54 protein-coding genes are annotated in these 54,879 nt (G+C 58.3%); 35 read left to right on the plus strand and 19 right to left on the minus strand.

Annotation, left to right across the window (positions count from 1 at the left end):
- Positions 1–348: 348 nt before the first annotated feature.
- The 6 genes from HNP98_RS22510 (at position 349) to HNP98_RS19595 (ending at position 10,170) form a co-directional block, all read left to right on the plus strand.
- Positions 349–636, plus strand: coding sequence for a DUF4007 family protein (locus HNP98_RS22510; protein ID WP_380267721.1), 288 nt, complete (start codon positions 349–351; stop codon positions 634–636).
- Positions 623–1,057: a hypothetical protein gene (locus HNP98_RS19575; protein WP_173811879.1), complete on the plus strand. Its 435-nt coding sequence runs from the start codon at positions 623–625 to the stop codon at positions 1,055–1,057. The genes HNP98_RS22510 and HNP98_RS19575 overlap by 14 nt, the downstream gene beginning before the upstream one ends.
- 3 nt (positions 1,058–1,060) lie before the next feature.
- Positions 1,061–5,740: a hypothetical protein gene (locus tag HNP98_RS19580; RefSeq protein WP_173811880.1), complete on the plus strand. Its 4,680-nt coding sequence runs from the start codon at positions 1,061–1,063 to the stop codon at positions 5,738–5,740.
- Positions 5,737–8,073 (plus strand): hypothetical protein, encoded by a 2,337-nt coding sequence (locus HNP98_RS19585; protein WP_173811881.1) that lies wholly within the window; start codon positions 5,737–5,739, stop codon positions 8,071–8,073. Before HNP98_RS19580 ends, HNP98_RS19585 begins: the two co-directional genes overlap by 4 nt.
- A 3-nt stretch (positions 8,074–8,076) precedes the next feature.
- Positions 8,077–9,570: a BREX system Lon protease-like protein BrxL gene (brxL, locus tag HNP98_RS19590; RefSeq protein ID WP_173811882.1), complete on the plus strand. Its 1,494-nt coding sequence runs from the start codon at positions 8,077–8,079 to the stop codon at positions 9,568–9,570.
- A 90-nt stretch (positions 9,571–9,660) separates the two neighbouring features.
- On the plus strand, positions 9,661–10,170 hold the full coding sequence (locus HNP98_RS19595) for a hypothetical protein (RefSeq protein WP_173811883.1): 510 nt from the start codon (positions 9,661–9,663) through the stop codon (positions 10,168–10,170).
- 43 nt (positions 10,171–10,213) lie between these two features.
- On the opposite strand, the gene HNP98_RS19600 is transcribed toward HNP98_RS19595, so the two are convergent.
- The 5 genes from HNP98_RS19600 to HNP98_RS19620 form a co-directional block, all read right to left on the minus strand.
- Entirely contained in the window at positions 10,214–11,539 is a 1,326-nt protein-coding gene (locus tag HNP98_RS19600; protein WP_173811884.1) for a Fic/DOC family protein, read from the minus strand.
- Positions 11,540–11,574: 35 nt separating this feature from the next.
- A complete protein-coding gene (locus HNP98_RS19605) occupies positions 11,575–11,844 on the minus strand; it encodes an antitoxin VbhA family protein (protein WP_173811885.1) in 270 nt (89 codons plus the stop codon).
- 79 nt (positions 11,845–11,923) lie between these two features.
- Positions 11,924–14,176 (minus strand): TraM recognition domain-containing protein, encoded by a 2,253-nt coding sequence (locus tag HNP98_RS19610; RefSeq protein ID WP_173811886.1) that lies wholly within the window; start codon positions 14,174–14,176, stop codon positions 11,924–11,926.
- Positions 14,177–14,216: 40 nt separating this feature from the next.
- Positions 14,217–15,239: a DUF5712 family protein gene (locus HNP98_RS19615; protein ID WP_246275238.1), complete on the minus strand. Its 1,023-nt coding sequence runs from the start codon at positions 15,237–15,239 to the stop codon at positions 14,217–14,219.
- A gap of 52 nt (positions 15,240–15,291) precedes the next feature.
- Positions 15,292–15,804, minus strand: coding sequence for a BfmA/BtgA family mobilization protein (locus HNP98_RS19620; RefSeq protein WP_317171155.1), 513 nt, complete (start codon positions 15,802–15,804; stop codon positions 15,292–15,294).
- 823 nt (positions 15,805–16,627) lie between these two features.
- Here HNP98_RS19620 and HNP98_RS19625 point away from each other — a divergent pair.
- Positions 16,628–17,401, plus strand: coding sequence for a ParA family protein (locus HNP98_RS19625; protein ID WP_173811889.1), 774 nt, complete (start codon positions 16,628–16,630; stop codon positions 17,399–17,401).
- The gene (locus HNP98_RS19630) at positions 17,401–17,910 is read left to right on the plus strand and encodes a hypothetical protein (protein WP_173811890.1); all 510 of its coding nucleotides are present in this window, start codon (positions 17,401–17,403) and stop codon (positions 17,908–17,910) included. The genes HNP98_RS19625 and HNP98_RS19630 overlap by 1 nt, the downstream gene beginning before the upstream one ends.
- Positions 17,911–18,376: 466 nt before the next feature.
- Here the strand turns inward: HNP98_RS19630 and HNP98_RS19635 are convergent, their stop codons facing one another.
- Together HNP98_RS19635 and HNP98_RS19640 are read right to left on the minus strand one after the other, a co-directional pair.
- On the minus strand, positions 18,377–18,643 hold the full coding sequence (locus tag HNP98_RS19635) for a hypothetical protein (protein WP_173811891.1): 267 nt from the start codon (positions 18,641–18,643) through the stop codon (positions 18,377–18,379).
- Between the two features lie 180 nt (positions 18,644–18,823).
- A complete protein-coding gene (locus HNP98_RS19640) occupies positions 18,824–19,210 on the minus strand; it encodes a hypothetical protein (protein WP_173811892.1) in 387 nt (128 codons plus the stop codon).
- Positions 19,211–19,925: 715 nt separating this feature from the next.
- Here HNP98_RS19640 and HNP98_RS19645 point away from each other — a divergent pair.
- Positions 19,926–20,870 carry a replication initiation protein gene (locus HNP98_RS19645; RefSeq protein ID WP_173811893.1) on the plus strand — a complete coding sequence of 315 codons (945 nt, stop codon included), beginning with the start codon at positions 19,926–19,928 and terminating at the stop codon, positions 20,868–20,870.
- A gap of 16 nt (positions 20,871–20,886) precedes the next feature.
- On the opposite strand, the gene HNP98_RS19650 is transcribed toward HNP98_RS19645, so the two are convergent.
- On the minus strand, positions 20,887–21,186 hold the full coding sequence (locus tag HNP98_RS19650; protein ID WP_173811894.1) for a hypothetical protein: 300 nt from the start codon (positions 21,184–21,186) through the stop codon (positions 20,887–20,889).
- Positions 21,187–21,294: 108 nt separating this feature from the next.
- Positions 21,295–21,588 carry a helix-turn-helix domain-containing protein gene (locus tag HNP98_RS19655; RefSeq protein WP_173811895.1) on the minus strand — a complete coding sequence of 98 codons (294 nt, stop codon included), beginning with the start codon at positions 21,586–21,588 and terminating at the stop codon, positions 21,295–21,297.
- Positions 21,589–21,688: 100 nt separating this feature from the next.
- Here HNP98_RS19655 and HNP98_RS19660 point away from each other — a divergent pair, with 100 nt between their 5' ends.
- The 3 genes from HNP98_RS19660 (at position 21,689) to HNP98_RS19670 (ending at position 23,613) form a co-directional block, all read left to right on the plus strand.
- Entirely contained in the window at positions 21,689–21,988 is a 300-nt protein-coding gene (locus tag HNP98_RS19660; protein ID WP_246275239.1) for a hypothetical protein, read from the plus strand.
- Between the two features lie 187 nt (positions 21,989–22,175).
- Positions 22,176–23,039 carry an IS3 family transposase gene (locus tag HNP98_RS19665; RefSeq protein ID WP_317171157.1) on the plus strand — a complete coding sequence of 288 codons (864 nt, stop codon included), beginning with the start codon at positions 22,176–22,178 and terminating at the stop codon, positions 23,037–23,039.
- Positions 22,966–23,613 (plus strand): recombinase family protein, encoded by a 648-nt coding sequence (locus tag HNP98_RS19670; protein WP_173811897.1) that lies wholly within the window; start codon positions 22,966–22,968, stop codon positions 23,611–23,613. Before HNP98_RS19665 ends, HNP98_RS19670 begins: the two co-directional genes overlap by 74 nt.
- A 36-nt stretch (positions 23,614–23,649) precedes the next feature.
- Here HNP98_RS19670 and HNP98_RS19675 read toward each other — a convergent pair whose 3' ends face one another.
- A complete protein-coding gene (locus HNP98_RS19675) occupies positions 23,650–24,042 on the minus strand; it encodes a RidA family protein (protein ID WP_173811898.1) in 393 nt (130 codons plus the stop codon).
- Positions 24,043–24,208: 166 nt separating this feature from the next.
- Entirely contained in the window at positions 24,209–24,772 is a 564-nt protein-coding gene (locus tag HNP98_RS19680; protein ID WP_173811899.1) for a Crp/Fnr family transcriptional regulator, read from the minus strand.
- A 336-nt stretch (positions 24,773–25,108) separates the two neighbouring features.
- Here HNP98_RS19680 and HNP98_RS19685 point away from each other — a divergent pair, with 336 nt between their 5' ends.
- From HNP98_RS19685 to HNP98_RS19740, 12 genes are all read left to right on the plus strand, one after another.
- Positions 25,109–25,678, plus strand: a complete 570-nt coding sequence (locus HNP98_RS19685; RefSeq protein ID WP_173811900.1) for a Crp/Fnr family transcriptional regulator — start codon at positions 25,109–25,111, stop codon at positions 25,676–25,678.
- A 76-nt stretch (positions 25,679–25,754) separates the two neighbouring features.
- Positions 25,755–26,492, plus strand: a complete 738-nt coding sequence (locus HNP98_RS19690) for an SDR family NAD(P)-dependent oxidoreductase (protein ID WP_173811901.1) — start codon at positions 25,755–25,757, stop codon at positions 26,490–26,492.
- A gap of 172 nt (positions 26,493–26,664) precedes the next feature.
- Complete coding sequence (locus tag HNP98_RS19695) at positions 26,665–27,684, plus strand: alpha/beta hydrolase family protein (protein ID WP_173811902.1); 1,020 nt, start codon at positions 26,665–26,667, stop codon at positions 27,682–27,684.
- 401 nt (positions 27,685–28,085) lie between these two features.
- Positions 28,086–28,253, plus strand: a complete 168-nt coding sequence (locus HNP98_RS19700) for a hypothetical protein (protein ID WP_173811903.1) — start codon at positions 28,086–28,088, stop codon at positions 28,251–28,253.
- Positions 28,254–28,427: 174 nt separating this feature from the next.
- Positions 28,428–29,264: a carboxymuconolactone decarboxylase family protein gene (locus HNP98_RS19705; RefSeq protein WP_173811904.1), complete on the plus strand. Its 837-nt coding sequence runs from the start codon at positions 28,428–28,430 to the stop codon at positions 29,262–29,264.
- 183 nt (positions 29,265–29,447) lie between these two features.
- Positions 29,448–30,347, plus strand: a complete 900-nt coding sequence (locus HNP98_RS19710; protein WP_173811905.1) for a helix-turn-helix domain-containing protein — start codon at positions 29,448–29,450, stop codon at positions 30,345–30,347.
- 451 nt (positions 30,348–30,798) lie between these two features.
- Complete coding sequence (locus HNP98_RS19715) at positions 30,799–31,554, plus strand: SDR family oxidoreductase (protein ID WP_173811906.1); 756 nt, start codon at positions 30,799–30,801, stop codon at positions 31,552–31,554.
- A gap of 12 nt (positions 31,555–31,566) precedes the next feature.
- Entirely contained in the window at positions 31,567–32,313 is a 747-nt protein-coding gene (locus tag HNP98_RS19720) for an SDR family NAD(P)-dependent oxidoreductase (RefSeq protein ID WP_173811907.1), read from the plus strand.
- Between the two features lie 46 nt (positions 32,314–32,359).
- Entirely contained in the window at positions 32,360–32,638 is a 279-nt protein-coding gene (locus HNP98_RS19725; protein WP_317171156.1) for an Atu4866 domain-containing protein, read from the plus strand.
- A 47-nt stretch (positions 32,639–32,685) separates the two neighbouring features.
- The gene (locus HNP98_RS19730; protein ID WP_173811908.1) at positions 32,686–33,285 is read left to right on the plus strand and encodes an Atu4866 domain-containing protein; all 600 of its coding nucleotides are present in this window, start codon (positions 32,686–32,688) and stop codon (positions 33,283–33,285) included.
- A gap of 97 nt (positions 33,286–33,382) precedes the next feature.
- Positions 33,383–33,811, plus strand: a complete 429-nt coding sequence (locus HNP98_RS19735) for a nuclear transport factor 2 family protein (RefSeq protein WP_173811909.1) — start codon at positions 33,383–33,385, stop codon at positions 33,809–33,811.
- 415 nt (positions 33,812–34,226) lie between these two features.
- Positions 34,227–35,132 (plus strand): NAD(P)/FAD-dependent oxidoreductase, encoded by a 906-nt coding sequence (locus HNP98_RS19740; protein WP_173811910.1) that lies wholly within the window; start codon positions 34,227–34,229, stop codon positions 35,130–35,132.
- A gap of 289 nt (positions 35,133–35,421) precedes the next feature.
- On the opposite strand, the gene HNP98_RS19745 is transcribed toward HNP98_RS19740, so the two are convergent.
- From HNP98_RS19745 to HNP98_RS19755, 3 genes are all read right to left on the minus strand, one after another.
- The gene (locus HNP98_RS19745; RefSeq protein WP_173811911.1) at positions 35,422–35,817 is read right to left on the minus strand and encodes a DUF2141 domain-containing protein; all 396 of its coding nucleotides are present in this window, start codon (positions 35,815–35,817) and stop codon (positions 35,422–35,424) included.
- Between the two features lie 119 nt (positions 35,818–35,936).
- A complete protein-coding gene (locus tag HNP98_RS19750; RefSeq protein WP_173811912.1) occupies positions 35,937–36,785 on the minus strand; it encodes a DUF4249 domain-containing protein in 849 nt (282 codons plus the stop codon).
- A gap of 22 nt (positions 36,786–36,807) precedes the next feature.
- The gene (locus HNP98_RS19755) at positions 36,808–39,195 is read right to left on the minus strand and encodes a TonB-dependent receptor (protein ID WP_173811913.1); all 2,388 of its coding nucleotides are present in this window, start codon (positions 39,193–39,195) and stop codon (positions 36,808–36,810) included.
- Between the two features lie 459 nt (positions 39,196–39,654).
- On the opposite strand from HNP98_RS19755, the gene HNP98_RS19760 reads away from it, so the two are divergent.
- On the plus strand, positions 39,655–40,725 hold the full coding sequence (locus HNP98_RS19760) for a sensor histidine kinase (RefSeq protein ID WP_173811914.1): 1,071 nt from the start codon (positions 39,655–39,657) through the stop codon (positions 40,723–40,725).
- The gene (locus HNP98_RS19765) at positions 40,722–41,501 is read left to right on the plus strand and encodes a LytR/AlgR family response regulator transcription factor (protein ID WP_173811915.1); all 780 of its coding nucleotides are present in this window, start codon (positions 40,722–40,724) and stop codon (positions 41,499–41,501) included. Before HNP98_RS19760 ends, HNP98_RS19765 begins: the two co-directional genes overlap by 4 nt.
- 237 nt (positions 41,502–41,738) lie before the next feature.
- Here HNP98_RS19765 and HNP98_RS19770 read toward each other — a convergent pair whose 3' ends face one another.
- A complete protein-coding gene (locus tag HNP98_RS19770) occupies positions 41,739–42,341 on the minus strand; it encodes a hypothetical protein (protein WP_173811916.1) in 603 nt (200 codons plus the stop codon).
- Positions 42,342–42,603: 262 nt separating this feature from the next.
- On the opposite strand from HNP98_RS19770, the gene HNP98_RS19775 reads away from it, so the two are divergent.
- Positions 42,604–43,578, plus strand: coding sequence for a sensor histidine kinase (locus HNP98_RS19775; protein ID WP_173811917.1), 975 nt, complete (start codon positions 42,604–42,606; stop codon positions 43,576–43,578).
- Complete coding sequence (locus HNP98_RS19780; protein WP_173811918.1) at positions 43,572–44,282, plus strand: LytR/AlgR family response regulator transcription factor; 711 nt, start codon at positions 43,572–43,574, stop codon at positions 44,280–44,282. The genes HNP98_RS19775 and HNP98_RS19780 overlap by 7 nt, the downstream gene beginning before the upstream one ends.
- A 117-nt stretch (positions 44,283–44,399) precedes the next feature.
- Here the strand turns inward: HNP98_RS19780 and HNP98_RS19785 are convergent, their stop codons facing one another.
- Positions 44,400–44,792: a winged helix-turn-helix transcriptional regulator gene (locus HNP98_RS19785; protein ID WP_317171158.1), complete on the minus strand. Its 393-nt coding sequence runs from the start codon at positions 44,790–44,792 to the stop codon at positions 44,400–44,402.
- A 207-nt stretch (positions 44,793–44,999) separates the two neighbouring features.
- Between HNP98_RS19785 and HNP98_RS19790 the strand changes: the two genes are divergently transcribed.
- The 4 genes from HNP98_RS19790 (at position 45,000) to HNP98_RS19805 (ending at position 49,295) form a co-directional block, all read left to right on the plus strand.
- On the plus strand, positions 45,000–46,103 hold the full coding sequence (locus HNP98_RS19790; RefSeq protein WP_173811920.1) for an alkene reductase: 1,104 nt from the start codon (positions 45,000–45,002) through the stop codon (positions 46,101–46,103).
- 312 nt (positions 46,104–46,415) lie between these two features.
- Positions 46,416–47,294, plus strand: coding sequence for a helix-turn-helix transcriptional regulator (locus HNP98_RS19795; RefSeq protein ID WP_173811921.1), 879 nt, complete (start codon positions 46,416–46,418; stop codon positions 47,292–47,294).
- A gap of 131 nt (positions 47,295–47,425) precedes the next feature.
- A complete protein-coding gene (locus HNP98_RS19800; protein ID WP_173811922.1) occupies positions 47,426–48,313 on the plus strand; it encodes an NmrA family NAD(P)-binding protein in 888 nt (295 codons plus the stop codon).
- A gap of 4 nt (positions 48,314–48,317) precedes the next feature.
- The gene (locus HNP98_RS19805) at positions 48,318–49,295 is read left to right on the plus strand and encodes an alpha/beta fold hydrolase (protein ID WP_173811923.1); all 978 of its coding nucleotides are present in this window, start codon (positions 48,318–48,320) and stop codon (positions 49,293–49,295) included.
- 173 nt (positions 49,296–49,468) lie between these two features.
- Here HNP98_RS19805 and HNP98_RS19810 read toward each other — a convergent pair whose 3' ends face one another.
- Positions 49,469–49,966, minus strand: a complete 498-nt coding sequence (locus tag HNP98_RS19810) for a MarR family winged helix-turn-helix transcriptional regulator (protein ID WP_173811924.1) — start codon at positions 49,964–49,966, stop codon at positions 49,469–49,471.
- Between the two features lie 12 nt (positions 49,967–49,978).
- Positions 49,979–50,476 (minus strand): GNAT family N-acetyltransferase, encoded by a 498-nt coding sequence (locus HNP98_RS19815; RefSeq protein WP_173811925.1) that lies wholly within the window; start codon positions 50,474–50,476, stop codon positions 49,979–49,981.
- A gap of 497 nt (positions 50,477–50,973) precedes the next feature.
- Between HNP98_RS19815 and HNP98_RS21615 the strand changes: the two genes are divergently transcribed.
- The gene (locus HNP98_RS21615) at positions 50,974–51,426 is read left to right on the plus strand and encodes an alcohol dehydrogenase catalytic domain-containing protein (RefSeq protein ID WP_217425845.1); all 453 of its coding nucleotides are present in this window, start codon (positions 50,974–50,976) and stop codon (positions 51,424–51,426) included.
- A 200-nt stretch (positions 51,427–51,626) separates the two neighbouring features.
- On the opposite strand, the gene HNP98_RS19825 is transcribed toward HNP98_RS21615, so the two are convergent.
- Positions 51,627–52,547 (minus strand): AraC family transcriptional regulator, encoded by a 921-nt coding sequence (locus HNP98_RS19825; RefSeq protein WP_173811926.1) that lies wholly within the window; start codon positions 52,545–52,547, stop codon positions 51,627–51,629.
- A 180-nt stretch (positions 52,548–52,727) separates the two neighbouring features.
- Between HNP98_RS19825 and HNP98_RS19830 the strand changes: the two genes are divergently transcribed.
- Both HNP98_RS19830 and HNP98_RS19835 read left to right on the plus strand, forming a co-directional pair.
- On the plus strand, positions 52,728–53,384 hold the full coding sequence (locus HNP98_RS19830) for an NAD(P)-dependent oxidoreductase (protein ID WP_173811927.1): 657 nt from the start codon (positions 52,728–52,730) through the stop codon (positions 53,382–53,384).
- 418 nt (positions 53,385–53,802) lie between these two features.
- Positions 53,803–54,609, plus strand: a complete 807-nt coding sequence (locus tag HNP98_RS19835; RefSeq protein WP_173811928.1) for a M12 family metallopeptidase — start codon at positions 53,803–53,805, stop codon at positions 54,607–54,609.
- Positions 54,610–54,879 lie beyond the last annotated feature (270 nt).

Raw genomic sequence — 54,879 nt, forward strand, 5'->3', positions numbered from 1 at the left:
TACGCCGTTTATCCGGCGTCTTCTTGGTCTTTTCTGCACTCATGACTCAGGAAATATACGTCCTGCTTCTGTGCGCCTTGACTAGACCACCTCACCTTCACTCAATGGGTGATGCTTTACAATTGGTCCAAGGCTTCTGGTAACCCGCTACTACACTTTGTGCTTTACCACAACGAGACCTCATTGGCTAGAAAACAGGTCGAAATTGACTTTGTCAACTGGGCAGATTCGAATGGATTTAAGACAGACTATAAGGACACTATACCAGGTTTAGCTAGCAGAACCTTTGATGCATTGATAGACGAAAGCGCTTTCCGTGCGCTAAGCTTACTCACTATTGCTGATGGTATGGTTCGTCGCACAGACCCTTATGGGGTTCATCCTTTGCTGTTGGCTTATATACTTTACGACACTCGAAACGGCAGACAGTCCATTACTATCAACGAGTTACTAAGTGAGCCAGGCAACATAGGCCGATTTTTCGGCTACAGTCCTAGCAGCTTAGAAAACCGGCTGAACGACTTGGCCAACATTGGGCTGGTCAAACGCATACAATCTGCTAACCTGAACATGGTAGAACTACCTTACGTTGGGTCCCCTCTCGCCTTAGTAGAACAGTACTATGCAGAGAACTGAGGAACTGTTAGCTAACATCCGGCGGGCACGAAAACGCACTGGGGCCATCTTAGCAGATGGCCTTTTTGAGGCTGTTATTGAGCGGAGCAAACTCAGTGGCTTTGCAGTGGTCGATGGTTCAGTACTCCATAGCGGAAGGGTACTACTAACGGATGACCAGTTATTGGATAAAGTCAAGCTACTAGCCGGTGGTGTGCCTTGCCTTTTTCTGAACCTGGAAATGTATGTTGCACCACGGTTAAATGACCCAGGCTATCTGAAACAGCTTGTTCATAAGCTAGTAGTGATGGAGCCAAAGCAGCCAATTGTGTTTTTACTGTATTCGGCGAAAGTCTTTTCTTCGTTCGATTCCATATATAGCCAATCGTTGCCTACCTCGCAGCACACGCTCAATTTGACCGATAATCAGTATTTTGCATGACATATGACTACGCTAAGCAGTTTAATTCAACTCTCAACGGCTTTCTCCGCTGAGATTGACTTATCGACGGATTTTTGCTACAACCTTACTGCTCCCGACCAGAAGATTGAAGGCTACTTGCCCAATCGCAGCTCGCGCCGCGTAATGAAGGCAATTCTGGACACTATTTCGCCAGGCACTGACCACAAGGTGCACCTCATTCAGGCGTCATACGGTACCGGCAAGTCTTATCTATTACTTATGCTGGCCCACTTGCTGGGCAACAATGACACCGAGGTGCTGGCTACTTTTCTGCATAAAATTGCAGATAAAGAAGCTCAGATTAAGGATGGCTTAACTGCAAAGCTGACCGCTCTTACTGAGCGCGATGACAAGTTCTTGGTTGTTATCCCTAACTATGGAGAAACTGACTTTCGGCACGCGCTGCTGAAAGGACTGATTGTGGCTTTGGATAAGCAAGGTCTTAGCCGTCCACCTACCATGTACCAGCGTGCTGCTGAGGTGTTGGAAGGTTGGGAAGTCTCCAACGAGGAAGGGTACAAGAAATTTGCTAAAAAGCTCAGCGGCATCCGAATTGAGGATTTCATAGGGCTGCTCCGCGACTTAGATGCGCCTACCTATCAGTCATTTAAAACCTATTTCAGAGAGATTGTTCAGAACTCGTTTGATGAGTCAGATGTGGCTGACGTGTACACTGTGTATGCAGAGACTGCTAAAAGCATCGCAGCGCAAGGCTATCGAGGCATTGTAGTGCTCTACGATGAGTTTGGCGATATGCTAAACAGAATGATAAACTCGCCAGAGGGTTCTGGCCTGGCGGTGCAGAAGTTTGTAGAAGGGGTGAAACGTGCTGGGAATGGGGCAAACATTCTGTTTCTGGCCGCAACTCACCAAAACCCTTCTTCTCTGCAAGAAGATAAAAAACAAGATATAAGCAAGATTATCGGCCGGTTCGATACTCATTTGCTCGGTGCTACGAAAGACACATTGGATGGCTCATCTGATGACGTAGAAATCACCGATGCCACCGAGATAATGGGGACGGTTTTCATTCGGCCAGCCGATACTAAGCCCCAGTTAGATGCGCTGCTTAAAGCAGAAGATTACGCGAGTAATGCAACCGATTTAGTACGTAAACAAGGACTGTACGGCAAGCAAACCGCAGAATGGATAGGCCACAATGTGGTCGAGAACTTGTTTCCGCTCCACCCTCTCACTGCCCGGCTATTACCTAAGTTTTCGAACGAGTTCGCACAAAACACGCGTACTATGTTCAATTTCCTCAGCCCTAGTCAGCTTGAGGTAGGTGGATTACAACACTTTCTAAAGACTCAGCCCTTAACAGACAGCGGTGGATGGCCTACCCTCTTTACACCTGACCGGCTATTTGACTTTTTCGAGGCCAACCTCAAAGAGGTAAAGTTTGGCATCAACCTGCTTGATGATTATAAAACTGCTGCTGCCAAAGTAACCGGAGAAATTGATGCAGAACGTTTGCTTCGCAATGTTCTCATAATGAAAGCTGTGCGCGACAAGCGGTTAGCCCCACGTCGAGAAATGCTATTTTGGGCACAGAACTGGCCCGTTACTCGCACCGCTGAATTTAACGCTCTGCTGGATGGCCTTGTGAGCAAAGAATGGTTAGAGCAGAATCCAACAGACCATACATACGATTTTCCATCCTCGGGCGCCCTATCGGTGGGCAATGTAGTAAAGGAAGAAGAAGCTAACCTAGCTGGCTTTAAGCTGGGAACTTGCATAGGCATTTGGAATAGCCTGGAGCCCCGCCCAGCGCTCGAATCGGCTGAGCAAACCGAGCGTTATGGTGCACTAAGGCGGTATGAAGTAGTTCCTATTTACCAAGCATCCGACCCGCGTGAGAAACTAGAAAAGCTGGCTGAATACTATAAAGGCCAAGCTGAAAACTGGTCGACAACGGGCTATGTCTTCCCGTTGATAGCTGATAATTCTGATGCTATAAAACAGCTTGTCCAAGGAGTTGTGGCCAATAAAGCCGCGCTACCTTATGTATTTTATGCTCAGCCACGAGACCCGCTGTTTTTTGCTGAGCCACTGAAGAAGACGGTGAAGTACGAGGCGTTGCGAATTGCTATGCAGCGCGACGACATCGTTAATAATCCTGCCCGCAAAGAAAAGGTAAGCGAGCAGCTGCGCACCGTGGAGGCAGAACTACGTAATATTATTAAGCGCCTGTTCGAGCCAATTAACTGGGAATGGTTTTATGCAGATGATAAAACCGCTCGGGATTTCACAAATATCCGCAGCTTCAACAACTGGTTCGATGAGAAAGTAGACGAACGGTTCTCAGAGGTTCCCACTATTAAAGACGAAGCTTTGTGGTTCGTCAAACGGACGGTGCGCGCTTCCGACCGTGATAGGGCGTTTGCTATTATCTATAATGCTGAGCCCAACAAAATCCCGCTAGATAGCACCGGTAACGCTCCAGAAGAACGTATTTTACGCAATTTCTTTCAGAAGCTTACCTTATCAAAACAGAAGTCTAGCGAGAAAAGTATTCAGTACGGAGATATTACTTCACCTGACTCTGGCACACCTGAAGCAGCCATTTTTAAGCACTTTGATAAAGTTCTGAAAGGCAAGGATAGTGGTGCTCCAGCACCTGAGCTATTCACTCCGCTGTTACAAGCGCCTTATGGGTTGTCAGAGCACCTGATTAAGTTTTTCTTTGGGTGCTATGTACGCTTTCACTCTCTGCAAATAACTCTCTTCCAAAGAGGGATGTTCAAAGAGAAGAATGCCGAACTGTTCAAAGAGCTGTTTAAAAAACCGGTTGATTTTAAAGTTCGTCGAGTAGACATGTCCTCTAAAGAGGAAAGCTATTTCAAAGATTTGAGGGACTTATTTGATAAAAGAACAGCAAACTCATTTGGGGAAATCGCACGTCAACTTCAAGGAATACAACTCTCAGCACTGCAAAAAACGCTAATTTCACAGCAGGGTGGTGAGGTGAAGAATTTTTTCGAGGCTGTTGCTGAGTTAGGTAGACAGGCAATCATCCCGGAGCCAGAAGCACGAGCACTTTTCCTGGAAACCTTACCGAATAGCCTGGTAGGTGCTGCTTCGCAGGAAGCTTTTGAGGATGACCCAGCGAATAAACCTAAGCTACTTGACAAGCTACGTACTTTCAGGCAGTTTCCCTTAGATGCGGATAAGAGGTTTCGCTTAGAAACCCTGCAGCTATTGGCGAAAGAGGTTTTTGGGGAAACCATTATCAACAAAGATGAAATCCTTGGCGTAACGCAGCGATGGTTTAAAAGTCTATCAGCGGCCCAGCGCATGGCTTCCTTTGCCAATCCGCGCATAGCAGCTTGGGTGAACCTCATCAAGAATGGCCCGATGGGCAAAGACATTCTGTCTTGGTACTTCTCCGAGTTAACTGATACTCCCCTGAACGATTGGGAGGGCAACCTCCATGTACGCCAATCAAAGTATGTGCAGGAGTTCCAGGGCTATAAAAAGTCTGTTGAAGACTTCATTATTGACCCCATTAAGGTGCTGCAACACATTGCACGGGAGGTCTTTGAGGTGCCTGTCAGTGAATGCCCTACCGAAGCTGCTTTTGGGACAATGTTTAAAGCTTGGTGGACTTCGCTAGGACAGCTCAAACAGACTCATAACTACCCTGACACGGCCGCGAAGTGGCTGCTGGATAACATCGATTCCACCGCGCCCACTACGGCTTTATACCTCGATGCTATTCCTCGGCGCTGGATAGAAAAAGGGAGCCTGCCAAGCATTATTCCTACGAAGTGGGAAGAATGGACTGAGACGCACGTGGCGGCTGTCGCTGCTGAATACCGTCGATGCTACAACGTAATAAATGCCTGGCAGCCACCCGTAACGGAAGAAGAGTTCTTTACCGGAGTAAGCCAGGTATTTGGTTTAGCGGGCATAACCTGCATTGAGGCCCTGAACAAAGGCATTCTGTCTGAGTGGTTCACCAACTTGCCCGCTCGCACCCGGGAAGCAGACTGGCTCAATAAAACGTCGGATGACGCATTATTGCTGAATCAGCTGCTCTCCGAAACCTCGCTCTATAGTTTGCTTACGCAGACATTACCTACGCGCTGGGCCTTACCAAGCTTAAAGGATATCAGCGCTGAAGAACTACCCCAGTTTCTAAAGAAAGTGGAGAATCTAAAAGGTAGTGTCGAGCAGTATCGCCGGCCCTTGCTAGAAGTTGTTGCTGCATTCGACAGAAAGAAGAAGTACGGGCATGAAACAGAGTATCTGAGCTCACTTTATGATAATCTGCGTAGCCAAGAGGCTTTTACAGTTAAAGCAGATGGTGATGAAACATTGCTTACCGACTCCTTAGCTAGGTTGATGCTCAACCGCGCTAGAAGTAAAGCAAGCCTGGGCAAACTTATCGAAGAAGTAGCAGCTTACCTCGGGCTACCGATTGACAATCATATCTGGGATAAGGACCAGCAGAAGGAGTTCGTAAGCAACTGGAATAAGGCTATATCGACTATTCAAGCGTGGTCTTTTCCTGAAGACCGCAAACTGGATGATGCTCGAGTTGAGTTAAGTAGCTTCATTCAAGAGTTCTGCGACACCAAAGGCTTGACTTCTACTCAGCGATGCAAACTACTCAATGACCTCTTAAACGAGTTGGTGCCATCTGCGCAGGTACTATGAAAATTCACCTGGACCCTTTCAGTTTGCAGCCTGCCTCTGATGCACTAGAAGTGGCAGATGATGCGAGTTATGTAGTGGCACGCTGCTTACTACTTGACTTCATGCGTAGCACTGAACAAAGCAATCGAGACGTAATTGTTCGGCAAAAACCGTGGATTGAATGGTTTGGTGACCTACCTCAGTCTCTCATAGCGCGAGTTTCTCCTTTGGCATTACTCCGCCAAAGGCATCCCAATGTAACGCTGCCAGTTGACCTTACCGAGTACGATGCACAAGAGTTGAACTTGCTCATTGATATTGATTTTGAGCCTTCTGTTGCTGGCATTACGAAGCATTTTTTTGGTAAGCTGTTAAAACAGCCCGTTAACTCTGACGCCTCTACCATATATGCACTGACACGATTTGTTGTTCAGAACCCCACTCTGTTAAACAAACGGTATCTCCGCCAGCTCTGGGGCCAGTATTTGGAGCAACTCCCAAGTGCTTTGGAACCGCTTAGAATGGCTGACGCTGCCTTTGCTAAAGCATTAGGAGATGGTATTTATTTTGGTGGCAACGCTGAATTGGCTTCTGATTGGGAGCATGATAATGCTGTGTGGTTAAAAAGGGTTTACCAAATCCAAATAGCTGATTTACAACAACTCAAAATACTAAGCTGGACAAAGCGGCCATTTAAGCTTATTGATGCCGAGTCAGTACTGGAGAAAAAGGTTAAGCACCACGTTAAAGCGGAGCTTGAAAAAGGTACGCCGCCGTTAGAGATACTCTCAGGACACTATAGTGGCGAGTTGCAAGCTGTACTTTCTGCTGCTGCTAAAGTCGATGCCGCATTATTATCGGCTCTAGAAGCCCGTTATGCGGATATCATAGCAAATGACCCACAACTGCATAGACAGCTTCAGACACTTGTCAATACTGAACTCGTAGCCCCTCCAACTAAGCAAGATTTAACTGGCTTACCAGTATCAGAGCAATTACGAGTTTGGCAGAAGTGGGCTACAGCCAGCTTTATCCCTTACAAATTCTGGCTTGACCAAGTGAAATTGCCGGCAACCGAGGTGCTAGATAAGGTTGAGAAATTTTCCAATCAGTATGGCGATTGGTTGTTTACCAACTACTCGACACTCATTGATGATGAGCGCATTCTAACAAATAGTAACGTTCGGCAACGAGCCCAACAGTTGCTTAGCTCACCTGGCAGCCGACTCATTTGGCTTATAATCGACGGCTTGCCTGATGCTTACACCGCGCTTCTAATGGCAGCGTTGAAAAAGCACGGTCTCAATAAAATCGAGGCGGAGTATGCACTGACTGCCCTACCTACTATTACAGCGATAGGTATTCCGGCGTTGCTAAATGGGCTTAGACCCGATGCTTCTTCTTTTATTTCCGATTCTAAGAAACGCAAGGAAGCCTTAGTACAAGCATTTCCTAATCAGAAGGTTGTCTTTTCCAATTTAACTGGAAATTTTGCTGAAACACTCGACGCTGACGCGGACTTGTGCTGCTTGCATTGGCGCGAATTAGATACCTACCAGCACAGGGAGGATAATGAGATTGAAGGAACACGGGCTGATTATATTGGCCACGAGTTGGACAAGCGTATTGGGTTATTAGCAGCAGCTATGCGGGCGAATCCTGACCGTCGCACACGACTGCTCATTTCAACTGACCACGGAGCTACCCGCTGTCTGCGTAATGAGTCCGGTATTAGCAATAAGAAGATAAGAGAGGCCGCTGCCGAATCACACGAGCGCTGTATAAAGCTTGTGGGCAAGCTAGAACATGAGCACCTTGACGCTGAAGAAACTTATCATTTGACGAAAGCAATAACCCATAACCAAGATGATTGGGTAGCCGCACGTGGTTATCGGTACTTCGGTAGAAATGACCACGGCTATCGCCATGGCGGACTATCGCCCGAGGAAACCATTGTACCGGTTTTAGTAGCAGAAATGGGCGTGATAACTGTGAAGGAGCTAGTAATAAGCTACTTCGGCAAGAAAGAACTGGAGTTGGGTAAAACACTTAAAGAAGTACAATTCCGCATATATAATCCCAATGATTTTATCGTCGAGCTACGGGCCTTGTCAATTGCGGAAGACTCGAAAACCGAGTTTGTTCTTCCAACTCAACTAGCACCAAATAGCAGCGTGACACTGAAGACTAGGCTAAAGCTGCCTTCATCGCTACGCCCTCAAGACAAATCCGTTAGTCTAACCGCCTCACTGGAATACGTGTTACAGGGAGACAGCCACACTGCGCAAGCTTCTTTCCCTGTGCCCATCCAACAGGCCAACGAGTTGGATGATTTTGACTTTGATAACCTGTAGAGTATGAACGACGCGCTCCGCCAAAAAGTAACTGACGTGTTCGAGTCAGACAGTATTGACAAAAGCCTATACAGTGGGTCTGGCCTTAACGAGCAAAGCATCCCGGTGTTTGTCGGGGAATGGCTTATTGACCGCCAACTAAAAGGGGGCGAGTGGGATGAGGATGTCAAGCAGCAGGTAATTGCATTTGTACGCAAGTTCATGCCAAGTAAAGACGATGTTGAAGACCTCAAACAACGTCTACGCAATGGTGATAATGTCTCAGTACTTGAGTACGTTAACCCAAGGGTAGACTTAACTAAAGACCAGACCTTTTTAGAATCAGGCAGCCTCGGTAATCAAAAAGTTCAGATTGAGGAACACTTGCTTAGTCGCTATCCCCGCTTGCTCAAAGGAGGCATGTGGGGTATCGCTATTTATCAGTACCGCCGTACCGATAAAGGGGGGGAAGTATGGCTGAGCGAATTCAAGCCTTTACAAGCTGCCAAAATAGAGGTTGACGAGTATGTGGAAAAGCGCCATTTATTCTCCCGCGAGGAGTGGACGCAACTTCTTATCAACTCTCTCGGCTACAATGCTGAAGGCCCAGGAGGCTATACGGAAGATAAAACTCGCTTGGCACTGCTCACACGCTTAATTCCGTTTGTGCAAAGACGGGTCAATCTCTTCGAACTAGCTCCGAAAGGAACTGGCAAATCTTTTCTATTTGGACAATTCTCACGCTACTCTCGTCTGATTGAAGGGGGCGCTGTTTCTCCGGCTGTGCTTTTCTATAACGAGAATACGAAGGTGCCAGGGCTATTCACCCAGTTTGATATCGTTGTGTTTGACGAAGCACAATCCCTCTCTTTCAGCAGTCCGGACGAAACGGTAGCCAAGCTAAAAGGCTACTTAGAGCAAGGCAAGTACTCCAAAGGCAAGTTTACGGTATCAGCAGATGCTGGCGCAGTCTTCATTGCCAACGTTCAAATTAAGTCAGATAAAACGCCTGTTAACGCCAAGCATTTATTCAGTGACTTGCCAACTATACTGCAAGAAACTGCCCTCCTCGACCGTATCCACGGGCTACTACCTGGCTGGCACCTACCACGAATGGGCGTTGACGCACTATCGAAAGGCGTAGGCTTAAAAGCTGATTACCTAGGCGAGATATTTCATGCCCTTCGCTTTCGCATAGAGTATGACAAGTTTGTGGAGGAACGGCAGCACTTAATTGACTCTAAGGATTTTCGTGACGTTCGAGCCATCTTAAAACTATCAGCTGGCTTCCTTAAGCTTTTGTTTCCAGACCTTTCTACAGTTACGGAGCAGGAATTCGAAGTGTATTGCCTGCAACCTGCAATCAACCTGCGTCAACGTTTGCGTGAGCAGCTCGCTTACATGGACCCGGAGTTCTCGCGACATGAAATAACCCTACGGCGTGGACCAGCCTCAGCAATGAAGCACGAAGTTGTTTCGGTAGAGGAATCCGAAGCAACGGATGGTGTAGAAGCTTGAGGCTACCCTAGAATTTCTGTCCTTTCGCTATATATTTCTTTGTAAAACAGGTTCTATTGCATCCTAAATTATTGCATGCAGGTAATAACATTGGGCAAGCCCTACCCTCATCCTAATCCCTACCCTGGGCAGAATGGTGCACGAGCGCAACTCACCGATAGCTTTATAACAATTCTGTGTTGCTTAAATCAGCCATCAGCACAGGAAATTAGTTTGTGGCGGACAGGAAGCATTCGCTACGGGCTTCACGAAGTAGCTCCCGGACTACCATTTATTCTGACTGACCTAGGCCAAGGATGGCTGTTCGATGTGACGCTGAATCTGCGCCGGCCGGGCACGCCTGAAGCAGAAGCCGTCGCCCTAGTCTGGCCTCAGCAAATGGGACAGCGGCTGGTATATGTGCTGCTCGATGCGACTACTAACATCGTGCATGGTTGGCAGAGCTTCCAGGCAGCGCCAGCATTCGTTCAAGCCGTCCGCGCCGCCGCTGCCCGACAGTTGTCCATATTTGACAATGAACAACAAATTGCTGCTAGCCTTGCTAAAGGGGAGTTAATACCGCTACAACAGATGCAGGCGTCAGTCCATTTTTATGGATAATAGTCAGGCTGTTTCTGCCCGTACCCTTCTACAATGGGGATGGTCACCGCTCCACGCCACCAGCATCGCGCGTGGAAACACTGGCCGCGCTACGCTCCTGCGCGGAGGGCGCCTTTTCCATAACGCCCACCGCACCTTTCAGTTCGTCCAGCGACCGGCTGCCACTCAGGGCCGGAATCTTCTCGGCCGCGTCGATGGATTTGCCCACATTTTCCCGGTTCAGCCCGCCGATGAACGGCGTGCGGGCCACGTGCCGGGCCACCTCCTGTAGCCGGGCCGCATCCAGCCCCTTCCCATTCTCACGGAGACCCTGGGCCACCTGGCTGGCCGCCTGCTTAAAAACAGCCTGAGCCTCGTCGTGGGTTTTGGGCAATACAGGCACTTTCACCGCTGCTTCTTTTACCACCGCTATGGCCTGCACCTGCTCGGCGGCCGTGCGAAACCGCTTGGCGTCGCTGCGGTCCTGCGCGGCATCGGGGCCTTGCAAGCCAGGGTGCTTGCTGATTTTCTCGGCCGCCTGCTGAAACTGCGCCAGGTGAGTAGTAATGGCAATGGGGTTCAGGTTGGTGGCTTCCACTCCTTTTCCCACCGCCACGCCCCGCTCGTAGTTGCCGGCTCCCGGCATATTCGCTACCACATCCATTACCCGGTAGCCGGTCACTTCCAGCTCGCGCCGGGCATCCATCGCCTGCATCGCGGGCGAGAGCGGGGACGGCGGCCGGGCCTGGCTGGGGTCGCGCAGCTGCTCAGCGACCGCGCCGGGGGCGGGGCTGACAATCTGCTGGAACATGACTTTTAGCGGCTGTAAGTTGCGCTGCGCCTCTTGGGGCGCGTGCTGGCGCACCATCGCCTCGTCACGAGCGCGGTTTAGGATCGCCGGGTCAATCCGGCTGAACTCCACCTGGTAGCCGGCTTCTTTGCCCAGTTGGGTGAAGGCCGCTTGCAGGGTGCGGCCGTTGCCATCCCGAAAGGCGTGGGTGTGGTTGTACTGGTCGAGATAGTAGGCCGCGCGCTCGGTAAACTTCTCCTCCGACAGGCCTTTCAAGTTGTTCTCCTTGCCCAGTTGCGCGCCGATGGCATCAAGGCGCTGCGCAATTTCCTTGTGCGGCGCATAGGTCATCGTCTCCTTGAAGCCGGTGACATAGGTGGGCTTGTGCCCCTGGAACTCGCGGTCGGCGCGGGTTTCGCCCGCCCACTGGTACACGCCCTCGAACAGCTTCTTGTGAATCTCCTTAAGGTGAGCCTGGTCGTAGCGCCCGCCCTGGATGCCGCCCAACTGGTTAAGGCGCTCCAGACGGGGCAGCGAAGAGTCGGTTTCGGCCTGGGCCAGGGCCTGCGGGTCAGTAATTCCCAGACGATTCAGCCGCACCCCGTTCTCGTCGCTGAATCGGTCGTTGGCTACCATCAGCGGGCAGACTGAGCATTAGCCTCCGCGCCCGCCGGGGGCTGGTGGCGGGCCAGCAGCATGGCATCGGTCAACTCAACAACCTGGTCGATGCTCAGCTCGCCATCGACGTAGCGCTGCATCAGCGCCAGGCTCTCCAGGCTCGGGGCCGGACCGTTGCTCATCAGCGTGGCCACTGAATTGGTGGCACTACGCTCGCGCTCCTGGCGGGCGGTCAGCTGCTCGGGGGTAAGGCCGGCCGGGGCGGGCGTAAAAAAGGGCTGTTTCATGGGTTTTGGGATAAGGTTTATAGGCACTCTATTAACACTAAAAAGGGCCTAAACGTGGCATTGGAGTGGGTTTTTCTAGCTAATCGAGGTCATTTCTGGTGCCGCCGGCTAAGGTGTTTACGTGCAGGGCCAGCGTCTCCCGCACCTCCCGGCTCACGCGCTGGTAGTTCTCCTGCACAACGACCGAAAGGGTGTCGCTCCCCTCCCCTTCTGGGTCGCCGAAGGTGGCCACCGGGTGCAGCGGAAACCGCTCCTTCGTGGCGTCGGTGCGCGAGATAGTGCCCTGGAAAAAGGTCTTCTCCGTTTCCACCGTCTGCCCGATAAACTCGCCCTGCTGCAAGCCGATGGCATCCTGCACCCGCACCAAGCTGCGCTCCTGGTAGCTCGTGCTCAGGTTCGAGCTGTTGCTGCCGCTGCCGGTGCCGCCCTGGCTTTTGCCGGTGCTGGTGCTGTGCATTTCCTTGTCCTCCCGGCCCACCAGCTCGGAAATGAATTTGGCGGTATCGAGGCTGTTGACCTTGCCGAAGAACTGGTTGTTGAGGTTGCTGACCATAACTTTCATCTTCTCAGGCCCATAAGCATCGGTCATTTGCGCTAAGTCCTGGGTCATGTAGATAGTCGCCACCTTGTTACTGCGGGCCGTGGCCGGCAGCACCTCCAGCCCCGGCACGTATACCGTGGCGGCCTCGTCGAGGAACACGTAGCTGCGGTGCTTATGCTGCTGGTTCATCAGCTTGATGGCCACCGTAATGATGCAGCTCACCACCGGCGAAAAAGTCTCCTTCAGCGTCGGGTCGTTGCCGATGCACAGCAGCGCCGGCTGCGCGGGGTCATTCAGATTTAGCGAAAACCCCTCCCCTGCCGCCTCGTCGGGCGTGAGCACCCACACGATTTCCGGGCTGTTAATCCGGTTCAGAATCACTTGTAGGGTACCCACCACGGCGGCCACCTGCTTCTCAGCCCGCTGCTCCACGGCCGTCACGATGCTGCGCACCATGCCGGCGCACTCCTGGTCGGTTTCGAGCATACTCAGCACGTGCTTGAAGTCCTTGTGCACGGCCGTGGCCACCACGTGCGGAATGGTGCAATAGCGCGGAAAGTGCTTTTTGTAAAACCAGATGATGCCAGTCAGATAAGCCACCGCGCTGATGTCGAAGAACTCCATCTTGCGAATGCTGGCCGGGTTTAGGTTGTTGATGATGGCCCGCGAATACTCTTCGGCAAACGCCACCACCGGCATGTCCTCCGCCCGCAGCGGGTTCACCCGCTCGCTGCGCGTCAGGTCGCGGAAGTTGATGACGTGGAACACCACCGCCGGCTCCGGCTCGCCGTTGGCTTGCCGCCGGGGAGGCAGCTCACGGCGGTTGGCCAGCTCCAGCGCCTTCTGGGCCGTCTCGGCCAGCACCGGAAACTTAAAGTCGTAGATGAGGCCCGCGAAGTTTTTGGCCGCCAGCTGCTCAATCAGCGGCTCCCCGATGGAGAAGGTTTTACCCGCGCCGGCCCCGCCCAGTACCAGCACGCCCCGGTACGGATTGGGCACGTTAATCCAGCCGCCATCGTCGGTGGGCAGGTTGAAGCCGTCCGGGGTTTCGCGCTTCTTGTGCTCCACGCTCAGCCCAAACGCCGGGCTCTTGGTAGTCGCCCACAGCAGCCCCGCCACAAATCCGCTGCCCAGCACCGCTGCTGCTGCGCCGGGGTAGCCGTAGTGAATAAAGCCCGCCGAGTACGTGTGGATGGTCAGCAGCAAGTAGGCCCCTACTAGGAACACCACCGCGCACCCGCCCGCCACGATGCGCAGGGCCTGCGGGTCCAGCGGCTTGCGCTTCGCCTGCCCCGGCCGGCGCGCGGGTGCCGACTGCACAAATACGAGGGCCAGCGCAGCCAGCACCAGCAAGACGCGCAGGTAGATGCCGGCGGCGGCATAGAACTTCCCAGCCCTTACCAGCAGCTTGCTCTTAAAGCCTAGCCCCGCCGGGGCCGCCCGGCCCACGCGGGCCCCTCCCCTACCCCTCGCCGTATCGCCAGCTCCACCAGCGGCGGCCGTATCAGCTCGCCCCTGGCCCAATACCGGCGCTACTGGCCGGTGCAGCCGGGCGCGCTGCGCGGCGGCCCGCTCCCGGTTGATAACCACCATGCGGGCCGCCAGCCGCTGCCCGGGCGTTAGCGCCGGCCCAGCGGTGGCCACGGCCCGCTGCGCGGCCTGCGCCACGGCAATGTCCAGCTGGTGCTGGAGCGTATACCACTCGCCCGCCAGCAGGGCAACAATAAATAGCCCGAAAATCAGACCGATGTTCTGCGTGTTGGCGGCGGGCCGGGGTGCTTGAGTCGTCATCAAAAAAAATTAACAGGAGTAGAATTAGCCAGCGGCACCTTCACATTTCGATGTCCAGCTCGGCGCGGCGGCGGCCTTTTTTCTCGGCTATTTGCTCGGTCTGCTCGTCGCGGCCCCCGCCGGACCGCACCAGCTGCTGCACGGCGTGCAGTACCGTCGTGGCCGTATGCTGCGGAGCCGGCTGCTCCCGGCCGGTGGCCAGCAGGTGGTAAGCGTTATCGATGGGGCGGCCATCATGCGCCCGCTCCTCTACCCGGCTGAGCATCCGGTAAAACGTCTGGTCAAACTGCCGGTCCCTAGCAATCTGCCCCACCTTTTCCGGGTTCAGGCGCTGCTCGGCGGGCACCAGCAGATTGATGCGCACCACCCGCTCCCCAATCTTAGCCAGGCGGCCGGCGTCGTAGGTGGTATCCCGCGCGCGGGCTTTGGGGCGCAGCTTCTCGTGGGCCTGGGCCACGTAGCCAAACTGCTGCTCAAACTGCCGGCCGGCCGCCACCTGCCATTTCGTTAAGTCAAACCGCTGCTTGCGTCCGCCCGGATTAAGGGAGATTTTCTGCTCCGCATCGCGGGCGCTCACGATGATATGCACGTGGCTTTGCCGCCCCGCCCGCCGCTCCCCGGCCCGCGCCTGGCCCGCCGCTACTTCCGGGTCAGTCCCCCGATGGGTGCGCTGCTGGTGCACGATGGCCCCCCACACCAAGTCGGTGCTGCGCAGCTGCTGCCCACCCTTCAGCTTAAAGTTCTGCGCGTACTCGTCCATCACCCGCCGCGTGTATTCCTTCAGCTTTGCCGGGTCGCTGCCAATGTGGGCCAACTCGTCTTCGCTGGGGCTTAACACCAGCGAGTAAAACCGCGCTTCCCCGGCCCGTAGCCCTTTCACATTGGCATCAATCATTTGCTGTAATTCGTCCGCGCTCAACTCGTCACCGGCCCCGAAAAACCGGGCCTCCTGCCCCTCCCCTACCGCCTCCTGCTTGAGATAATTTAGGGTCTGAGCACAGCTGCCGCTGTTGGTATAAGCGGCTTTTCCGTGCGTCGCAGGATTAATTAGCTTGACGTACATCAGGGATTTTAAACGAATATTCTGAATGTCTTTACTCTACACTTCTCTACTTTTACACTTTATCAGTTTCCTCAACAACCGGCTTTATCCGTCGCCCCGGCCCTGCCTTTTTAGCTGTCACCAGCGCTTCGATGGTCTGCTTCTCAATCGCCTCTTCATTGCGTCCACGCAAGAGTTTCAGGGCTTCCTGCTGCTGCTGGAGTTGGGCTTCGCTCAGCGTTTCCAGCCGGGAGCTAAGGTTGCTTACCAGGATTTCATTCATGCGCAGTACCCGGTCCAGCGTGATGCGGGTGCGCAGCATCTCTTCCAGTATCCCGGTCAATAGGCCCCGCTCCTGCTCTTGCAGAAACCCGAATACCCGGTCTCCCAGCTTCTTTATCTGCTGCATAATTAGCTGCCCTTCCCGTGCTTCCGTCTCCCGGGGGTCAAGACCCCGTGTGGCGAAGTATTCGACTGCCGCGCTGGCATAAATGCCCAGCGAGGTACCCATGCTAATGGCGGCTGCCTCACCCTTACGGTGCGTGCTATTATCCAAGGTCACTCGCTTGCGTAGTTCCGCGCTCATCGGGTATGTTTTAGGTATAATTGGCTTGGGTGGCCCAGAATTAGCTCAGTTAATCAGTTACTTAGAGGCAACTGGCCCCTAAATCAGCTCTGCTGATTTATAAACACCACAATCCTAGGCGCTTAGCTCTAGGCTTGTGGTGTTCTTCTTGCTAAGCTAAACTAAGATTAGTAAAAAGTTAGTTAAAAGCTAGTACGCAGTACCTGCCAGGTTGTTTAGCCTAGGCTGATAACTTTTTGCTAGCCTCTGCTTTAGCCCACTATCTCGCTCACCCAGGCACACTATCATTTTCCGATTTTGGGGCCACTCGCATCAACGCCGAAGTAGTATTCTCCACTTCTCTACTTTTACAATATTGGTTGACGCATTAGTAGGAGCAAGGATATTGTATCGCTTTTGTAACAACTTCTACTTTTCCCTTTCTCTACTTATACACGTCTCCACTTTACATACACAACGCTCATCCGCCCCGAATTTTTTACCTGTTTCTACTTCTCTACTTTTACACTTCTCTCGCAACACTACTAGCAGGCTACAAATACCGTGTAGCGCATTTCTCTACTTTTCCACATTTCTACTTCACCACTTTTCTACTTGCTCGTTCAATCTAAATAATTTGACAACGAGCTCTCGCTTGCTTTATCACAAATCTTCCCACTTTACACTTCTCTACTCTTCTACTACTCTCTTTTTCTACCTTTTACTTTCTCTACTTTTCTACTTCTCTTAGTTTCCCTTTTTACACGAGTACACTTTTCTACTTTTACATTACATTTGCTGTCTCAGCGGGCTGGTCTGCTCACTCCCTATCCCCGTTAATGCAATGGCTAAAATCATCAGCTTTGCCACCCAAAAAGGTGGCTCTGGAAAATCAACCCTGGCCCTGGTACTGGCTGCGCCGCTGGCCACGGAGTACGGCCTGCGCATTGCGGTGCTGGACTGCGACTATCAGCAGAGCATTGTCAAGACCCGCGAGCAGGTAGATGCTGATAACTTCGAGGAGCTGCTCAAAACGAATCCGGCGGCGCAGTACCCGTATGACGTGTTTGCGCTGGGCCTGGGGCAGGTGTTCGACTTTATTGACGACCCGGAAAAGGACTACGACCTCATCATCGTCGACGTACCGGGCCGGGCCGATGGGGATGACGTTTTTAACGTGCTCACGGCCTGCGACGCGGTGATTGTGCCCCTAGTGTCGGATTACCTGGACCGGGCCTCCACGGCCGAGTTTATGAATATTCTGGAGGCCATCAAGAAATCGGCGGACACCCACGGCATCGCCTTTCAGTACTTCGGGCTGTCGACCAAGCGGGTAGCGGGCCGTCGGGAAGAAAAGCAGATGGATGACTACATCGATGGGCTGGGCCTGGCGCGCTTCAACTCGTACCTGAGCAACCGGGTGGCGTACTCGCGGGCCTCGACGCTCTACAGCCTGCTAAATCCGGCCTGGCTGCGCTACGCCGGGGGCAACAAGGAAACGGCTGATGAAATCCGCCGCTTGTGCGACGAGTTGGTGGAGCGGCTGGACCTGCCGACTCGTAAAGCCGCGCCGGCCGGCACCGGCAAGAATTCCACCGCCTCAACTGACTCTAACTAATGTTTAAGCCCGCCAAGATTGAATCGCGCCGGGGGCGCATCCCAGTATCAGAAGAAGCCCGCCGGGAAGCCCGGGCGGGGATGGGAGGGGAGCAGACCGCGCTGGCCGCCGCCACCCCGGTGGTACCGGTGGCTCCCGCTGCGCCAGTAGTAGGGGAGGGGGCCCCAGAGCCCTCGGCACCAGCGGCGGAAGTAGCCCCGCCGGTGGTGGAGGCTGCGGCTGCCCCAGTGGCTCCCGCAGCAGTAACTCCTGCAGAGGCCCCCGCCCGCCGGCTGCGTGCGACCAAAGCCGCCTTGGCTCCGGTGGTGGCCACTGGCCCCGAGCAGGAGCACTCGGTGAAGCTCTCCCGGTCGGTAGTGCAGCAAATCAAGCTCACGTTGGCCTTGCTGCCTAGCGCGCCCGATAACCCGGCTAACATCAAGCAGTATCTGGAAATGGCCCACCGGCTGCTGGACGCGCAGATGCGCAAGGCGGGTAAGCTGCCGCCGGCTCCTAGCCCAGGGGTATAGATTTATCGCCTTAGTTGTGTAAGCCAGGCCTGAGCGGCGCGCCACTCGGGCAGCGACATCTTTGGGGCGATGACGACCACGCGCAATGGGGCGGTGGGGGAGAGGTGCGTTTCCGCCTGAATGAAGGCATCCACCAGCCCCCGGCGAACGCGGGGGCGCATCAGGTCATAGAGATACCGCAGGTGCAGGTGCACCTGTCGGTGCCCGCCAGGTGCTAGCAGTACCCTCGCTGATGAGCTTCGCATTGAGGCTTTCCAGGCGCTCACGCAGCGGGGTAGGGGAGGCGGTTTGCCCAATGCTCACAGCAGCCGTGAGGCAGCCAGCGCCGTTCTTAGGCTGGTCGTAGTGGTTGCGCAGATAAGCAAGCTTACGGTTAGCTCCTACTTACTGGTCAATCTGATAGGCAGCCAGTAGGTACCGACGCTGCCGATTGTTGAGCACCATTGGAGAAGTAGGTGCCGGTACGCTACTCGTCGCGGAAGCGGCCGTCGGTAAGCTGCCCGAGCAGGTAGCTGTGGTAGTTTGGGCCACTGTGGCCCATCTTGTGTGGGTAGCAATAGCGGCCCTGATAAAACTCCAAATCGTGGGGATGAAAATCGTCCCGCGGCTCCCCCTCAAAAGTGGTATCGAACCCGTAGCGTCGGGCGTGCACCTGCTGCTCGGCACTGTTGCCCACGAAGCGGAAGGAAAGCGTGGTAGTGGGCGAGCCAGCCGTGGTGCGCGCATAAGCCAACGGTCCGATAAGTGGCCCCCGGCCATCCTTGCCGGGTTGGTCGGAGTCAGTTAGCGCCAGGTACAGTCCGTCTGGTAGCTCAGCATACGTTTCGCCGATACAGGCGGGATAGAGTGGCGCGCTCATGCGTTATCAGAGGAAAATGACTCCTCAAATCTAGGCACCATTTTACTAATTGCGTTAGTGCTCTTTTGGTGCTGACGCTTGGTTTAGCTGCTGCTGATAGGCCCAGTCCTCCGGCGAGAGGTTGGCTTGCAAAAAGGCATCGTAGCCCAGGTCACGCCGCTCCAGAGCGTGCCGCCGTAGCGGAAGGCTGTTTTTGCTTGCCGCGAAGCCATCGCGGGCCATGACAGCCCGTATTTTCTCGGGTAGACCAGCTAGCCAGTGGTGAAAATCCTCCTCCGTTACCTCGCCGTCGGCCTGCTGCTGGTAGCGGTAGCTGGCGTTACCCAGCCGAAACAACCGGGCGTGATAGGCCCGCTGCTCTTGAGGTAGCGCGGCCAGAAAATCCAGTTGCGCCTGATGATACTTTTCGTGGGGGTGCCGGGGCTGGAGCAGGTCTTCCATAGCGCAAAAGTGTGCAACAGCCTCGATAAACGAGTGAGCACTTGTTCATAGCAGTCACAATAGAAATTAAATTGACTCTGAGCGGAAGATTCTGTGCTGCCGGAAACGATGCTTATAAAATGTGCTAGTTTGAGGCTGGTTCAGAATAAGGGCTTATAAAACGTGGTAATTCGCTGTTAGTTAAATATTAGTGAAAAGTTAGTGATAGCGTATATTGTTGTTCAATCTACGCTTTTAGAGTATAAAAATGCAATTCAGATGGTTAACTCGGCCGAGACTCCTTGTTACCGGGGAGGCTTATGAAACGTGGTTTTAAATAAGTTTAGGACAAGTGATTATTGTAAAAGTGCAATCACTGCTTTCGTTTGGGTTTTATTTTCCTTTTTGTTGTTTTTTGTTTGTTTCGTGTTGTCCGGGTGCTGAAGCACCCACTCTAAAAGCTTTCGTCTGGGGTAACAACAACCTTGTGATTATTTTTTTTACTTGTCTATTTGTAGGGCTCACAAGTCGTTGATAATCAGAGGTATATAAAGGTATAAAACCACTTTTTATAAGCGAAAAACCACTTTTTATACCTTTTAAACCACTTTTTATAAGCTAACTACCACGTTTTATAAGCTTTAGTACCACGTTTTATAAGTGAATAACCACCTCCAATTACCACTGTGGTTTTTTGTGCCATGGGTGATTATATTTGTCTCCTCCCCACCCGCCTATGGAGCCGCTCAATATTACACCTGGCCTGACCACGGTCACCCCGGTTGTTCGCCAGCACAACGCCATTACGGCCGCCCGCTACGACTACACGGCCTGCCAACTGGATATCTTCTTCTACTTGCTCTCCCGCCTGCGGCGGGATGATGCGCCCGACCAGGAGTACACTATCTACGTTAAAGACGTGGAGGCCCTGACGGGGCGGCAGTGGAACTATCAGCAGCTGCGTGAAGCCACCGCCGATATGGGCTCGCGCATGTTTGAGGTGGAAAGCGAGCGGACCTACCAGCAACTGTGGATGTTTCAGCGGGTGGAGTACATTAAGGGCAAGGGCTGTTTGCAGATTCAGCTGTCGACGCCCATCCGGCCCTACCTGTTCAATCTCAAGGAGAACTTCACTTCTTACCAGCTACACTCAGCCCTCAAGCTGAGCAGCAAGTACGCCAAGCGCATCTACCAGCTGGTGAGCCAGTGGAAGGACAAGGAGGCGACCCGCACGTATCCGCTCGATGAGTTCAAGCAGATGCTGCACCTGAAGGACCCCAAGGGCAAGGAGCCAGAGCTATTCCAGAACATTAGCCAGCTCAAAGCCCGGGTATTGGACATTGCCGTACGCCAAGTGAGCGAGCACACCGACCTGCGCATCGACTACGTGCTGGTGAAGAAGGGTCGGGCCTACGATGCGGTGCGCTTCACCATTGCCCGGCAGCAGCCGCAGCAGCTCCCGATTCCCTTTGAGCAGCCGGCGGAGGATGCACGGGCCTTTTCGGCGCGCCAGCACCTGGAGGCGCTGGGCATCACGCAGCCGCAGCTGGTGGCGCAAGTGCTGGGCGACCCCAAGCACTTGGACCAGCTGTTTAAATTCACCTATCAGTTGAAAACCGATAAGGTGAAGGCAACTAAGAATCCGGGGGGTCTATTCTTAAAAATATGCGGGCTGCGCTAAAACAAGGCTATTCGGGCTACTCCTCGCCTTCAGCAATAAGAGGGGAGGCGGCCGCCTGGCTACGCACCACGGCGAATAGCTCATCCTCGGATACCTGGAGCACCCTGGCCAACTGCTGCACCTCCGCGATAGTGCAGGTGGCCGGGCTGTGCTTGCGCGTGTCATAGGTGCGGGCCGATACGCCCCACGCCGCTACGATACGCTTGCGGGTGCCGGCCACTTCTAGCAGCCCGGCCAGCGTGTCCGGGTGGTGCATTCGGGGCGGGCTAGTCAGCGGCTCGGTAAAAGTAACGGTAGGGGAGGATATTTTAGCCATTAATACGAGAACAAAAAGAGACAGATTGAAGCACGTAAAGTAACAGGGAAAATCCCGTTTCAGTCTGCTAGCCGGCTTTACGGCTGCTAAGCGCCAACTGTGACGACCCTACTCGTTCGCACTGCCTTTCTTCTTCCTGTTCATCGGTGGTGGCACATCCTTCAACTGCTGCTGCACCACGGCAAAAACGTCGGCCGGGTCCAGCCCCAGCAGCTCCGCCAGCCGGCGCAATTCCCCAATGGTCAGCGTATCGGGGTTTTCCGCCCGGCGGATGGCCGTGCGGTAGTCGATGCCCCAGGCATCAGCCAGCTTATAATAAGTTGACTTGCTGGCTTTGATGATGTCATCCAGCGTGTGCGCTTCAATTGGTGCCTGTGGAATCAGCTTCATGAGGGCAAGCATTTACTTCCCCAAGGTACGGCCAGCTACATAAAATGTCGGTTAAAGCGGAAAATTTGCAAGTGTCTTGTCCTAAAATGAGTTGACAATCAATCCCCCGCAGATGGAACACTTATTTCTGTTACGCAAGCAGGCGCACGAGTTGAAAATGCGCCAGATGGTCGAAGAAATCACCTTCGGCCGCCACACCGTTGAGTCGGCGATGAGCAAGTATGAAGTGCTCACCCGCTCGACCGTTACCAAATGGGTGGAACGTGTCCGGCAAGAAGAACTGGCCCGTACCGAAGCCATGAAAAACACCGCGAAGAAGCCACCCACGGCGCTCGTCGAGCAAGTGGTGCAGCACACCGATGCGCTGACCGGCCAGGTCAAGCAGTTACAGAAACAGCTCGAACAAGCCTAGCTGCAGGTGCTCTATTACAAGAATGTGATTCGAGTGGCCGAGCAGGAGCTGGGCCTGAGCATCGAAAAAAAGTCCGTTACCAAGTAGTCCAGCTCCTGCGAGTAAGCTGCCCGCACTCTTGCCTGCGGCGGGTCAGCGGGGTAGTTGGGTTTAGCCGGCAGGCCTACTATCAGCACGAAAACCGGCAATTCACCAGCGAGCAGCGAGGTGCGTACTGGACCTCGTGGCCGAGGTGCGGGAGAACCACCCGCGCATGGGCGGCAAGAAGCTTTACTACCTACTCAAGGAACAACTGGTCAAGCAAGGCATCAAGTTGGGACGGGATGCCCTCTTTGACTTGCTGGCTGCCAACAACTTGCTCATCCACCGACGCAAGCGCAAGGCCATTACCACGTTCTCGCGGCACAAATTTCGCAAATATCCGAACCTGATTAAAGACCTGGCGCCCCTGCGGCCCAATCAGGTTTGGGTGGCGGATATCACCTACTGGTTTACCGAAGCCGGCTGTCTCTACATCTCGCTGCTCACCGATGCCTACTCGCACCGCATCATGGGCTTCGCCGTGGCCGAGACGCTGGCCACCGTCCATTCTCGCCGGGCGCTGGAGATGGCGTTGCACCAAATCAGCAAACGGGCCGGCCGCCACCTGATTCACCACAACGACCGCGGCATTCAGTACTGCAGCCAGGAATACCTGGCCCCGTTGGCGGCCTGGCACGTGCAGGTGAGCATGACGGAGAACTCCGACCCGTTGGAAAACCCCGTAGCCGAACGCATCAACGGCATCCTCAAGCAGGAATACTTGAGTCACCAGCCAGTCCGCTCCGTGGAGGAAGCGCAGCAACACCTCGAACGGGCCGTGTTTCTCTACAACTACAAACGCCCCCATCTGAGCTGCAACTACCAAAGCCCCGACGAAGCGCACCGCAGCTGGGGGCCGTTGGAACGACGCTGGAAAAACTACTACAAGCCACCCGTTGCGAACGAACCAAAAGACAGTACTTTTAGGACTACCACCGAAACGGTCAACGCAGGCCCGGACTATCACTAAACGGTCAACTTATTTCAGGACAAGACACCGCTGCGAGCAGGTCTTTACCGACACGGTATCGGGCATGCAGGCCCACAAACCCAGCTGGGAGCAACTGCTGACTTATGCCCGCCCCGGCGACACCGTCGTCATCTGGCGGCTCGACCGGTTGGGCCGCTCGACCAAGCACCTGATTGAAGTGGTCGAGGACCTGAGCCGACGCCAACTGCACCTGATTTCGCTCCAGGACCCTATTGATACCACCTCCCCCGGTGGCCAGTTGGTATTTCAGATTTTTTGTGCCCTGGCCGAGCACGAGCGTAACGTGCTCGTGCAGCGTACCCACGCGGGACTCCAGGCAGCCCGTGCCCGTGGTCGGCAGGGCGGCCGGCCACCTGGCCTGGCCCTGCGTTATCAGAAAATTGCGCCCGCAGTTAAAGAACTCTACGAGGCGGGTCAGCAATCCACGCGCCAGCTCATGGACTACTTCCAGATTGGCTCGCGCCGCACCCTTTACAAAATCCTGCGCTTCGCCGGCTGCCGGATTAACGAAAAGCCCGCCCTACCCGCTGCCAAAGTGGTCGGTAAGGTCTGACCGTAATTCTTGGCTCAATGCGCAACACAACCCGACTTAGCGCGCGGCGGTTACCTCTATTTCTACCTTCAGGGAGTCGTAAGCCAGTACCTTGACTTCCACCATGGTAGCTGCTGCTCGGATGCCGTGGCGGGCGACCCAGGCGGTGAGCAGGTCGAAGCAGTTGAATAGCTCGGTCGTCGCGGTCGTGTAGACCGTGAACCGCACGATGTCGCGGCACTGGTAGCCCGCTTCGGCGATGACCTGCTCCACGTTGCCGAGCACTTGCCGCAGTTGGGCGGGCATGTCGCCGGTGCTCGCCTGCCCGTCCGCGTCGATGGCGGCCTGGCCGGCGCAGTAGAGCGTGGCGGTGGGCTGCGTGACTTCTACCGCCTGTACGTAGCCGTTTTTCTCCTGCCATTGCCACGGATTGATGATGCGCTTTTCCATAATTTGAGTGAATGAAGCGCTACTGCCAGTTAGGTGAAGCCTGTGAAGTAGTGTGCCTTACTAAGCCTGGCCGCAGCGCGGGTTGAAATTGTTAGCACAAAGGTCGGCTGCTGCTTAGCGACCCGCGCGTGACCTAGCGCACAAGTTTGGGGTGCGCCAGGACAGCCTAAGCGGATAACCTGCTCAGGGTTTCGCGCGATACGCCCAGATAGGAAGCCAGCAGGGTTTTGGAAACCCGTTGGGGCAACGCCGGGTAGAGCCGGAGCAGCTGCTCATATCGCTCTTTGGCCTGGGTAGTGAGCAAGGAAAGGATGCGCTGCTGGGCGGCCATGGAACCGCGCAGCGCCTTGGTCAGGAAAAAGTGGGTTAGCTGGGGCAGCTCCGCGCAGAGCCGGTGGTAGTTTTCCAGCGACAGGCACCACACGGCCGTATCCTCCAGGCACTCCAACGAGAGCGTCGCCGGCGTTTGGTTGTAATAGGCCTGAAAGTCGCTTTCCCACCAGTCCTCCGGCGCAAACGAGACGATGTGGGACTTGCCTGCCGCATCGGCATAAACCAGCTTGAGGAGCCCCTTCGCCACGAAATACGCTTCCCGGACGCTTTCACCTGCCCTGATGAGCAAATGGCGCTTTTTACAGGTTTTGAACGTGACGTACGAGAGCACCCGCGCAAACTCCTCGTCCGTCAGCGGCACCAGATTTTCCAGGTGGGTTCGTAGTAGGTGCTGCATGCCTGGAAGATAGGCACCCGCGCCCCAAGCAGCGGCGCGCTCCGGTTTTGGAATAGCTCGTTGTTTAACAAACAGTTTACCCCCCCCCCCAGTCAGCCCGGCACTGGTTTAGCGAGCAATTGCTAAGGAGGGGGGCGCCTGCTTCGAAGGACGGTCGCAGCGGGCCGACGGGCCGACGTACGGGTGCTTCCTCACCTGCCCGCTGAGGTGCGCCAGCCACTCACCGACCGCTGAGCAGGGCGGTTCTGGCGGTTACTCCATTGGGTTGCCAGCAACCGTAGCTGCTTTTTGCCAAATGGCAACTACTACCCCACCACGCCCGCGTAACTTGCCCTCATGGATGAACTCTTCGCTTACCTCTTGCAATTTGGGTCGCTCAACCAGCGACAGCTGGACCTGATTGCCAGCAAGGCTACTCCCTTGGCGCTGGGTAAAGACGCTTATTTTTTGGAAGCGGGGCACGTGGCCCGCCGGGTGGGCTTCCTGCTGGAAGGGGTGCTACGCATTTGCTACTACGACAACAAGGGCGACGAAATCACCCGCAATTTCATCGACGAGCACCACCTGACCACCAACCTGCGCGGGCTGGAAGACGGGCTGGCCTCGTCCGAGTACGTGCAGGCCGTGACCGAGTGCCGGCTGCTCGTGTTTGCCAAACGCGACTGGGACGAATTGGCCCACACGATGGTGGGCTGGAGCGAGATGGTGCACAAAATGACCGCCAAGCACCTGATGGAGAAGCTGGCCCGCATCAGCCCCATGATGGCCCAGGACGCCACCACCCGCTACCGGGAGTTTCTCAACAACTACCCGCGCCTGGCCAACCGGATTCCCCTGTCCTACCTGGCCTCGTTTCTGGGCGTCACGCAGTCCTCGCTGAGCCGGATACGAAAAAACATCCGCTGACGCGCTTTTTGCCAAATGGCAACTGACGGCCTTTTGGGGCGGGGGACCTTTGCAGCGTAAACTAACCCCCCTCCCCATGAAAACCGTCTTGATAACCGGGGCCAACAAAGGCATTGGCTTTGAAACCGCCCGCCAGCTTGCCCGGCAGGGCTACCACGTATTCCTGGGCAGCCGCGACCTGGCCGGCGGCCAGCGGGCGGCCCAGCAGCTCCACACAGAAGGCTTGGCCGAGGTAGAAGCCATCCAGCTGGACGTCACCAGCGCCGAATCGGTGCAGGCCGCCCGCGTCGAAATCGGCCGCCAGACGCAAGCGCTCGACGCCCTGGTCAACAACGCCGCCATTACCGGCGGGATGCCGCAAGCGCCCCTCGGGGCCGCGGTGGCCACGTTCCAGGAGGTGTTCGCCACCAACGTGTTCGGGGTGGTGCAAGTCACGCAGGCGTTCATCGACCTGCTGCGCCAGGCACCGCAGCCCCGCATCGTCAACGTGGGTTCCAGCGGCGCGTCGCTGACCTTGCACAGCGACCCGACGTGGAAGTACTACAACCATAAGGCGGCGGTGTACCCGGCTTCCAAGGCGGCGCTGCACATGTACACCATCGCGCTGGCCTACGAGCTGCGCGACACGGCTTTTAAGGTAAACGCCGTGGACCCCGGCTTTACGGCCACCGACCTGAATAACCACCGCGGCACGGGCACCGTGGAAGAAGCCGGCACCCGGATAGCAAAATATGTGCTGGTCGGCGAAGACGGCCCCACCGGCAAGTTTATCAGCGAGGAACACAACCCCGTGACGGGGGAAATTCCGTGGTAAAAACCACCGGCCGGGTTGGCCCTGGCGGCTCCGTTCGGGCCGCATTGCCTGCCCACCTGCTGCTTGTCATCTATCCGGCTGACAAGTATCATGGTTTTCCGAACAGCAGCTACTGACTTTTGACGCCGCCGTGCCCAGCAGGGCAGCGACTCACCACTAAAAAAATCAGCCCATGAACAAGCCAAGCCATAACGCCGATATTTCCGGCGGTGCCCCCACGCGTGTCGTCTCGGTTAGTCCGGTGGTGCTGCCCGCGCCGGGGCGCGCCGTGGACCTGCAACTGCGCGTTTCCGCGCCCGTGACCGGCAGCGCGCTGCCCATCATCCTGCTCTCGCACGGGCACGGCCGGTCGAACAACCTCTCGTCGTTGAACGGCTACGGCCCGCTCGCCAATTATTGGGCCGCGCGGGGCTTCGTCGTCATCCAGCCCACCCACCTGGATTCCACGACGCTTCGCCTCGACCCGGACGGCCCCGAGGGCGCCTTGTTCTGGCGGTCCCGCGCCGAGGACATGCGGCGCCTCCTCGACCAGCTGGAAGCCATCGAAGCGGCCGTGCCGGAGATTGCGGGCCGCCTGGACCGCGGCCGGGTTGCCGCCGTTGGCCACTCGTTGGGGGGGCACACGGTGGCCATGCTCGCCGGGATGCGGGTCATCGACCCTAAAAATGGCGAGGAAGTGAACCTTGTTGAGCCCCGGCTAAAGGCGCGGGTGCTGATAGGGGCTCCGGGCAACGGGGCCGACACCGCCGCGTTCGTGACCGAGCACTACCCGGTCTTGCACAACACCAATTTTGCGGACATGAAGCTGCCGGCCCTCGTGGTGGCCGGCGATAAAGACCAAAACCCGGACTTCTCCGCCCGTGCTGACTGGCGCACCGATGCGTATTTCCTGAGCCCCGGCCCCAAGTCCTTGCTGACCATCTTTGGCGGCGAGCACATCCTGGGCGGCATCTCGGGCTACGACGCGGCCGAAACGACCGACGAGAACCCCGAGCGCGTGGCCCTGGTGGCGCAGCTGACGTGGGCTTACCTGCGCACCGCGCTCTACCCCGAAGACACCAGCTGGCCGGCGGCGAGCCAGGCGCTGCTGGCCGCGGCCACCCCACTGGGCCGCATCGAGTCCAAAGGGGAAGGGCAAATCGCCGCCGATGCCCAAACAAAGGACTCGTTGGCTTTACCGGTACCGGCCTGAACAATTGCTAGGGCAGCCCTGCCCGTCGGCGTAGCGTAACACCAACGCTAAAACGCTGCCCGGTTAGGGGTTCTTGTTCCAAAAGGATACTGTTGGCGAATTCATTATCGAGCCATTACTGGAAGGAATAATCGCTCGAAAGCTACCTGACGGGTCTGGGTTAAAGGGACTTGATGTATAGGGATGAATTCGCCAACAGTATCCAAAAGGGCGGTTTTACACGCTAAGCCCTTTATCAAAAAGGGTAGTCCAAAAACAGGCTAAAAAAGTGCGATTCCAAGCAATCAAGCGGGTATGTTAAGCTTATCAAAAAGGATTTCCTTTTTGGTAAACCTCAAATTTGCTGTTGGCAATAGTCAATGAGTCAATAAATTAACTGCTTAGCGTGTAAAACCGCTCTTTTGGAACAAGAACCCCTGCTGGCGTGGTACGGCCGGTTTAGCGTGCGCAGCACGGGGCTGGTGGCCCTGCTCTACGCCGGGGTGGCGGTGGCCGTATTCCTCCTCGCGCTGCAGGGCCGGCCGCTGGTACGGCGTGCGCTGGCCGACTCGACCATCTCGACCGGTTGATTTACATACCAGAAACTTCCTAAATACGTGGCCAAGTGGCGCCAGCGCGCCACGGTCCAGGACACCCGCATGTGTTTGATTTTGACATGAACTGGTTTGAATAGTGATACCTAGCCGGGTGGGTCAACGGCAAACTTTGTGTCATCAATTCCACTATTTACAGCGCCAACCACTATGATGTCTACTGCCTCCGACACCGCCGCCGAGCGCTACGCCCGTGGCTGGGCTAAACTACGGGAAGTCGACGGCGAAGCCGGCGAGCAAGTGATTAACAGCTTGTGCGATATTTCCCCTGACCTGAGCCGCTATCTGATTGAGTACTGCTTCGGCGATATTTATGCGCGCGGCAAGCTGGACCTCAAAACCACGGAATTGGTGGTGGTAGCCGCCTTGGCCGCAATGGGCACCGCCGAGCCCCAATTGAGAGTGCACCTGCACGGGGCCCTAAACACGGGCAATTCCCGCCAGGAAGTGGTGGAAGCGCTGTTGCAAGTGGCCGTGTTCGCGGGCTTCCCGGCCGCGCTCAAGGGCATCGTAGCCGCGCGCGAAGTGTTTGCGGCCCGCGACGAGCAAGGCAAGCCGGACGCGCCGCTTGCGCCTGCGGCCGCAGCCCCCGCAGGCACACGCCCCGTCCGCGGCGAAGAAGCCCTGGAACGTCTCAAAGCAGGCCAGCTTCGGCATTTGCACGCCGAATACGACGCCATTGCGCCCGACGTGGTGGGATTTATCGTCGACTTTTGCTTTGGGGATGTGCTCTCGCGGCCGGCGTTACTGCCCCCGTTGCGGCAGCTGCTCACGGTGGGCATGGTCACGGCGAAAGGCGGCCTGACGGCCGAGTTGGAATTCCATATCCGGGCGGCCCTGCACCTAGGCTGCTTGCCGGAAGCTATCCTCGAAATCATGCTGCTCATGACCGTATACGCCGGCTTTCCAGCGGCGCTCAACGGCATTGCCATCGCCAAAAAAGTGCTGGCCGAGCCAACGGGTGGCCCGGCAGGTAGCGGCCAGTAACCCCCCAGTGGGGCTAGGCGTTGCCAAGCTTGCTGACCCACGCCGCGACCGTTTTCTAAGCATTGGCGTTACCACCAGCAATAGCGGGCGCTTTACCGGCTGCCTGGCTTCACTACCACCCACCCTTATCCTTCACCGGTGCAGCCGCTTCGCTCCTCGGACGAGGCCGATTTAACAACGGGCATGAAAACACTCACCCTAGAAGAATTCTACCAGGCCAAACTCAATTGGCTACCCGAAAACTTGCAACAGGACCTGGGCCACTTCAACGTGTTTCGGCTCGATGATTTTGTGGGACACAACGCCCAGCCAATCCCGTACTCGCGCAAGGATTTCTACAAAATCAGCCTCATCATCGGCCAGAACACGTACCACTACGCCGACAAGAGCATTGCCATTGAACAAAACGCGCTGCTCTTTGCCAACCCGCAGGTACCCTACGAATGGGAGCCGCGCAGCGCCCAGCAAAGCGGGTTTTTCTGCATTTTCACCGAAGCCTTTTTGCAGCGGTACCTGGGCAGCCAGCTCACCGACTTTCCCGTGTTTCAGCCCGGCGGCCAGCCCGTGTTCACGCTCACGGATGAGCAATTGGACGAAGCCCGCCGGCTTTTCCTCAAGATGTTCACGGAGTTGGATTCGAGCTACGTTTACAAGTACGACTTGCTGCGGGCCTACGTGCTGGAGCTGATTCACAGTGCCCAGAAGCTGGAACCCATTACCACGCTCTACCGCGAAAGCAACGCGGCCACGCGCATTGCCTCCCTGTTCACGGAGCTCCTGGCCCGGCAGTTTCCCATCGAGTCGCCGGGGCAGCGCCTGCGCCTGCGCTCGGCCCAAGCCTTTGCCGACCAGCTGGCTGTCCACGTCAACCACCTCAACCGGGCCCTGAAAGAAGTGACCGGCAAAACCACCACCCGCCTGCTGGCCGAGCGCCTCGTGCAGGAAGCCCGTGCCCTGCTGCAGCACACCGACTGGCCCGTCAACCTCATCGGCTACTGCCTGGGCTTCGAGGAGCCGGCTCACTTCAGCCATTTCTTCAAGAAAAATACCGGCCTACCCCCCCTGGCCGTGCGCACCGCTTAAGGCACCTCATCCGGGCGGCCCGTCGCAGGCTGCCAAGCGCGTCAGGAATGCCGTCTTGTTTGATTTGAGTAAGCAGTGGTTTGAAACTGACCATCCTACCCGTAGGGCAGTCCGTAATTTTGTATGGTTAAAGCGAGTTACCGCAGCCGGGTGGCCAACCGGGTGGTTGTGAACGCCTAGGGCCAAATTCAGCCTGTGCCAACCGCCTTGCCAGGCAACGTCCTTATCGGCTGAGGAATCCGACCTACACCTCGGACAATGCAGTAGCTACCTGCCCTTTACGCAGCTACCTGCTGGATTGGCTTACGTCAATAACCTAGCGGCTTTTTGCCAACCCATTGGCTGGCCGGCGGCGGATTTTACCGCTTCTTTTCACTTCACAAGCAGGCTGCTGTGCGGCCTGGCCGGGGCCGGCTATGGCCGCCCCCGGCGCCATCTTTTTCTCTTTTTTATGTCAGTTCAACAGAATAACATCGCCGGCAAAGTCATCGCCATTACGGGCGCCAGCAGCGGTATCGGCGAAGCCACTGCCCGCTTTTTAGCCAGCAAGGGTGCCCGCGTGGTGCTGGGCGCGCGCCGCACCGACAAGCTTGACGCCATCGTATCCGAGATTCAAGCGGCCGGGGGCGAAGCCCGCGCCACCGCGCTCGACGTGACGAAAAAAGCGCAGCTCGTGCACTTCATTGAATTCGCTCAAGCGCAGTTCGGCCAGGTGGATGTCCTCGTCAGCAACGCCGGCCTGATGCCCCTCTCAATGATGGAAAGCCTTAAAGTGGACGAGTGGGACCAGATGATTGACGTAAACGTAAAGGGCGTGCTCTACGGCATTGCCGCCGCGCTGCCCGTATTCAAGGCCCAGGACACCGGCCACTTCGTCAATATTTCGTCGGTAGCGGACCGCTGGGTCGGGCCCACGTCCACCGTGTACAGCGCCACTAAGCACGCCGTGCGCGTGATTTCAGAAGGCCTGCGCCAGGAAGTGAATGCCAGCATCCGCGTCACGCTGATTGCGCCGGGCGTAACCGAGTCGGAGCTGCCCAACACTATCTCGGACCCCGCCATGAAAAAAGCGGCCGTCGAGCAATTCCGCACGCACCTGCTGCCGGCCGAGGCCATTGCCCGTGCCATTGCCTACGCCGTGGAGCAGCCGGCCGACGTGGACGTGAACGAGGTCGTTTTGCGCCCGGCCGGTCAGAAAGGCTTTTAATTTCCTTGCGTCATGACACCTGCCAAAGATAAAATAGTGCTCATTACCGGCGCCTCCAAGGGCATCGGGCGCGGCATCGCACTGAAGCTGGCCGCGGCCGGCTACACGCTGGTGCTTAACTACTCCGCCAACGACGCGGCCGCCGAAGAAACCCGGGCCGCGGTGCAAAACCTGGGGGCCGAGTGCCTGCTGCTTAAAGCCGACGTGTCGCAAGCTAGCGGCGTGGAAACCTTGTTCCAGCGGGCCGAGGACCGCTTCGGCCGGCTCGACGCCGTGGTCTCGAACGCTGGGATGGAAATCATTAGCCGCCAGCTCTGGGACCATTCGGAAGCGGATTATGACCGGCTATTCGACCTGAACGTGAAGGGCACGTTTCACGTCCTTAAGCAGGCCGCTACCCGCGTCGTGGACGGGGGCCGCATCGTGGTTATTTCTTCTAGCAACACGCTGCACCCCATTGCGGGCATGAGCCTGTACGCCGGGACAAAGGCGGCCATTAAGATGTTTGCCGAGATTCTGGCCAAGGAAGTGGCCCCGCGCCAGGTCACGGTCAACAGCGTGTTGCCGGGGGCCATCGTGGGGGCCGGGGTCGTGGCGGAGCTTTCGGAACCGGAGCTGGCGGAGTTTGCCAAAGGCTCCCCGATGGGCCGCCTAGGCACGCCCGCCGACGTGGGCAACGCCGTGGCCTACCTGCTTTCCGCCGAGGCCGACTTTGTGAGTGGCCACCACCTGCTAGTGAACGGCAGCGCCGACTTATAGGCCCTGCTCGCCTAAAGAACCCTTGATTTTCAATTTCTTATTAGCTGTGAAGCAAGCCCCCCCGCAACCGAATAGCTCTGCCGCCCCGCATCCCTACGTGGGAATGTGGGTGACGGTCGACGGCCACATCCGCCACGAGCTGCTGCCCAACGGGCGCTACGACGAGGCCCGCGGCACCAGAAAAAGCGCCTACCAGGGCCGCTACGCCCTCACCGGTGACCACATCGACTACGTGGACAATACCGGTTTCACGGCCGATGGCGACTTCCGCCGGGACGTGCTCTACCACGCGGGCATGGTGCTTTATCGAGAACTAAAAAAGTAGCCCATTTGCTCCTCACAGGCGATACCGTGTTGACAATGAATCATCTAATGGACAATTGGGAACGCGCCGGTGTGCTCATCATGGGCGGGGTAATTGCTGGCGTAGGACCGCACATCATTACCTCGGCCGAAGACGACAAGTCCATTGTCATCAACTGCGAGGGGATGGTTATCCTACCCGCGACGGTGGACTACGCGGCACCAAGCAAAAGCAGTACGCTCACCGCTGACACTGCCGCGAATATCGCCGTGCTGAAGCTGAACAATCCCGTGCCGTACGCCACGCTGGCGGGGGTAGCCGCCAGCCACGACGTGTTGTTGCTCGACGGCCTAGTGCAGGGGTGGGCTGGCCAACCACTCGCTGCCCCTTCACCGCCCGTGGCCGGCCACGCCCTGCACAATAACCCCGCCGACAGCCAGCGCCGGGTAGGCCTGTGGGTGGACGGAAAGGACCTGATGAAGCAGGAACTGCTTCCCACTGGCCGGTACGACGAAGGCCGCGGCGACCGGAAAAGTGCGTATCAAAGCCGTTACTGGATAACCGGCAACCGCATTGATTACTTGGACGACCTGGGCTTTTGGGCTTTTGGCGAATTCAAAGGCGACCGGCTGAAGCCCGCCGGCTACCGACTAACGAAACGCGAATAATTCGCTCCGCCCTACCGGCTTCCGGCCGGTAGCGGCCGGAACGTGGACATCAAGTAAGGCGTGTTCCAACGCATCCCCCTCTCAAAATACGCTTATTATGACTCAATTGACAAATCAGGCCATCATTGAAGGCCTGTACGAAGCCGTTAACCAACGGAATTTTGATTACCTGGCTGCCTTGGGGGCGCCGGAAAGTGAATGGTTCGACGTGCCCTACAATTTCACGGACACGGGCGAGTCAGCTATCGTGCGCCCGTGGAAGGGCTGGTTCGATATATTCCCGGATTCGATAAGCGAAGTGCGGAGCATCGTGTCGCTCGGTGACCACGTGGTGGCCCAGGGCATCACGCGGGCTACGCAACGCGGAGTGTTCCCCTCGCCCGCCGGTGATTTGTTGCCCAACGGCGGGCGCATGGAAGTCTACTTCTGCGATGTGTACCGGCTGGCAAACGGGAAGATTATTCGCGCCGATTCTTACTTCGATTTTTACGGCATCCTGAAGCAGTTAGCCCCTGAGAAGGCATAGGCTTCAAGGCTAAACATTATGTGCGGCTCTGCGAATCGTTTAAACCGCGTTAGTAATAGTTCGGCTAGGATTGGTGAATGAAGTGCTAAACGGCTAATCCTTAGCTTTCATTCACCAATCCTGTTGACGCGGCAAGCCCGCCACGGCTCGTTTGAAAACTGGCTGACGCAGCGCCATCCGTTAGCCAAGGCCGAGTAGGTGCAGCTGTTCAAGCGCACGTTCCGCTTCACTGGCAGGGAAATCGTGGGCGAGTTTCTGATGAGCATTGGCTTTCCTGCCGCCAGGGTATTGGCTTGGCCGCCACGCCACCCCCTGCTTCTGCGAACGCATGAACCGACTTGATTTTATTACCTACACCGGCGGGCTCCTCGCCTCGGTGTTATTCACTCCTTTTCAAACTATGATACCTTCTGCGATGAGACCAGACGCCTACGAGGCCGTAATTGTGGGCGGCAGCTACGCGGGATTGTCCGCGGCGATGGCGTTGGGCCGGGCGCTTCGGCACGTATTAATCCTGGACAGTGGACAGCCTTGCAACTGGCAGACCCCCCACTCCCACAACTTGCTCACGCAGGATGGGGCTACCCCGGCCCACCTGGCGGCCACGGCCCGGGCGCAAGTCCTGGCTTACCCGACGGTTACGTTTCAGATGGGCACCGTCACCGCAGTCACCGGCGTCTCTCCGGCCTTCGAGGTGCATACGGCGGCCGGCGAAACCATCCGGGCCAAAAAGATTCTCTTTGCCACCGGCATCCGCGATTTACTGCCCGCTATTCCGGGCTTTGCCGAAAGCTGGGGCATCTCCGTTATTCACTGCCCCTACTGCCACGGCTACGAGTACCGCGCGCAGCCCACGGGCATCTTGGTAAACGGGGCCCCGGCCCTGGACTTCGGCCGGCTGATTCGCAACTGGACCAAAGACCTGACCATTTTCACCAACGGGGCCCCCACCTTTAGCGCCGAACACCACCAGCAACTGGCCGCGCTCGGTATCGGCGTGGTGAGCAAGGAAATCAAGCAGATAGTCCATCAGCAAGGCGTTATCCAGCACCTGCTCTTCACCGATGGCACCCAGCACCCCCTCACGGCCTTGTACGCCCGGGTGCCCTTCGAGCAGCACTGCCCCGCGCCACAAGCCCTGGGCTGCACCCTGACGGAAACCGGTCATCTAGCCGCCAGCGAATTTCGCCAGACCAGTGTGCCGGGCGTCTACGCGGCGGGGGACAACAGCTCGTTGCTGCGCTCCGTGGCCGGCTCGATTGCGATGGGCAACGTCGCCGGGGCCTTTATCAACCATGAACTCATTGCTGAAGGGGCCTAACAGGTTAATTCACAAATGACTTAATCGTACTTCCTGGTAAGTCGGCGTGGTGCGTGTTCCAGTTGAGCCCCGGCCAGGCAGACCCAGCCGAAATAGTAGCGCGGCGCGTTGTGCAACGCCAGCGTGGAAAGGAAGTAGCTCAACGTGTAATGGATAACATGAGTGAAACGAGGGGTTTGCCTCCGCATCCAGCGCCACCAGCCCCTGACCCTTGGTAGCAGGCAGCTGGCTTCGCCCGACTGGTTACCGGGGCGTTGGGAGCCGGCACCGCTCACCGGCGGCGGGGCCCTTACTCTACCTTGACGGTTACGGTCGTGCCGGGCGGGGCGTGGGTAAAGCGGGCTTTTTCAAATTTGGGCGGGCCGCTCAGGCCGCCCCGCGCGTCGTTGGTGGTGCCGTAGGCTTCTTTGGGCAGGCCGAGCAGGGTCGTGTCGAAGCGGTGGTTGTCGTTCTCGTCGTGAATGACGGTCAGCGCGTAAGTGCCGGCGGGCAGGTTTTCGAATACGTAGCGGCTGCTCGTCCCGATGATGGGCGCGCCGACAACGCGGACGGCCTTTTTTTCATCGGTGAGAAAGCCGTCCGCCGAGCGGTACAGCCAGTAGCGGGCCTGGCCATTGGTGTTCTTAAACTGGCGGACGTTGACCGTCAGCGGCGCGTGCTGGGCCAGCGCCGCACCCGTAGTCAACCCGGATAGCAGCCCAAAAAAGAGCATGTATTTTATAGTGAACAACTGATTTATAATTCTTTGCGGTTAGTAGAAAAACGAATAATTCCCGACCGGAGTCTGCCAGGCTTTTTCGCTCGCTACCGGATGACCAGTGAGTCGGCGCGCACGGTGTAGCCGGCAAAGTAGCCAACGGCTTTCTGGGGCGAATTGGCGTTCAGGTTGCGCACGTTGGTGCGCACGTTGGCCGGCGGCGGGGCAAACAGGCCGCCGTTGTTGAGCTGGGTGCGCACCTCGTTGAGGAAGTAGTAGTTGTCCGCCGTCAGGGCCTCGACTTCGACCCGCACTCGGTCGCCCTTGGCGAAGGGCGTCCCGCGGTCCGGGTTGGTGGTCAGCAGCAGGCCCCGGAAGTAGGTGCCGTCCACCAGGTCGTCCGAGCGCACCTGCAGGTCGGCGGGCTCGTTGCGCAGCACCCCGTTGCGAAACACCTTGAAGCGCACGTAGTCGCCCTTGCCGGCCTGCTCCTGGCCGTAGTAGTAGATGTAGTAGCCGTCGCGGGTGTAAGTGGGCTCGCCGTCGCGGTGGTACTCGGCGCGAATGCTGTCAACCGGCAGCGGGCGGCGCAGCTCGGTTTCGGCCTGGTAGTGCTCGCCCGCCGTCTCGATGGCCAGGGTGTAGCGGCCCCCGACGCGGCCGCGCACGGTGCCGCCGCTCACGTACACGCCGGGGCGCTGCTCGCGCAGCGTTTCCTGCGGCCCGTCGCTGCTGCTCAGCACCAGCCGGGCCCCGGTCACGGGCGGGGTGGCCTGGTTTTCAAAGTACGGGGCGGTACTGGTGAGCTTCACCACGTAGGGGCCGGGCTGGTCGGTCACGGCCCCGTCCACTACCAACAGGGGCGCGGTGCGGGGCACGGCCAGGTCCACGACGTCTTCGCAGCCGGTGAGCCCCAGGGCGGCGGCCAGGCCAAGGAAAGGGAGGAAGCGTTTCATAAGTAGCTGTTCATTAGACCCGTTAAAACTTGAAATTGTACGTGACCGAGGGCAGCACCGTGCCGAACACGGAGAGGCGCACGGCCTCGGTTTGCAGGGGGTTGTTTTCGTTCTGGCGCAGGTAGATGCTGTAGGCGTTGCGGCGGCCGTAGGCGTTGTAGAGCGAGAACACCCACTCGCCCTGCCAGCGGCGGCCGGCGTTCCGTTGCTGCTGCCAGGTGGCCGAAAGGTCGAGGCGGTGGTAGGCGGGCACGCGGTAGTTGTTGCGCACGTCGCCGTTCACGTTGGGCACAATTAGGCCCTGGTACTCGAAGCGGCTGTCGGGCATGGTGGTGGCAATGCCCGTGCTGTAGGTGAAGGCCCCCGACAGCGCCAGGCGCGCCGTGAGGGCGTAGCTGCCCACCACCGCCAGGTTGTGCGGCTTGTCGTATTTGGCCACGTACCAGTCGTTGTTGTTGATGCCGTTAATCCGCCGCTCGCTGCGGCTGAGCGTGTAGCTGACCCAGCCCGTGAGCGGCCCGTTGTTTTTCCTGAGGTAGAACTCGGCCCCGTAGGCGCGGCCCCGGCCGTAGAGCAGGTCGGCTTCGAGCCGGGCGTTGAGCAGCACGTTGGCCCCGTTGATGTAGTCAATCTGGTTGTCCAGCGTCTTGCCGTACACTTCCACGCTAGCCTCGTAGGCGTTGTTGTGAAAGTTGCGGAAGTAGCCCAGGGCCAGCTGGTCGGCGTGCTCGGGCCGGATGTTGTTGGTGCTCGGGCTCCACACATCGAGCGGCGAAGAGGCCGTGGTGTTGGAGAGCAGGTGCAGGTTCTGCACCGTGCGGGTGTAGCTGGCCTTGAGCGAGCTGGCCGCCGTGAGCGTGTAGCGCAGCGAGGCGCGCGGCTCCAGGTTGGCGTAGCGCTTCACCCGGTCGCCCTTCCCGTACTCCTGTTCGCCGACCAGCGCTTTCTGCACCCCGTCGGGGCCCGCGTACTCGGCGATGCGGCCCGGCCCGCGGTAGTCAAACACGCTCAGGCGCAGGCCGTACTGCCCGGCCAGGCGCGGGGAAAATACCTGCTCGTGGTCGAGGTAGGCGGCTCCCTCGGTGGCGCGCTGGTCGGGTCGCTGCAAGGGTTGGAAGATGGACGCCGGGTCGGTGGGCGTTACCTGGCCGGGCTGCACGGTGTACCAGGTACCACTGGCCCCGAAGCTGAGCGTGCTGCCAGCGGCGCGCTGGTACGTAAAATCCACCTTGCCCGTGCGGTTCAGGATACTGGATTGCCAGTCGAAGCCGGTAGTGCCGGTGGGCACGCCCAGGTGGTAGTCGTACTGGCTGGTCAGGGCCGTCACGTTCACCGCCAGGCGCGGATTGAACGCGTGGCTCCAGCGCACGGTGCCGAGGGTATTGCCGAAATCGGAGAGAAAAGAGCTGCCAAAATTGAACACGTCGCGGCCCAGGTAGCCCGACAGGTACAGGCCGTCGCGGGGCCCCAGCGTGAAGCTGGCCTTGCCCGTCAGGTCGTAGAAGTAGGCCGCGTTGTCGCGCTGCGCGGGCACCAGCTTCAGAAACACGTCGGCGTAGGAGCGGCGCCCCGCCAGGGCAAACGCGCTTTTGCCCTTCTGAATCGGCCCGTCCAGGGCCAGGCGCGACGACACGGTGCCGATGCCGCCCGACCCGCGCAGGCTGTCGGCGTTGCCATTTTTCAGGCGCACGTCCAGCAGCGAGGAGAGCCGGCCGCCGTACTGCGCCGGCAGGCCGCCCTTCACCAGCTTGATGTCCGATACCGCGTCGGGGTTGAAGATGGAAAACAGCCCGAACAGGTGCGAGCTGTTCATCACGGGCGCGTCGTCGAGCAAAATCAGGTTCTGGTCGATGCCCCCGCCGCGCACGTTGAAGCCGGCCGCGCCCTCGCCCACCGTGCTCACGCCCGGCAGCAGCAGCAGCGTGCGGATAACGTCGACTTCGCCCAGCAGCGCCGGCACCAGCCGTACCGTCTTCATGTCGAGGCGGGTCACGCCCATCTCCGTGCTCTGCACATTGTCCTCGGCCCGGCGGGCGGTGACAATGACCTCACCGGTGCTGACGCTCGCGGCCACCAGCTGCACGGTGCGGGTTAGGGGGCCGCCGGCCAGCGTCAGGGTTTCGGTCCTGGGCTCGTAGCCTACGAAGCTGTAAGTAACCACGTGCGTACCGGCCGGCAGCGCCAACGCAAAGCATCCCTGCTCGTCGGCCGCGGTACCCAGGCCCAGGGCTTTCACGACGATTGTCGCGCCAATCAGCGGCTGGCCGGCCGCATCGGCCAGGGTGCCGCGCAGGGTAGCGGCGGTTGTCCCCGCGCCGCGCCCCGGCGCCGTTTGCGCCAGCAGGGCCGCCGGGGGCAGAACCAGGCTCGCGGTCAGCAGCCAGGCGAAGGGGTAAACGGGAGGAGACATAATCCGGGGATAAAGGATAAGTATGGTCCAAAGCACGGCGGCGGGCTGATGCAGCGCCGAATTAAACCGGGCAAGCCGGGCAAACGGGAGGTGAAGCAGCGGGGACGGCATGTGAAAAAATGCGGTTGCTGCTTCGCGCGGCCCGCGCCTGATGCTGGGTCAGCAGGAAGGCGGGCGGCAAACCCACGGCTTTACCTGCCAAAGGCTTTCGGGAGGGGTAGGGAACCGCTTGGAACGACGACTTCCTCCGGCGTCCGCTTCGCCTGCGTCTGCGGGCGCTTCAAGCCGGCTTGCCCCGGCTTCCCCGCTTTAGTCACCGGGGGAGGCTCGGAATCCCGCTTTCTTTAACATGTCGAGCACGCTCCTGCCGCTTCAGCGGTGACCAAACCAGCGCGCCGGCCGCCTACCTTGTTGTTACCCATGAACCTGTTTGCACACTTGCCTGCCTACCTTCCCCGTATGCGCCAGGCTGTCCCGATTGCGTCCTCTGCCCCCAGTTGGCTGCCGGCGGCCCTGCGCGGGCCGTCCTGGTCGCTGCGGGAAGTGTGGGTGCGCTGGGCCAGCATCATCGGGCTGACTACTTTCTTCGTCGTCGCGCAGGCGGACTGGCACGGCCTGCCGCGATGGCAGGTGTGGAGCATGCTCTTGCTGCGCATCGCCACGAGCTGGAACGGCAACGCGCTGCTATTCTTTTACCTGCGCCGGCGCCTGCCGGGCTACGAGAACACGATGCGGCGGGTGCTGCTGGCCGTGGGGCTGTCGGTCGCGTTTACGGTGCTCACCAACTTCCCCCTGACCTGGCTGACCCGCTCCACCCTCGAACCCGGCCTGGCCTTCTGGCCCGCCTACTGGAAGTCGCTGCTGGGCTGCCTGCGCTTCGTGGTGCTGGCCACCAGCCTCTACGAGAGCGTGTACTTTTTTCACCAGTGGCGCCACACGGCCCGGCAGGCCGCCGGCTTCGCGCGCGAAAGCGCCGTGGCCCGCTTCGAGGCCCTCAAGCAGCAGGTGGACCCTCACTTTCTCTTCAACAGCCTCAACAGCCTGGCCGGCCTGGTCGGTGACAACGAGCCGGCGCAGGAGTTTCTGGGCAGCCTGGCCAGCGTGTACCGCTACGTGCTGCTGAGCAAAGACCACGCGACCGTGCCCCTGAGCCAGGAAATGGACTTCGTGGCGGACTACCTGAACCTGACCGCAGTTCGGTTCGGCGCGGCCGTGCAGGTCGTCATTCACCTGGCCCCGGAAGCCCTGCGCCAGCACGTGCCGCCCCTGGTGGTGCAGCTGCTGGTGGAAAACGCGCTGAAGCACAACGCCATCAGCGAGAAGTCGCCGCTGCGCATCACCATCCGCGCGGCCGGCGACGTGCTCCGCGTTTGCAATAGCCGGCACCACAAAACGGTGCTGGCGCAAACCTCCCGGCAGGGCCTGCAAAATATCGTCGCCCGCTACCAATTCATAACTGACCGGCCCGTCGGCATCGACCCGCGGGAAACGGAATTTGAAGTTTGCCTCCCCCTGCTCCCCGCCGCATGAACACTCTGCTGATTGAAGACGAGCGCCTGGCCGTTACGCACCTGCAAAACCTGCTGCGAAAGCACCCCGACGTGCGCGTAATAGGCGTGGTGGCGAGCGTGGCCGCCGGCATCGAGTGGCTGGGCAGCCACCCCGCGCCCGACCTTATCTTTTCCGACATCCAGCTGGAAGACGGCCTCAGCTTCGAGATTTTTGATGCCGTGCCGGTGCGGGCCCCCCTCATCTTCACCACTAGCTTCAACGAGTACGCCCTCAAAGCCTTCCAGCTGCTGAGCGTCGACTACCTGCTCAAGCCCATTCAGGCCAAGGACCTGGCCCGGGCCCTGGAAAAGCACGCCTACTGGCTAACCCAGGCCCCCGCCCCCCAGCAGCCGGGCGGCGAGGCCCAGCTGCTGAAAATGCAGCAGCTGCTGGCCCAGTTTGCCCCCGCCCAACCCAGCTACCGGCAGCGCTTCCTTATCACGGCCGGCGAGCAGCTGCTGCCCGTGGCCGTGGAGGAAATCGCCTACTTCTACACTTTGAATGAGGTGGTGTACCTCGTGCGCCACGACGGCCGCAAATTCACCCTGGAGCACACCCTGGAAAAGCTGGAGAGCCTGCTCGACCCGGCTACGTTCTTCCGGCTCAACCGCCAGTACCTGGCCTCGCTCAAAGCCATCGGCAAGATACACAGCCACTTCCTGGGCAAGCTTAAGCTGGAGCTGCTGCCACCCCGCCCCGACGAGGTGCTCGTCAGCCGCGACCGGGCCCCGCTGTTCAAGCGCTGGCTGGAGTGAGGCCGCTGGCCAACGGGCCACAAGGGCGCGGTTATGCTGCCTTCGTAGCGCTATTCCGGCCCGGCCACTCGTGGCCTTAGTTAGAAGTTTGGTCCAAAAATCGCGTTTGCACGGGCGCAGTGGCGCAAGGCACCGGCTCTTTTATCTGGGTCCCGACCAAATGTACTTTGGACCGGGACCCTAGCCATCAACAGGGGGAACCGCCGGTTACGCAAGGCCGCCAGCAAATAATCGCCGCTAGCGCTGCTTCGACAGGCCAAACGTTCCCACCAGCGAAAGTTGCGCGCTGAGGTTGTTCAATTCCTTGGCGGCCACCGGCAACCGGTCGTTGTCGAAATAAAGCTGGTAGCCGGCCCCAGCCTCCAGCGCTACGTACTTGCTTAGGTGGTAGCCAATGCCGGCCTCCGCGCCCGCCGTAAAGAACGCTGCCCGTCCGTCCGATGCCCCGTTTTCAAGGGTGCCGTCGCGCCGGGACAGGCGGCCGATGCCCGCCTTGAGGCTGCCCTGCGTGTAGGCTTTGGGAGAAAAGCGCCATTTGCTGCCGCCGGTCACGGCGTACTCGGAAAGCCGCGTGTTACCCGAACCGAATTCCGCGTCGGGGAGCAGATTGCCGGGCGCGACGCTGGTCAGCTGCGTGAAGCCAAGCAGCCAGGTGTCGTTGAACACCAGGTTCACTTTGCTGCCCAGGGCGTAGTAGTCGGCCACGCGGCTGGAGCCGGCATGAAAGCGGTAGTTGTTGACTACTCCGATGGACAAAGCGACGCGCGGAGCGGGCTCCTGGGCCAGGGCGAACTGGGTCGTTGCGAGTGCCGCGAGCAAGGTTAATAAATTGGTTTTCATGATGTTTTCCTTTTAGTTAAGTTGACATTACAAAAGTAGAAACCCTCTTGCTGCGTTGCACACGGCTTTTGACCAGCCGTCCGTATCTGGTGACGAACGGCCCCCGGCAGGCTCCTTTTTGACCAACTGCCCGTGGGCAGTGACGAACCGTTTGCGGCCCCTGGCCCACCGCCCGTTCTTTGCGCGGCATTCCCTGCTGCCCGTTATGGAAATCCGACAACGAATTAGTGCTTTCTTCTGGGCCTTTCTTTTTCTGGCCCTTTTGCTCCAGCTCTCCACCAGCAAGGGCATGCCGTTCGGCACGGCCTTGCTGTACACCCTGTCGGTGCTGGCCACACTGGGGCTGTATTTTCACTACGCCTCGCGACCCGCCTTTAAGCGCTTCATTGCCCGGCGCCGCACCGCAGTCCGGCTGCTGCTGCTGCTGCTGGCGTGCACCGCCCTGGCGCTCGCACTGGCCGCCCAGGGCTACGTGCTGGCCCAGCTAACCATGCCCGCCCACCTGGCCCGCGTGATGCTCAACGACTCGTTACCAGCCTTTTTTGGCCTGTTCACCCTGAGCGGCTTCGTTTCGTGCCTCCATTATTTATTTGGCAAATACCAGGAGTCGCTCATGCAGGAAAAGGAGCTGGAAGTACTCAAGCGCACCGCGCTGGAAATGGAGCTGCATCTATTGCGCAACCAGCTGAGCCCGCACTTCACCTTCAACGTGCTCAACAACCTGCATTTCCTCATTCACAAGGACAAAGACGAAGCCTTGTACCTGCTTTCCACCTACAGCAAAATACTGCGCTACTACGTGTATGAGTCGCGCAAAGCAGCCATTGCCTTCGGCCAGGAAGTCGCCTTTCTGCACGAATATTTCAAGCTCCAGCTCAAGCAGCGCGCTGGCGAGCTGGAAATTGTGTTCGATGCCACCGACTACGACGGGCGGTTTTGCATTGCCCCGTTCATCCTGGCCACTTTCGTGGAAAACGCCTTCAAGCACGTACTGCCTAATGATGCCAAAGCGCACTACGTCCGGCAAACCCACGCGCTGACCCCGGATGGCCACCTGACGTTTGAGATAAGCAACACGTTTAGCGCCGCGCGCGAGGCCGCGGAGTACAGCGGCCTCGGCCTGAAACACGTACAGGAAACCCTAGCGTTGGCGTATCCCGATGCCCACCGGTTGCAGTTGCAGCAGGAGAACGGCGTGTTTGCCGTGAAGCTTGAACTAGCGCTAGAGAAATGCTGAGGTGCCTGGTTATCGACGACGAGCGAATAGCCCGCGAGGGCTTGCTGGAATTTATCAAGCAATTCGATTTCCTGGGCGTGGTGGGCGACTACGCCAACGCGCTGGAATCCCTCGACCTCATTCGAAACAAGGAGGTTGACTTGATTTTTCTGGACATCGAAATGCCAGGCATCAAGGGCATCCGGTTTGCCGAGATGATAGGCGACCTGCCCGTCATGATTATTTTCACCACGGCTTACGCCGAATACGCACTGAAGGGCTACAAGGTCAACGCCATCGGCTATTTGCTGAAGCCGATATTCTTCGAGGACTTTGAAAAGGCCGTGCTGAAAGCCAAAACCTGGCACGAGCTGCGGCACGCCGAGGATAGTGCGTCGGAATACCTGTTTTTCCGGGAAAATGCCGTCTCGCACCGCATCGTCATCACGGATATCGTGTACGTGAAAAGCCTGCAAAATTACGTGCAGCTGTTCCTGAAAGATAAGCGGGTTGTCATCGTGCACACAACCCTAAAAGCCATCCAGGAATTATTGCCCGCTCAAAAGTTTATTCAGCTTCACCGGTCTTACCTGGCGCAAAAAGCCTGCATTACTTCGGTTGACGGGCAATTTGCGCATGTTCCGTCGGCTGCCTTGCCGATAGCGCGGGACCGCAAGCAGCTGCTGGCGGAGCTGCTCACGCAACGCGAAGCCGGGGACCGGTAGCCAGCTACGGTAGTACCATCTCTGGCCCAGGTCCGAAGGTTGGCGGCACAGTTGAGCGAGTTGCTTCCCAACACGGTAGCTCCACGCTGGAATTCGGCATTCAGCGCCTCTCCGGGCCTAAGAAAGTAGTGCTTCGGATTCTGACAGGACGGGCTTTGCCTCTGCCAGCGGAGAATCAGCCGGGCCAGCCGGCGCTGCTGCCTGGGCCTGGCTCTTGATGTAGTGCGCGCGGCCCCAGAGGTAAAGTGCGTCGAGGACGGGCTGCAACGTCTGGCCGTAAGCGCTCAGGCTGTACTCCACCCGGGGCGGGACTTCGGCGAATACCTCGCGCCGAACCAGGCCGTCCTTTTCCAGCTCTTTGAGCTGCTGGGTCAGCACCTTTTGCGAGATGTTGACGCTCCGTTGCAGCGCCCCGAAACGCAGGGTCCGGTCCCGCAAATGGAGCAGGATACTGGTCTTCCACTTGCCGCCGACGGTGCCCACACTGGCGGAAATGGCGCAAGTATACACTTCTTTCAAATTACTTTCACACATAACACATTGATTTATAGCATTAGTTACCCCAGGGAAACAACCTGACAAAAAGGTGCCTACTTGCCAAAGGTACGCTAAGCCGCGCACCTTTGCACCCGTCAGCACCACGGCTTGCCCTTACCGCCGCAGCGGTCGGGCCGCCGGTTCGGGCGGCAGTTCTTTTTTCTTTTGCCATTTCCAATCATGTCTAATATAACTTTCTCGCCGGCTCAACTGGGTCCGCTCACCCTCGCCAATCACCTCGTGATGGCCCCCATGTCCCGTTCGCGGGCCGTGGGCAACCTGCCCAATGAGTCGATGGTCGACTATTACCGCCAGCGCGCCTCGGCTGGCCTGCTCATCACCGAAGGCGCGGCCCCGGCGGCCGATGGCCTGGGCTACACCAACATGCCGGGTTTGTTCACGCCGGAGCAAGCGGCGGGCTGGCGGCGCGTGACGGACGCGGTGCACGGGCGCGGCGGCCACATTTTTGCCCAGCTGATGCACGCCGGCCGCATGTTTCATCCCCTCAACCTGCCCGCGGGGGCCGAAGGCGTCGCCCCCTCGGCCATCGCGGCGGCCGGCAGCATCTGGACCAACCAGCAGCAGATGCAGCCCAACGGCACGCCCCGCGCCCTGGGCCTGGCGGAACTAGGACGCGTGCGCGACGAGTTCGTGCGCAGCGCCCAACTAGCCCGGAAAGCCGGTTTTGATGGCGTCGAGCTGCACGGGGCCAACGGCTATTTGCTGGAATCGTTTCTGCACCCCACGGCCAACCAGCGCACGGATGCCTACGGCGGCAGCGTGGCCAACCGGGCCCGCTTTGTGCTCGAAGTAGCCCAGGCCGTGGCGGCGGCCATCGGCCCCGAGCGCACCGGCATCCGCCTCTCCCCCTGGGGCGTGTTTGGCGGGCTGGAGCATTACCCCGAAATCGACGAAACCTACGCCTACCTGGCCACGGAGCTGCAAAAAATCGGCCTCGTGTACCTGCACCTGGTCGACCACGCCAGCATGGGGGCCCCGGCCGTGCCGCCCGCCACGGTGGCCGCCATCCGCGCCCGTTTCACCAATACGCTCATCCTGTCCGGGGGCTACCACACGGTGGCGGGCATCGAAGCGGCGCTGCACGGCCCGGCCGATTTGGTGGCCATCGGCCGGCCCTTCATCGGCAACCCCGACCTGGTGGAGCGCCTGCGCGACGGGGTGGCGCTGACCGAGCCCAACCCGGCCACGTTTTACGCCGCCGCCGCCAGTGGCCCGGCAGAGGGCTACACCGACTACCCCAAGGCCAATGGCCAGCCGGCCTAATTTCTGGGGTAGTTGAGCGGTAGCATCGATGAAAAGAGCAGAACAAAAGGGAGAAAAGCCACCAGCGTAAGCTAGGTGGCTTTTCTCCCTCTTGTTTGGTTACACAATGCTACGTTGCCGAACCGCTCTCAGAAAGGGGAGGGTTTTGGCGTCGGTTGCTGGCGTCGGCGGGTTTGGCCCGTGACGTGCCCATCGGTGCGGGATGGGCGGCGGACATCCCGCATAGCAGCTTGATTTGGTGTGTGTTGGTGCCTGTTGGCCTTAGAACAGGCACGGTCAACCATTTTACATTCGTAGTGTTACCTACTGCACATGTTAGCTCTTAGCACCTATACCTACACCTCCGAGATGTATGAGCGCCCGGCGCTTGCAAGCAGTGCCGCGCTGTCCTGGCCGGGGGTGCGTCTGGAGCGTTACCAGTTGGAAGCGATGACCATGCCGGCGCATTTTCACGCGCAACACCTGCTGCTCGTGCACCAGGGGGTTCAGCCCGTGGTGTCCAGCCGCCACACCGGCCGCCGCGTGGAGACGGACCAGTTTCGGAGCGGGGACGTGGGCTTGTACCCCGGCGGGGAATACGGCCCCTTTGACTGGAACGGCCCGGTGGACCTCATTCACGTGCACCTGGATGCGCTGGCCCTGGAAACACGGGCCCGCCGCGACCTGTACCTTACCCATTTTGCCCTGCGCGACCAGTTTCGATGCGAGGACGGCCTGCTGGCCCAGCTGGGGCAGCAGCTGCTGGCCGCCGCCGGCCGCACCCACACGATTGGGCAGCTGTACGCCGAGTCGCTGGTTACGGCGCTCAGCTACCACCTCATCGAGCACCACGCCACGTTTGAGCGCCGCTTGGCCGGCGAAGCCGGGGGCCGGCTGTCGGGGGCGGTGCTGGCCCGCCTCGATGCCTACCTGGAGGCGCACCTGGAGGCTCCTATTACCTTGGAGGTACTGGCCGGCCTGGCCAATTTAAGCGTCTTCCACTTCGCCCGCCGTTTCAAGCACACCACCGGCCGCACGCCCTACCAGTACGTGCTCGACTGGAAAATCCGGCGCGCCCGCACCCTGCTGCGGGCCGGCGAGCTGCCCGTGGCCGCCATCGGCGATGCCCTGGGCTACGCTTCGCCGGCCCATTTCGCCACCGCCTTCAAGCGGGCGGTGGGCCAGAGCCCGCGGGAATTTCAGCGAAGCTAGGGGGCCCTCAAAAAGCGCAAGAATGTGTAAGTAGCGGGCAAGAATCGGGCATCCGGCCGGAAGCGGCTAGCAGACCTTTGAGGTAGTTAAAGCCGCTCCAAACGGCGGCCCCATCCTCATTTCCTGCTCACATGAATCCCCCTCTTATTGTGGTAGCCGGTGCTACCGGCGACCTGGGCGGCCGCATCACCAAGGCCTTGCAGCAGCGCGGCGCGGCCGTGCGGACGCTGGTGCGCCCCCAAACTGACCAACCCAAGGTTGAGGCCCTCGCGCACTTGGGCGTGGACGTGCGGCGCGTTGAGTTCGCCGATTCGGCCGCCCTCACCCGCGCCTGTGCCGGCGGCAGCTGCGTGGTGTCTGCCCTGGCGGGCCTGCGCGAGGTCATCGTGGACGCCCAAACGCAGCTGCTAAACGCCGCCGTGGACGCCGGCGTGCCCCGCTTTATTCCGTCCGACTTTGCCAGCGACTACACCCAGCAGGCCCCCGGCACCAACCGCAACTTCGACCTGCGGCGCGAGTTTCAGGCCCGCCTCGACCAGGCACCTATTCGGGCTACGTCCATTCTCAACGGGGCCTTTGGCGAAATCCTGGCGTACAACATTCCGCTGCTCGACTTCAAGCAACAGCAGGTGGGGTACTGGGAAGACGCCGACTGGCGGATTGACTTCACGACGATGGACGACACGGCTGCCTTTACGGCCGCCGCCGCCCTGGACCCGGCCACGTCCCGCTTCCTGCGCATCGCCAGCTTTCAGCCCAGCCCGCGCGAGCTGGCCGCCGTGGCCGAAACGGCGGGTAAAGGCCGGTTCAAGCTGGTCCGGCTCGGCTCCCGCACCGACCTGGACGCGGCCATCCGGCACGCCCGGGCGGCCAACCCGGCCGGCGAGCAGCAGCTCTACGCCGACTGGCAGCAGATGCAGTACCTGCGGAGCATGTTCAGCGTCCAGAATACCTCCCTCGACAATGCCCGCTACCCGGACCTAACCTGGTCCAATCTCCCCACCTTCTTAACTGCTTAACGCCATGCAACCCCTCCCAACCACTTTCCCGACCGACTACTCCGACGAGGCGCTCATCCAGCACCTGCCCGGCTTTGCCAACCACTACGCCACCGTCAACAGCGTGCGGCTCCATTACGTCGAAGGCGGCCAGGGCCCGGCCCTGGTGTGCCTGCCGGGCTGGCCGCAGACCTGGTATTCGTACCACCCCGTCGCCGCCGGGCTGGCCCGGCACTACCGGGTCATCATCGTGGACATTCGCGGCATGGGCAGCTCCGAGAAGCCCGCCACGGGCTACGATAAGAAAACGATGGCCCAGGACGTTTACGAGCTGCTGCGCCACCTGGGCCTGGAAAAGGCGTCGCTGCTAGGGCACGATATCGGGGGCATGGTGGCGGCCAGCTTTGCCTTCAACCACCCGGAAGCCACCGAAAAGCTCATCCTGGCCGATGGAGCGCACCCCAGCGAAGGGATGCGGCAGATGTCGCTGCTGCCGGCCCCCGGCGCCTTCACTGAAAAGATGGACGGGCAGCAGCCCTACACCTGGTGGATGGCCTTCAACCAGGTAAAAGAGCTACCCGAGCAGCTGCTGGCCGGGCGCTTTCAGTACCTGCTGGACCACCTCTTTCACTACGTGATGCTGGACGACCGCCACATGTCGGCCTTCGACCGGGCCGTGTACGCGGCCGTTTACAATCAGCCCGAAAACATCCGCGCCTCGAATGCCTGGTACCAGGCATTCGACCAGGACATTGCGGATGCCACTACCTACGCGCGCCTCACGATGCCGGTGCTGGGCATTGGCAGCCACGTGTCGTACAGCTACTTGCAAATGAGTTTGCCTTACGTGGCCGAAAACGTGCAGGTCGTTGGCATCCTGGACAGTGGCCACTACATGTTTGAGGAAAAACCGGCGCAAGTGCTGGAGGCCATCTTGAATTTTGGCCTTGGTGAAAAGGTCGGTACAGAAGCTGCACCGCAACGCGAAGCGGGCGGGCAGTAAACCGAGCGCCGGCAGGTAGCCGCCATCGCTGCCAGCTCGCCCGTGGGTTGGCGGCGATGGCGGCTACCTCTCCGACCACGCACGCAAACACCTCATCCGGGACCCTCCTGGCCTTCCACGGGGAATAGATGGCTACCCTGCCCGTTTGATTTCAACCAGCTTTCAACCAAAGCCTACTTCGGGTCAGCGGCGTTGTTCGTAGGCGCGTAGGCCTTGGCTCGGGCCAGAAAGCTCTTCTCGCTCAGCTGGTTTTCTACTTCTGTAAGGGCCGCCAGGAGGTTATGCGGCGTATCGAGCAACTCGGTGGCGGCCGCGGCAATCATGTGCCAAACCGGCTGCATTTGGCGTAGCAGCGCTTCGCCCTTCGCGGATAGCTGTATCAGGCGCTTCCGCTCATCCTGCTTATCCTTTTTGGAGCGCACCAGCTTTTCCTTTTCCAGCTCTTTCAACAGCGTGATGGTGGAGGGATGCGTGTAGCCAATTTCTGCGGCCAGCTCCAGCACGCTCAAAACGGGTTTGTGATGCAGGATGTAGAGCACCGGAAACCACTTAGGCTGAAAATCTATCCCGTTTTCCTTGTACACCAAAAATCCGTCGCGGCGAATCTGTTCGCTGAGGCGCAGCAACCGGGTAGCAATGGCGAGGGGACCGGATTCGTCAAGCAGGCTCATACCGATTGGTCGTTAAGCATTCAGATGCAAGTGATAGTACACATTATCGGACGGCATACGCGGAAAATAGGCCGGCATTTCTTCGCTTTCCCGCCGCTCAAAGCCGATGCGCTCATAAAACCGATGCGCGGCTTTGAGCACATCCACTGTGCTCAGGTACACCTCCGTGATACCCTTCGCGCGACAATCGATTAGCAGCGTATTCAACAAAAGTGCGGCAATACCTAGCTCTTTGCCCCGGTACTCTTTTTTGACAAACATCTTTCGAATGGCGCAGGCGTGGTGCCCGGTGGCAATCATGCCGATGGTCCCAACCAATTCGTCGGCTGATTTCGCCCCCCAGAAACCCCCGCCAGTCCGGTGGTAAAACGCTTCCACGTCCAGCAAATCGGGTTGCCCTTCCAACGTTATGGGCACGTTGAATTCAATTTGCTGAATGGGCAATATCAAGCCCTGGATTTGGGCAGAACTGTCGTTGAAGAGGGGAGTAATCGTGAGATTCGGAGGCATGATAGTGTGGGTTAAATGCTTAGTTGAAAACGAATATACGCAGAAATAATTTACGTAGCCAACAACGTAGTAAGCTACCATTAGATTCACCAACCGTCCTGCTGGCGTTTGCAAAGCGGTGTGCTGCGGTGTTTCGCACGGCGGCTGACTCCCCACGGGCACACCGCCGGGAAGTGCTCACCTGCGCTACGCGCGCAAGGAAGGGCAGCAGCTGGCCGATACCTGCAAACGACTGGTGCAAAATGCGCTTCAGGCATTTGGGCCTTGATTGTGTGCTATTCATACTTTTTGGTTTGAATCGTGTTTTTTACCCCTGCCGGGCAAGGGGACCTTTGTAGCGTCGATGGCACCGGGCGAAAGCGGCCCCGGCCCGCTGGTTTTTGCGCAGCGGGTCGGGGCCGGTAGGCCAGGTCGCCATTCCGACGGACAGCAGGACGATTTCACCAGGTAATCCCCCAACCAACCTGGCCACAGCAACAGAAAAAACAGCAATGCCAGTGGGCGCTGCACGCCCCCACGCACTCGAAAAAGAGGCCCCTGCGCCCCAAAAAGCAGCGGCGCGGCCGGCCGGTACCATGCAGGCCATTCAGCTGCACGCGTTCGGCGGGCCGGAAGTGCTGCGCTACGAAGCGGCCCCAATTCCCGCGCTGAAGCCGGGGGAGGTGCTCGTGCGCGTGCACGCCATTGGCCTCAACCCTCCCGACTGGTACCTGCGCGACGGTTACCAGATGCTGCCGCCCGAGTGGCGGCCGGTGGTGGCCTTTCCCCTCATTCCGGGGTCGGACGTGCCGGGCTTTGCCGCTGGCGACGGGTGCGTGTCGTCGTCGTGTGCCGGTAGATGGGCATCGGGGGGCCACCTACTACAACCAGAAAAAAAGCACGGCGGGTTTGGCGTACCCGAGCTGCGCCGATTCAAGCAGCTGCAGAGCGTGCTCAAACTAACGTTTTAAAGCCCGTGTGGCGTCGGCGTGTGGCTCAGCGCTCATCGACGCTTACCGTAGGGGTCGCACTAGAGCAAGAACGGAAAACAACGCTAAGGATGGAGCGCATCAAAAAGGGTGGGGCAGTGGGGCTAAGCGGCCAGCGGAAGCTCTCCCGCTGGCCGCTTAGCCCCACTGCCCCATCCGTACACGCTACGCCTTGCCAAGGACTACGCCGCAGGCGCTGTGACCGCCAGCCGCTGGTGATAATGCCGGGGAGAGTAACCGATGATGCGTTTGAAGGCGGTACTGAAAGCAGATTCCGACTCATACCCCAGGGCCTGGGACAACTCGGTCAGGGAGGCCGTGGAGGACGTTAGCCGTTCTTTGGCCAGCTGCATGCGCCAGTGGGCCAGGTAGGTGAGGGGCGCCTGCCCGACCTGCTGGCGAAAGTGTACCGCAAAGCCCGTCCGCGACATGCCGGCTTGCTGGGCCAGCGCCTGCACGGTCCAGCGCTGGCCGGGCCGCGCGTGGAGGGCCGTGAGCGCCGCTTGCAGCCGCGCGTCCGCCAGCGCGCCCAGCCAGCCCGTGCCGCCCGCCGTCATGTGCAGCCGCAAGACCTGCACCAGCAGCAGGCCCGCGAGCTGCTGCGACAGCACCAGGCCGCCGGGCCGGGGAACGGTTACTTCCTGCCGCAGCTGCTCCAACGTCCAGCGCAACACGGCCTTGTCGGCCGCTGCCTGAATATGGACGACCGGCGGCAGTACGTCCAGCAGCCAGGTGGCCTGCTCGGCGGCGAGGGTGAAGAAACCGCCCAGAATCAGGATATCGCCCCCGCCCTGGTACACGGTCGTGCCCCCGGTCGCCCCACCGGGCACCAGGGAAAAGACGTCCACGGCGGGCAAGGCCAAGTCGGTGCCCGCCCGGAAGGCCCGCCCGCTTGGCAGCAGCAGGCAGTCGCCGGCCTGCACCCACAGCGGCTCGGCCACGCCCTCGACGGCCAGCCAGCACGCGCCCGTGGCCACCGTGTAAAACTTGAGGCTCCCCAGGTGCGGACCGAATGACAAGCACCAGTCGCCCCCGGCCGCGAAGCCGCCATACAGGTAGCTGCGGATTTTGAGCAGCGCCAGCACGTCCGATAAGGCGTCCATCAAGGTAAATTTTGTACGATGGCAAATATACTCTGAACGATGACGCATCCATCATACAAAGCGGGCCTCCTACTTTTGCTCGCACTTGGTACCTGGCAAAACAGCGCCGCCGGGCGCTGCTGGTTGCCCCAGGGACTTCCGGCTAGTGAATCAACCACCCGCAACCTAACCCGAAACGACATGACGCAGCCAACCTACACCTACCTCATCTTTGGCGGTACGGGCCGAACCGGAAAACATTTCATCGAACTCGCGCTTCGCGAAGGTCATCGCGTGCGAGCCTTGGTTCGAAATCCGGAAAAACTGGAAATGCAGGACCCTAATTTAGCAGTAGTAGTCGGCACGATTCCGGATTACGAGCCGCTTGATGCCCTGCTCAACGGAGTAGATTTTGTGGTGAGCATGCTCGGCGATGCCCACCGGCAGCAGCGGGAAAACGTCAACACGGCGTTCGTCAAACGATTAATCCCCGCGATGCGTCGCCAGGCCGTCAAGCGCTTCCTCTATCAGGCGGGCGGCTTCACCCGGCCCTACCAGCAAGCCCTGCCGTTGATGAGTTGGGTACTAAAACAGACGCTCGTGCGCTTTTCCGGCCTACTGGGGCAGCACCGGGACAATGAGGCGGTGCTGGCTTACTTGGTAGAGGAGGCGATGGATATCGACTGGATGGTACACCGGGCCAGCCTGTACGGCGACAAACCTTCCCAGGGAACGTTGAAGCGGTCCAAAACGAAGTTCAGTATCGCCTGTTTTGTGGACTGCGCCCGGTATAGCTACACGCTTTTAAGCGATACGTCAGCCATTCACTCGTACGATTTGAGTTATTACCAGCACTAAGGCAACTTGCCGGGTACATGATGAGGCGGTCGGGTAAACCCTAGCAGCACAAGGAGTCGCACGAGCGTAGGAACGGCAATGACGTTAAAGTTGGGTGTTATTAAACAAACAGGGCAAATCCTCCAACTAGATTAAAGGAGACGCGCGGGGGGGGGGCGGACACCAGGAGACCACGTAAAAACCCGTTTATTGGATACAAAGGCATTTTTATAGTCAAGCGAAAGCAGATTTTTAGCTCGTTGTTTGACCTCTTTATCAGGCTTTTAACCAGGACTAATCGTGCGTTGAGAGCGAACTCAACATTCAGTGCTGCCACTGATGCCTCTGCGCAGTTGACGAAATAACTTTGCCAGTTACAGCAAGGGTTGCCAGCGCGTTGAGTATGCGCGCTTAGTGGTAAAGAGCCAAGGTATAGTATATGAAGTACGTGGTTGTAGGGTTGATAATTATGTCAGGGCTTATCTTTCTCTTGCTGCAAAAGCAAGAGGCGGCAGGTACCACGCGGCTTCCCTGTGGGGTGCCCGCCACTCAAGTGAACCCGCTGCATAGAGATACTTTACACAAGATGCAGGTTCCCACGCGGCACTCAACCAAAACTGAGAGTGTGCCGTTGACCATTGATGCGTTACACCGGTGGCCAACAGGCAAAGTCACTGTGTATTTTATGGACATTTATGACTATGAGCTGATTACAAAAGCGCTCAATACGGCCAATGAATGGTCGGCCTATGGGAATATAAAGTTTATCTTAACCACCAATAAAGCCACATCCGATATCCGCGTTGCTTTCCGAGCGGGCAACGGGTATTTATCCGCCGTCGGGACGCACGCGACGGAGGCAGCATATGTTAACCACACCACTATGTGGTTACAAAACCTGGATAAGCAACCGAAGGACGAGTTCAAGCGGGTTGTGCTGCATGAGTTTGGCCATTCCATTGGGTTGCTGCACGAAATCCAAAGCCCAGCAGCGGCTTCTATCAAATGGAAAGTACCGGAAGTCAATGCGCATTTCAAAAAACTATATGGCTGGGAACCGGACAAAGTGTATACCAACGTCCTGCAAATCGTGCCAACGAATGCCTACACCAAGTTTGACCCGCTTTCTATTATGGTGTACGCCATACCCAAAGAGCTGACTACTAATCTAACAGCAGATATCGAATGGCCCACCGCGCTGTCAAAAATCGACAAAGAGACCATTGTCACCTACTACCCATTTTAAAAAAGCTGAGGCCAGGCACAATACTTTTAGAATCATATGGGCCGTTTTTGCTCTTTTCCTGTTAGCGGGTCCAGTATGTGCTCAAATGGCTTCGTCCTCCATTACCGTCGACTTTCTGCACCTGCCGACCACACCCGGCACGACGCGCGTTCAATACGGCGAGAAATACCGCTTTTGAGGTGGTCTAGCTAAGCCGCACAGAGTTGGGACGTAGTTTGAAAATGGGTTTCGAAGTGGTTGGGGGCGAGATAACCGAGGGCCGAATGCCGC

Origin of the sequence: Hymenobacter caeli, from assembly GCF_013294115.1 — a bacterium.
GTDB lineage: Bacteria > Bacteroidota > Bacteroidia > Cytophagales > Hymenobacteraceae > Hymenobacter > Hymenobacter caeli.

What these genes read in the sequence shown, in the direction of transcription:
- HNP98_RS19605 (WP_173811885.1), bottom strand. Translation starts at nt 11,844, where the DNA reads ATGAAACAGCCCTTTTTTACGCCCGCCCCGGCCGGCCTTACCCCCGAG.
- HNP98_RS19585 (WP_173811881.1), top strand. Translation starts at nt 5,737, where the DNA reads ATGAAAATTCACCTGGACCCTTTCAGTTTGCAGCCTGCCTCTGATGCA.
- HNP98_RS19765 (WP_173811915.1), top strand. Translation starts at nt 40,722, where the DNA reads ATGAACACTCTGCTGATTGAAGACGAGCGCCTGGCCGTTACGCACCTG.
- HNP98_RS19760 (WP_173811914.1), top strand. Translation starts at nt 39,655, where the DNA reads ATGCGCCAGGCTGTCCCGATTGCGTCCTCTGCCCCCAGTTGGCTGCCG.
- HNP98_RS19715 (WP_173811906.1), top strand. Translation starts at nt 30,799, where the DNA reads ATGTCAGTTCAACAGAATAACATCGCCGGCAAAGTCATCGCCATTACG.
- HNP98_RS19720 (WP_173811907.1), top strand. Translation starts at nt 31,567, where the DNA reads ATGACACCTGCCAAAGATAAAATAGTGCTCATTACCGGCGCCTCCAAG.
- HNP98_RS19730 (WP_173811908.1), top strand. Translation starts at nt 32,686, where the DNA reads ATGGACAATTGGGAACGCGCCGGTGTGCTCATCATGGGCGGGGTAATT.
- HNP98_RS19610 (WP_173811886.1), bottom strand. Translation starts at nt 14,176, where the DNA reads ATGACGACTCAAGCACCCCGGCCCGCCGCCAACACGCAGAACATCGGT.
- HNP98_RS22510 (WP_380267721.1), top strand. Translation starts at nt 349, where the DNA reads ATGGTTCGTCGCACAGACCCTTATGGGGTTCATCCTTTGCTGTTGGCT.
- HNP98_RS19735 (WP_173811909.1), top strand. Translation starts at nt 33,383, where the DNA reads ATGACTCAATTGACAAATCAGGCCATCATTGAAGGCCTGTACGAAGCC.
- HNP98_RS19625 (WP_173811889.1), top strand. Translation starts at nt 16,628, where the DNA reads ATGGCTAAAATCATCAGCTTTGCCACCCAAAAAGGTGGCTCTGGAAAA.
- HNP98_RS19815 (WP_173811925.1), bottom strand. Translation starts at nt 50,476, where the DNA reads ATGCCTCCGAATCTCACGATTACTCCCCTCTTCAACGACAGTTCTGCC.
- HNP98_RS19685 (WP_173811900.1), top strand. Translation starts at nt 25,109, where the DNA reads ATGGATGAACTCTTCGCTTACCTCTTGCAATTTGGGTCGCTCAACCAG.
- HNP98_RS19695 (WP_173811902.1), top strand. Translation starts at nt 26,665, where the DNA reads ATGAACAAGCCAAGCCATAACGCCGATATTTCCGGCGGTGCCCCCACG.
- HNP98_RS19710 (WP_173811905.1), top strand. Translation starts at nt 29,448, where the DNA reads ATGAAAACACTCACCCTAGAAGAATTCTACCAGGCCAAACTCAATTGG.
- HNP98_RS19825 (WP_173811926.1), bottom strand. Translation starts at nt 52,547, where the DNA reads ATGGACGCCTTATCGGACGTGCTGGCGCTGCTCAAAATCCGCAGCTAC.
- HNP98_RS19615 (WP_246275238.1), bottom strand. Translation starts at nt 15,239, where the DNA reads ATGTACGTCAAGCTAATTAATCCTGCGACGCACGGAAAAGCCGCTTAT.
- HNP98_RS19580 (WP_173811880.1), top strand. Translation starts at nt 1,061, where the DNA reads ATGACTACGCTAAGCAGTTTAATTCAACTCTCAACGGCTTTCTCCGCT.
- HNP98_RS19680 (WP_173811899.1), bottom strand. Translation starts at nt 24,772, where the DNA reads ATGCAGCACCTACTACGAACCCACCTGGAAAATCTGGTGCCGCTGACG.
- HNP98_RS19835 (WP_173811928.1), top strand. Translation starts at nt 53,803, where the DNA reads ATGAAGTACGTGGTTGTAGGGTTGATAATTATGTCAGGGCTTATCTTT.
- HNP98_RS19800 (WP_173811922.1), top strand. Translation starts at nt 47,426, where the DNA reads ATGAATCCCCCTCTTATTGTGGTAGCCGGTGCTACCGGCGACCTGGGC.
- HNP98_RS19755 (WP_173811913.1), bottom strand. Translation starts at nt 39,195, where the DNA reads ATGTCTCCTCCCGTTTACCCCTTCGCCTGGCTGCTGACCGCGAGCCTG.
- HNP98_RS19575 (WP_173811879.1), top strand. Translation starts at nt 623, where the DNA reads ATGCAGAGAACTGAGGAACTGTTAGCTAACATCCGGCGGGCACGAAAA.
- HNP98_RS19770 (WP_173811916.1), bottom strand. Translation starts at nt 42,341, where the DNA reads ATGAAAACCAATTTATTAACCTTGCTCGCGGCACTCGCAACGACCCAG.
- HNP98_RS19640 (WP_173811892.1), bottom strand. Translation starts at nt 19,210, where the DNA reads ATGGAAGACCTGCTCCAGCCCCGGCACCCCCACGAAAAGTATCATCAG.
- HNP98_RS19620 (WP_317171155.1), bottom strand. Translation starts at nt 15,804, where the DNA reads ATGAGCGCGGAACTACGCAAGCGAGTGACCTTGGATAATAGCACGCAC.
- HNP98_RS19830 (WP_173811927.1), top strand. Translation starts at nt 52,728, where the DNA reads ATGACGCAGCCAACCTACACCTACCTCATCTTTGGCGGTACGGGCCGA.
- brxL (WP_173811882.1), top strand. Translation starts at nt 8,077, where the DNA reads ATGAACGACGCGCTCCGCCAAAAAGTAACTGACGTGTTCGAGTCAGAC.
- HNP98_RS19740 (WP_173811910.1), top strand. Translation starts at nt 34,227, where the DNA reads ATGAGACCAGACGCCTACGAGGCCGTAATTGTGGGCGGCAGCTACGCG.
- HNP98_RS19690 (WP_173811901.1), top strand. Translation starts at nt 25,755, where the DNA reads ATGAAAACCGTCTTGATAACCGGGGCCAACAAAGGCATTGGCTTTGAA.
- HNP98_RS19650 (WP_173811894.1), bottom strand. Translation starts at nt 21,186, where the DNA reads ATGGCTAAAATATCCTCCCCTACCGTTACTTTTACCGAGCCGCTGACT.
- HNP98_RS19810 (WP_173811924.1), bottom strand. Translation starts at nt 49,966, where the DNA reads ATGAGCCTGCTTGACGAATCCGGTCCCCTCGCCATTGCTACCCGGTTG.
- HNP98_RS19630 (WP_173811890.1), top strand. Translation starts at nt 17,401, where the DNA reads ATGTTTAAGCCCGCCAAGATTGAATCGCGCCGGGGGCGCATCCCAGTA.
- HNP98_RS19790 (WP_173811920.1), top strand. Translation starts at nt 45,000, where the DNA reads ATGTCTAATATAACTTTCTCGCCGGCTCAACTGGGTCCGCTCACCCTC.
- HNP98_RS19645 (WP_173811893.1), top strand. Translation starts at nt 19,926, where the DNA reads ATGGAGCCGCTCAATATTACACCTGGCCTGACCACGGTCACCCCGGTT.
- HNP98_RS19750 (WP_173811912.1), bottom strand. Translation starts at nt 36,785, where the DNA reads ATGAAACGCTTCCTCCCTTTCCTTGGCCTGGCCGCCGCCCTGGGGCTC.
- HNP98_RS19675 (WP_173811898.1), bottom strand. Translation starts at nt 24,042, where the DNA reads ATGGAAAAGCGCATCATCAATCCGTGGCAATGGCAGGAGAAAAACGGC.
- HNP98_RS19805 (WP_173811923.1), top strand. Translation starts at nt 48,318, where the DNA reads ATGCAACCCCTCCCAACCACTTTCCCGACCGACTACTCCGACGAGGCG.
- HNP98_RS19780 (WP_173811918.1), top strand. Translation starts at nt 43,572, where the DNA reads ATGCTGAGGTGCCTGGTTATCGACGACGAGCGAATAGCCCGCGAGGGC.
- HNP98_RS19655 (WP_173811895.1), bottom strand. Translation starts at nt 21,588, where the DNA reads ATGCTTGCCCTCATGAAGCTGATTCCACAGGCACCAATTGAAGCGCAC.
- HNP98_RS19795 (WP_173811921.1), top strand. Translation starts at nt 46,416, where the DNA reads ATGTTAGCTCTTAGCACCTATACCTACACCTCCGAGATGTATGAGCGC.
- HNP98_RS19660 (WP_246275239.1), top strand. Translation starts at nt 21,689, where the DNA reads ATGGAACACTTATTTCTGTTACGCAAGCAGGCGCACGAGTTGAAAATG.
- HNP98_RS19705 (WP_173811904.1), top strand. Translation starts at nt 28,428, where the DNA reads ATGATGTCTACTGCCTCCGACACCGCCGCCGAGCGCTACGCCCGTGGC.